This window comes from Hymenobacter jeongseonensis (genome assembly GCF_015694725.1).
Classification (GTDB): Bacteria; Bacteroidota; Bacteroidia; order Cytophagales; family Hymenobacteraceae; genus Hymenobacter; species Hymenobacter jeongseonensis.
The window spans coordinates 1-57671 of record NZ_JADQDQ010000012.1 but is presented as its reverse complement, the minus strand read 5'-3'; the positions used below and the strand labels follow the sequence as shown (position 1 = coordinate 57671).

The following is a 57671-nucleotide window of genomic DNA, read 5'->3' as shown; positions in this document are numbered from 1 at the left end:
GAACCTGATTGGCGAAAGCGCGTGGCGAGCTGGGACCGCTGTTTAAGCTGTTGCAGTCAATACTGGCGCGGGCGGGAGTGTCAATCGTCGGGCCTGTCAATAATTACTTGCCAGCGCGCCAGCGAGGCGCATGAGGGGAGAAATATTTCGTAATGTTTTTGCGAATCATTCCCGCCGCACGCAGTGTTTACCTTCGTACCCCATCCTCGAATACCGAAAGACTACTTTCTTGCTTTTACCCCAACACTTCGAACAAAAAATCGGCTTCACCACCCTGCGCGAGCAGCTCGAGGCCAATTGTCTCTCCCCGCTGGGCCGGCACTACGTGGCCCGCATGGAGTTCCAAACCAAGCACGAGCCCCTGCTGAAACTGCTGCAACAGGCCGACGAATTCACCTACTTGCTGCGGTCGGGCGCCGACTTCCCGGCCTCGCACTACTACGACCCCAAGGTGCACCTCAAGCGCGCGGCCCTGCCGGGCGCTTACCTCGACGTGGCCGCGTTTTTTGAGGTGAAGATGAGCCTGCGCACCATCCGCCAGGCCCTCGCCTTTTTCTCCGACGCCGACCCCGGCCTGTACCCTACGCTGCGCCTGCTGGGCATTGGCGTGCAGGTCGACCGTAATTTGCTGGCCGCCATGGACAAGGTGGTGGACGACGAGGGCGCCGTGCGTGACGATGCGAGCCCGCTGCTGCGCCAGATTCGGCAGGAGCTCATTGCGCGGCAGGGCCAGTTGCGCAAGCAGATTGCCGGCATTCTGCGCCACGCCAAAAACGAGGGCTGGATTCCCGGCGACGCCGAGCCCACCATCCGCGGTGGCCGTTTGGTGCTGCCCGTCATTGCCGAGCACAAGCGCAAAGTGAAGGGCCTGATTCACGACGAATCGGCCTCGGGCCAAACGGTTTTTATCGAGCCCGAAGCGGTTTTTGAGTTGAACAACGACATCAAGGACCTCGACAATGCCTATCACCGCGAGCTGATTCGCATCCTCACGGCCCTGACCGACCAGCTGCGCCCGCACCTGCCGGACTTGCGCCGCGCCTACTCTTATTTGGGGCTGATTGACTTTATTCGGGCTAAAGCGCGCTTGGCCGTTTCGCTCGATTGCCAACTGCCGGTGATGCACAACAAGCCGCTGCTGAAGTGGCACGGCGTTCGCCACCCGCTGCTCCAGCTGGCTTTTGCTCAGCACAAGCGCGAGAACGGCGACCCCCGCGAAGTGGTGCCGCTGGACCTGGAGCTGAACCACGAGCAGCGCATTTTGGTGATTTCGGGCCCCAACGCGGGCGGCAAATCCGTGAGTCTGAAAACGGTGGGCCTGGTGCAGTTTATGCTGCAAATGGGCCTGCTTATTCCCTGCGCCGACAATTCCGAAGCCGGCGTGTTCGAGGACATTTTCCTGGACATCGGCGACGAGCAGAGCCTGGAAAACGACCTGAGTACTTACTCTTCGCACCTGCTGGCCATGAAGCAATTCCTGCTGCTGGCCGGCAAGAAAAGCCTAGTGCTGATTGACGAATTCGGTACCGGCACCGAGCCCAGCCTGGGCGGCGCCATCGCCGAGGCCGTGCTCGACCAACTCAACAAGGCCCGCGTGTTCGGCGTCATCACCACGCACTACACCAACCTGAAAAACTTCGCCGAGCGCACGCCCCACCTCGTGAACGGCGCCATGCGCTACGACCCAGACAAGCTACAGCCGCTCTACCGCCTGGAAGTGGGCAAGCCGGGCTCGTCATTTGCCATCGAAATTGCCCGTAAAATCGGCTTGCCAAAGGAGGTCGTGGAGCGCGCCACCCAACTGGTAGGCAAGGACAAAATCCGCTACGACCGCCTGCTTGAAGGTCTCGAAAAAGAGAAAACCGAGCTCGAACAACGCACCGCCGAAGCCGCCAAGGCCGAAAAGCGCCTCAAGCGCGCCGCTCAGGAATACACCGACCTCAAGCAGCACCTCGAAGACACCAAGCTCGAAACCCTGCGCACCGCCAAGCAGCAAGCTAAGGCACTGTTGGTGAACACCAACCAGCAAATAGAAGCTACCATTGGCGAAATCCGCCGCGGCCAGGCCGACAAGGAAATCAACAAGGCAGCACGCGAGAAACTAGACACGTTTGTAAAAAAAGAGCTTCAGATTGAGCCGCCTAAGCCCAAGGCCACCCGCGAACGCGCCGAAACCGGCAGCCTTCAGCCCGGCGACAAAGTGGCGCTGTTCGGCCAGGACGGCCACGGCGAGGTGGTGAGCGTGAAGGGCAACACCGCAGAAGTCATGTTCGGCGGCATGAAAACCTTGACCAAGCTCAGCCAATTGGAAAAGCTCGGACGGGCCGAAATCCGCGAGCGGGAGCAGGCCGCCAAGTCCAAAGCCGGCCGTCTCAGCGGCGGAGGCTCGGGCGGCGGCAACGGCGTAAACATCACCGACCGCATGGCCGGTTTCAGCCCCACGCTGGACCTGCGCGGCGAGCGCGCCGAAGACGCCCTTACCAAAACCATGAGCTTCGTAGACGACGCCGTGATGCTGGGCATGCCCGAAGTGAAGTTCCTGCACGGCCGCGGCAACGGCGTGCTGCGCCAAGTAGTGCGCGACTACCTGCGCTCGCAGCGCGCCGTGGCCAGCGTGGCCGACGAACACGCCGATAGGGGCGGCGATGGGGTGACCATTGCGGTGCTGAAGTAGGAAATTAGCGTTGGCTAAAGTCGCCCCAATTATCCTTTGATTCTTAGGAAACCCAGGTCTGAATAAGGCCTGGGTTTGTTTTTTTAGGATTTTCCGTGCTCAAAATCGATTTGCCTATTGATTTGAAAAGTCAGACAATTATAAATTGTATATAAGGGAAGCGGGTAGGAGAGTGGTACGTTTGTTCCACACCAACAAAGGCAGCATGTCGCTGCCATTCAAACGCTGAACTACACCCCACTCTTTTCTTGTCATGAACCCGCAAACCACCAGCCAGCCCGTCGCCCAACAAACTTCCGCCGCCTTTATCGGTGCTTCCTGGGCCGCCTTGCTCACCGGCTTTGCCGCCTTCAACATTGGCCTCTGGAACGCCGAGATGGCCATAAATGAGAAAGGCTACTATTTCACCGTATTGATGTATGGCCTGTTCGCTGCCATCTCGGTGCAAAAAAGCGTGCGTGACCGCCTCGAAGGCATCCCCGTTACCAATCTGTACTATGGCATCAGCTGGGTTTCGGTGCTCCTCACGGTGGCCCTGCTTTCGGTGGGCCTGTGGAACGCCACCCTCACACTGAGCGAAAAAGGCTTCTATGCCATGTCGTTTGTGCTGACGCTCTTTGCCGCCATCGCCGTGCAGAAAAATACCCGGGACAGCCTGCACAGCAGCAAGTCCGAACAATTTAGAGACTAGCTGGTTGGGGCGGATTCCTGATGCAACAAGCCCAATTGATACGTCATGCTGAGCGGTTCAGAAGCATCTCACGTGCCGTCACTAAACCTATTGTTCAAAGAGTCGAGCCCAGCATGACGATGTACTAAAATAGCAGCAGCGAACCCCAATTCTGTCAAACCTCATGGTTAAATAAAAAAGGCGGCTCCTGATGCAGGAGCCGCCTTTTTTAGGAATTTAGAGCAAGAGCTACTCCACTACCACGCGGCTAACCTGCGTGGCTTCGGGCGTGGTTACCTGCACTAGGTACAGACCCGATTTCAGCGCCGTGGCGTCTACAGTCAGGTCGGTGCCGTTGTAGGGCTGGGTGCGCTCCAACACGACGCGGCCGGTGGCGTCGCGCAGCACGATGGTGGCGGTGCGGGCCGTGGTGCGTGCCAAGTGCAGCTGGAAGCTGCCGCGCGTGGGGTTGGGGTACACTTGCATGGTGCTGGACTGCACCGTGCCGGTGCGGGTAGCCAGCAGCAGGCGGCAAGCCGTAACGCCCTGATTCTGGTCGGCGATGCGGGCGGCGTATTCCTGGTAATACTGGTTTGTGATGAGGTTGTCGTGGATAACCAGGGTGTTTTCGTCGTTCTCGGTGTCGGCCGAAGCCGTCCAGTTGTGCGAGCCCACGAAGACGGTGGGGTCCGACTGCGGAGCACCGGCGTCCACAATCAGTGTTTTGTGGTGCATGATGCCCGAGAGCTTATCGAGCAGGTAGCGGCTGCCCATGCCCGCCCGGATGGTGCGGAACACGAAGCCGGCCACGCCGCTGGTGTCGTTGGTCAGGCCATCGGAGCAGGGCGCGATGTTGCGCAGGGTCACCTGCTCGGCCAGGGCGCGGCCCACGTCGCTGCGGGTCACGAGCATCGAGAGTACGTGCAGGTCAAAATCGGCCGTCTTTATCGTCTCAATCAGGCGCGAGTTCACGTTGTCGGTGGGCGAGAACCACGACTCGACGGCCTTGCCGCCAATGACGAGGTAGTGCGGGGTGTTGTCGGTTTTGCGCGAGCCAAACAGGCTCAGGCCCGGCGCTGCCGTCGCGCTGCCCCACATTTCTTCAAACTCCATGGTGTACACGCGGGCCAGGCTTTGGTCCTGCACCGCGATGGAGTTGTTGCGGTCGGAGCTGAGCTGGGCCGGGGTCCAGTTGGTCGAGCCGGTCCACACCGTGGGCACGTTGGGGTCGATGCTGCTGGCATCAATCACCACAAACTTGTTGTGCATGATGCTGGTGGTGTTCAGGGCGCCGCCCGCGGGGCGGAACACGCGCGGAATACCGGCCTTGAGGTTGGCAATGCTAAAGTTGGAATTGTCGTCTTCGTAGATGACCCGCACCCGCACGCCGCGGTCGTAGGCGGCGTTCACGGCGTTTAGAATCACGTTGTTGTTCCAGTTGTAAATGGTCACGTCCAGCGTTTGCTGCGCGCGGCCAATGTATTTGGCCAGCGTATCGGCAATGCTGCCATTGCGGCAGTACGTGGCGTTGTTGTTGGGCAGGGCCAGGGTGTTGTCCACCGTGCCGGTGAAGTAGGTCTTCATCGTACCCGACGAGAGCGAGGCCGTAATCATGGGCGTCACGCGCGACTCGGAACGACCCGTGGCGTTCACCGAAATGGCCTGCACGTAGTACACGGTAGCCGGCTGGAGGCCCGTGAGCGCTAGGCTGTGCGTCGTGCCTGCGGCCGCATCGGAGAGGGTGGTGGTGCTGGCCGCGGGTAGCGCTGGCGAGGTCGAATACCGCACCTGCGTGTCGCCGGCGTTCTGCGTAGCAAAGCTAACCGTGAAGCCGGTGGTGCTGATGTTGCTTGGCACGGGGCTGCTGGTCAGGTTGGGCGTGTTGCCCTGGATAAAGTCGGCGTACTTACGATTCAGCAGCTGGTAGCCGCCCGTGGTGCCCGTAGCCGAGGACGTGTACTGGCTCATGATGCCCACGGCATCGAACGTGCCGGTGGGGCTGGGCTTGCCAATGAGGCCGTCGGCGCCGTTGGAATTGGTGGGCACGTAGGTGGCGAGCGCCGCGCTGTTGTTGAGGCGGTACACGGTGTTGGCCGAAAACGACGTGACCGAGCCGCCGCTGGTGGTGTTCACCGAGGTCAGGCCGTTGAGGCGCACCAGCTGGCCTTCGTACTGCTCGGCGTAGGCAGCCGTGAAGTTGGCGCTGGTGAAGACTACCGGCTCGGGGAGGGGCCGGTTGCCGGCTACTACCGTTACGGACGTAACGGGGTCAATTTCCAGCAACCCGCGGAACATTTTCAGTCCGCCCGTCACGATGATGCTATCGCCGGGTACCAGGGCGCTAACCAAAGGGCCGCTCGTGCCGCCGGAGGTATACACGCCAATGCCGGCGGTGCCGTCCTGAATGTAGCGAATGATGCTGACGGACGAGCCCAGCTCGCGGCCGTTGGTGACGATGCCGGTGACGGTGACGACGGGGCCGGCCACGTTGTTAGCGGCTGGGGCCTGGGCTCGGGCCGCCGCAATGGTAATGGGAGTTTGGGCCTGCACGGCCTGCCACGAAGTAGCAAGCGCCAGCAAAGCAAGCAGGGTAAATTTCTTCATAAACACGCTAAAAAGGGTTGATTGGAAAAAACGAAGCCATAAGCCGAACCACAAAGATGGCAGTTCCCGGCCGAATGAGGTCAGCCTGAAGCGGCAGGGCGTCTGGCAGCGTTGCGGTTACTGGGCCCGATGCCCGAAGAGCGCAGGACCATGCGCCAGCCGGGGCTTATTTTTTTGCAGCGGGACGGGCGCGCTTGCCATTGCCCGTGATAAACGGCACCGGCGGGGCCGTTTCGACGCCGACGGCATTGCGCGAGCTTACTTCCACGTAGTAAGTAGTTTCCGGCAGCAGGTCGGTCAGCGTCATGCTGTGGAGGGTTGTGAGGGTAGCGTCGCGTCGGTTTTCCTTTAGGTCTTTGGCGCTGAGGCCGTAGCGCACGCGGGTATCGCCGGCATTCAGCGTAGAATACACCACCGTGAACCCCGTGGCGCTCACGTCAACCGGCACCGGCTCCTCGGTGAGACGGGGCAGGCCGCCACCGCGCACCATATCCGAAGCCAACCGGGGCAGCAATTGGTAGCCTCCGGTGCCACCCGGCGCAAACTGGCTCAGCACGCCGCGCACATCAAAGCTTTCGCCCGCGGGCGGGGCCACGTCCACCAGGCCATTGGGGCCGGTGCTGGCGGCGGCCACGCGCATCAGCGCGCCGGCCACCCCGTCCAGCAAGTAGTTGGCATTGCCGGCCAACACCGTGGCCGGGCTGCCGGCCGGCGTGAGCAGGCGCGTAACGCCGGTGATTTCGACCAAGCGGCTTTCGTTGGCTTCGATGAAGGCCGTACTGGCTTGCGCCATGGATACGTGCAAGGTGCGCAACCGCTGGCCGGAGGCCAGTTTATGGAACGAGGTAATGGGGTCCATTTCCAGCAGACCGTTGTACGTCTTCAGCTGGCCGGTTACCTGAATGCTGTCGCCTGCCCGCAACTCGCCGTAGCCGGGGAGCTTGGTGGGTTGCGCGTAGAGGGCCAGCCCGGCCTCGGCGTCCTGCACGTAGCGGATGTTGCCCATCTCGGCACCGTTGAGGACCACGGCCCGCACCGTTACGGTACTGCCCGCACCCAGGGCGCGGGCCGCCTTCACGCTGAGCACGGCGGGTGCCACGGCATCGGAGGGGGCCAAGGCAGCGGCCGCAACAGCAGCCGGGGCGGCGGCCAGGAGGCCAGCCAGAAGTAGCAGTTTGGTCATCTTTTGAATTGTAAAAAAAGGAGAATGACAGCGAAGTTGCTATCGCAAAGTTCGCAACAAATTATTCACTTTTCGCGGAATTCAGCTTGATAACCCGCAATTGTTCAAAGTACTAATGAATCACAAAATGTTAACTTCCGGATGAAGCTCGATTCCAAACTGCTGGCGCACGGAGGAGATTATTTCCTCGGCGAGCTGGCGTAGGTCGTTGCCCGAAGCGCCGCCGTGGTGCACCAGCACCAGGGCCTGGCGGTCGTGCACGCCGTGGGTGCCCGCACCGGGGCCGCGGCGCAGGCCTTTCCAGCCGGCCCGCTCGATGAGCCAGGCCGCCGGCACCTTCACGCCGCCGGGCACGGGGTAGCCGGGCAGGTCGGGGTAGTTGCTTTTGAGCTGGTCGAACTGGGCCTGGGGTACCTCGGGGTTCTTAAAAAACGAGCCCGCGTTGCCCACTTGGGCCGGGTCGGGCAGCTTGGAGCGGCGGATGTGCACCACGGCCCGGCTCACGTCCTGGGGCGTAGGCTCGCCGGTGATGCCGAGCTCGGCCAGGGTTTCGCTGATGGCACCGTAGCGCACGTTGGGGCGGGCCTGGCGGTGCAGGCGCAGGGCCACGGCCGTGACCACGAACTGATTTTTGAGGATGTTTTTGAACACGCTTTCGCGGTAGCCGAAGCCGCACTCATCGGCCGTGAACACGCGAAAATCGCCGGTGGCGAGGCTCACGGCTTCGAGGTGCTCGAAGGTGTCGCGCAGCTCGGCCCCGTAGGCGCCGATGTTCTGGAGCGGGGCCGCGCCCACCGTGCCGGGAATGAGCGAGAGGTTTTCGATGCCGCTTAGATGTTGGTCGAGGGCGTATTCGACTAGGCCGTGCCAGCTTTCGCCGGCTCCGGCGCGGAGCAGGGCTGTATTGGCTTCGGCGTCTTCGCTGATGATTTCCAGCCCGCGAATCTCGTTTTTGAGCACTACGCCGTTGAAATCTTGGGTGAAGAGCAGGTTGGAGCCGCCGCCGAGGATGAGGATTTCGCGCCCTTGCACTTCGGGCTGCCGCAGGAGCTGACGCAGCTCATCGGCCGAGGCAAAGCGGGCGAAATAGCGGGCCTGCACGTCGAGGCCAAAGGTATTGTAGGGGCGGAGGGAGACGTTTTCTTCGAGGAGCATGCTGCAAAGGTACCGGCAGGCGGGTTCCGGCTGGTCGGACCGAAAGGTTAGCACCTATCAAGCATCTGCCGGTAGTGAGAACGGTAGTGGCGGCCACTTGGAAAAGCTGCCCGGCCATTTTTGCTGCTGCTGCAAAGCGCCTGAGCAAGCTTTGGGGCTACTACGTGCGCCAGCGACTTGACACTTTAAATCCGGGATGGCAAGAAGGCGGCAGCGCGCCGGTGGAGTTTCTGTGAGGACCGTAAGGCCTGATGCTACCGCACCCGGTAGCCCCGTAGGGCATAAAACAACAGGTATAGGTAGCACAGTGCGGGCACTACGAAGGCCACCCGCAGCCCGCCGCCGTGCGTGGCCAGCCAGCCCATGAGCGGGGGAATAAGGGCCCCGCCCACAATGGCCATAATCAGGTAGGAAGAGCCTTGCTTAGTGAAGCGCCCCAGCCCGGTAATGGCCAGCGGGAATATCACGGGCCACATGATGGAGTTCATCAGGCCGCAGAGGACGATGAGCCAGAGAGCGGTTTCGCCGGTGCTCAGCACGCTGGCGCCTACTAGGGCGGCACCGGCCGCGCACACCGTCACCAGCATCGCGCGGTTGTTTAACTTCAAAAGCAAGGGAATGCCCACGAGCCGGCCCACCAGCGAGCCAAACCAGTACGACGACACCAGCACCGCGCCCACGGCCTTCGTGAAGCCGATGGTGGTATCAATGGGCGCCGGCTCTTTGCCAAACAACACCAGCGCGTAGTTGGTGGCCACGTTCAGTCCCCGCACTAAACTTTGGGTGAAGGCCGAAAGCTGCTGAATCCCCTGCGCCTCGCCGTAGCGAATAAGAAAGGACCCCAGGCCTACTTCTACCCCAACGTATACGAAAATGGCGACTACCCCCAGCACCAGATGGGGAAAGGCAAGGGCACTGTCGCGGTGGGTGACCTGGAGCTTGCCATCTTCTGCCCATTCGGTGCCTCGCACGTCGCTTTCGGGGGCCATGCCCTCGATTTCGGGCAGCTTGACCAAGAAGAAAAACACGCCCGCCAGCACCACCAGAAATACTGCCAGCCCGATGTATGGGCCTTTGACCAACTGGGCTTCTTCGCCCAGGCGCTGCGCCAGCGGCAAGGCGGCCAGCCGCGCTTTCAGCGCCACCGAACCACCGAACAGCACCAAGCCGCCCACTAGCGGCGACAGCGCCCCGCCGAAGTTGTTGGCCACGCCCACGATGCTGACCCGGGCCGCGGCATTGCGCGCCGGCCCCAACACGCTGACGTAGGGGTTGGCCGCTACTTGCAGCAGCGTGATGCCGGCGCCGAGTACGGCCAGTGCGGTGAGAAACAGCGCGAAAGCCCGGGAGTCAGCGGCCGGAATAAATAGTAGCGCGCCGCCGGCCATAATCAGCAGGCCCAGTACGATGCCGCGCTGGTAGCCGAGCTTCTTCAGGACCCAGCCGGCGGGCAGCGACATGAGAAAATAGGCGCCGAAAAAGGCCGACTGCACCGCCGAAGACTGCAAATCCGTGAGTTGGCAAATGTCTTTGAGGTAAGGCATAAGCACGTCGTTGAAGTTCGTGACGGCGCCAAACAGGAAGAACAGCGTCGTCATCAGCACCATGGGGCCGGCGTAGGAGCGGGCGGGCGCGGTGGGGTTGGTAGTGGCGGTAAAGGGTGCGGTGGCCATGCGGGGAGTTTTTGGGGGACTAAAGGTAGAAATAAGTGGCACTCTGTTTCTGGAGCCCGACCTTTGCAGTACTATGCACCTTACCGCCACCACCCAGTTCGGCCTGGAAGAACTGCTCGCCGACGAACTCTACGCCCTCGGGGCCGATATCACGCACGTCGGCTCGCGGGCCGTTGAGTTCATTGGCGACCACCGCCTGCTCTACGAAGTAGCGCTCTGGAGCCGGCTTTCCATGCGCCTGCTGCGGCCCTTCGCCGCGTTTTATGCCGAAGATGAAAAGGCGCTGTACCGCGAGGTCAGCCGCATCGACTGGCAGGATTTTATTGGCCCGGGCCAAACCTTCGCCATTACGCCCGTGGTGAACCGCTCCACCTTCGAGCACTCGCTCTTCGTGGCCCAGCTCACCAAAGATGCCATTGTGGACCAGTTCCGGGCCCGCACCGGCGAGCGGCCCAGCATCGACACCCGCACGCCCGACATCCGCCTGCACCTGCGCATGACGGAAAACGAAGTCATCCTCAGCCTCGACGCGGCCGGCGACTCGCTGCACCGCCGCGGCTACCGCCAGCACACCAACGAAGCGCCGCTGAACGAGGTGCTGGCCGCCGGCCTGGTGATGCTATCCGGTTGGGATGGCAAAAAGCCCCTCATCGACCCCATGTGCGGCTCGGCCACCATCCTCACCGAAGCGGGCCTCATCAGCCAGCGCATCGCGCCCGGCTTGTTTCATCAGGGCAAGTTTGGCTTCGAAAACTGGTACGACTTTGACCCCGAACTCTGGCAGCAGGTGCGCGAAGAAGCCAAAGCCCAGCGCCTCGACGAGCCGCAGGCCTACCTCGCCGGCTCCGACCTCGACCCCAAAACCATCGACATGGCGGCGGCCAACATTACGGCCGCTGGATTGGAGGACTTTATTCGGTTGTCCGTCCGCGATGTGAAAGATGCCGTAGCTCCGGCCAAGGAGGAGCCGGGCATTGTGCTCATGAACCCGCCGTATGGCGAGCGGATAGGGGAGGAGGCCGAAATGGCGGCCTTGTACAAGACGATTGGAGATTCACTAAAGGCAAATTTTCAGGGCTATAACGCTTTCGTCTTCACCGGAAACCTGGAGGCGGCGAAGAGCATCGGGCTGAAGCCGGCGCGGCGAGTGCCGCTGTTCAACGGGCCAATTGACTGCCGGCTGATGAAGTATGAGCTGTACCGGGGGAGTCGGCGGGTGGCGCTATCTTCCTCGCATGAACGAGCCTCTCAGGCTAAGCGGCCCGTAAGAGCACATCTACCACACCGATGTCCGCACTTGGGACAAGGCGAAGGTCTATGCCCGTGAAAACCGCAAAGCCCCCACGCCCGCCGAAAATATTCTCTGGCAGGAATTACGGGGCTCCAAACGAGACATCAAGTTCCGCCGCCAGCACGCCATTGGCTTTTTTATCGTCGATTTTATCTGCGTATCGGCCAAGCTTACCATCGAGCTCGACGGCGAAATTCACCTCACCCCCGAGCAAGCCGAATACGACCTCGGCCGTACCTTCACACTAACGGAATTAGGCTACCGCGAACTGCGTTTCACCAACCAGCAAGTGCTAACCAGCTTAGACGAAGTCCTCGCCACCATTACCGAGAATCTATAAATTACACCGCTCCCCAACGAGTCGTCCGGCTCCCTCTCTCCGCGGGAGAGGGGGCCGGGGGGTGAGGTTACCCCGAACAACATGCCCGAACTAGCCACTGCCCCGCAACTGCAAGCCGCCCGCCAGGCCCTGAAACGGTACTACGGCTACGACAATTTCCGCCCCATGCAGGGCGACATCATCCAGCACATCCTGGCCGGCAAAGACACCGTGGTGCTTATGCCCACCGGCGGCGGCAAGTCGGTCTGCTTTCAGATTCCGGCCGTCGTTTCGGAAGGCACCTGCATCGTAGTTTCGCCCCTCATCGCCCTGATGAAGGACCAGGTAGAAGCCCTGAAGGCCAACGGTATTGCGGCAGCCTATATCAACAGCAGCGTGGGCCAGAGCGAGGCCAATGACATTGCCCGCGCCGCCACCGGTGGCTACCTCAAGCTGCTCTACGTGTCGCCCGAAAAGCTACTGTCCGACGGTTTCCTGCAGTTCTTGACGCGGGTCAATATCAGCCTGTTTGCCATCGACGAGGCGCACTGTATTTCGAGCTGGGGCCACGATTTCCGACCCGAATACACGCAGCTGGGCCAGTTGCGGAACCACTTCCCGAGCACGCCCATCATCGCCCTCACGGCCACGGCCGACCGGCTGACGAAGCGCGACATCATTACCCAACTCAACTTGCGCGAGCCCAAGGTGTTCCTGTCCAGCTTCGACCGGCCGAACATCAACCTAATGGTGCGCCCCGGTCAGGACCGGGTGGGCTCGGTCATCGACTACATCACCCGCAATCCGCAGGACCCCGGCATCATCTACTGCCTCTCGCGCAAGACCTGCGAAACCATCTCCGGTAAGCTCATCGCCAAGGGCATCAAGGCCTCGCACTACCACGCGGGCATGACGCCCTTGCAGCGCGGCAAGGCCCAGGAAGCTTTTTTGCAGGATGATATTCAGGTGATTGTGGCCACCATCGCCTTTGGCATGGGCATCGACAAGAGCAACGTGCGTTGGGTGATGCACTACAACCTGCCGAAAAACATCGAAGGCTACTACCAGGAAATCGGTCGGGCCGGGCGCGACGGCGCGCCCAGCACCGCCATCCTGTTCTACAGCTTCGCCGACGTGATGCAGATGCGCGAGATGGTGACCAAGGACGTGCCCGCCCGGCAGGCCCAGCTCAACACCGCCAAGCTGGAGCGCATGCAGCAATTTGCCGAAGCCGCCAGCTGCCGCCGCAAAATCCTGCTCAACTACTTCTCCGAAAACCTGCCGCACGACTGCGGCAACTGCGACATCTGCCGCAACCCGCCCACCACGTTTGATGGGACGCTGATTGCCCAAAAAGCCCTCTCGGCCGTGTTCCGCAGCCGTGAGCGGGTGGCCATCAATCTGCTGATTGACATTCTGCGGGGTATGCGCAATCAGGCCGTGCTACAAGGCGGCTACGACCAGATTAAGACCTACGGCGCGGGTTCCGATTTGCCCTACCTCGACTGGTACAGCTACATCCACCAGATGCTGAACGATGGCCTGTTCTACATCGCCTACGAGGAAGGCTACGCACTGAAAATCACCGAGCGCGGCCACGAAGTGCTGAAAGGCCAGCTTGCGCTGCCGCTCAAGAAATTCCAGCCCAGTGAGAAGGCCGAGAAGCCCACCCGCGCCGGCAAAAAAGCACCCGTTGCCGCCACCATTGGCACGCCCGAGGCGCAGCTGTTCGACAAGCTGCGCAAGCTCCGCAAGCAGATTGCCGACGAGCAGGGGGTGCCGCCCTACGTGGTATTTAGCGATGCCACGCTGCAGGAAATGGCCGCCGAACGGCCCGTGAACCGCGTGGGCATGCTGGGCATTTCGGGCGTGGGCATGAAGAAATTCGAGACCTACGGCGAAGCCTTCATCCGACTCATTCTGGAGCACGGCGGCGGCCAGTACGTGCCCTCTGATTCGGACAGCATGTTCAACGAGCCGCGCCCGCGCCTGACGGCAGCCGAGAAAGCCGATAAACCCGTAAGCGACTCCGAGGACGCCACTATTCAGTTCCATCAAATGGGCCTCACGCCGGAGGATATTTCCGAGCGCCGCGGCCTGGCCCTGAGCACCGTGAAAACGCACCTCTACAACGCCTACGCCAAGGGCCGCGAGCTGCGCATCCACGATTTCGCGAGTGACGCGGAGCTGGCCGAAATATTCACCGCGCGCGCCCAGCTCGGCGGCGACCCCACGCTCCGCGACCTGTTTGACCACCTGCGCGAGAAGTACGACTACTTCCAGTTGCGCATGGCCGCGCTCTACCACAAGCGCTTGCGCGGCCAATAAAAGAATCTGGCCCGCCGTTACCCACGGCGGGCCTCTTTATTTGCAGGTGCCCGCCCGAAACCGCCGCGCTTCATGGCCCGAAAAATTCTCCTCGCCCTCGCGGCCCTCGTCATCGCCGCCTTCGCGGGCCTGATGCTCACCAAAACGCTGCCCTACTACACCTTCGAGAAGGGCATCCACTTTCTTACCACCAAAAGCGAGGACACCAACGACAACTCCGTGTTTCGGCTGGGGTTTTATGTGCACATCACCACCAGCCTCGTGGTGCTGGTGGCCGGGCTGCTGCAGTTTTTGCCGGTGCTGGCGCGGCGTGGGCCGGGGCTGCACCGGCAGCTGGGCAAGTTCTACATCATCGGTATTCTGGCGCTGGCGGCTCCGTCGGGGCTCATTCTGGCACGCTTTGCCAATGGCGGGCTGGCCGCGCAGGTCGGGTTCACGCTGCAATGCCTGGTGTGGTGGCTGTGCACCTGGCGCGCCTACCAGGCGGCCCGCCAGCGCCAGTGGAGCCTGCACGTGGACTGGATGCTGCGCTCCTACGCCGTGACCCTGGCCGCTCTGGCCCTGCGCGGCGAAAGCTACGTGCTATACTACGTGTTCGAAACCAAGCCCATCGAGACGTACCTGACGGTGACGTGGCTGTCGTGGGTGGGTAATTTGGTGCTGGTTGAAATTCTGCTGGAAGTAGGATTGGGACGGTACTTTTTGCAGGCTTTCATGCCGAACCTTCGGAGTAAATTGGCGGCATGAAAAATCTGATTTGGGGAATTGGACTAGCCTTGGTCGCCGCGGCATGTCATGAAAAGGCCCCGGTTGCGCAGGCGGCATCCGTTTCACAAGTTGCCGTAGAAGCACAAGGTGCTGCCAGTACCTCTGCCCAACTGGCCCAACCGCCGCTGCCGTCACTGTTCAAGGTGTCAGATACGCTAACAGCCCCTATGCAAAGCCTGCTGAGTCGTTGCAACTTGGCTGGTCTTTTACAGGGAGATATCAAGAACAGACAAACGAATCCGGCTTTGGAGGGCTTTTTCGGCCCCGACCACTACCGGTTTGCCTTGATATTCAACGACGTTCAGCTTGATGAGCAGAACCCGGCCGTCTACCACGTCCGCGGCAAATGCCATTACCGAAAAAATGTGCGAAACTTCACCGGAACGCTGACCATTCAACAGGTGCAGGATTTGCCCCGGGGAGGCTTTTTTATTGCCGGGGCTGGCAGCGACTTGCCGGATACGGCGGCCGCCCAAACCTACACAGCCCGAGCTCGACTGCAGTTGGTGGAGGAAAACAGCGATAACAGCGGCGTATTTGAAGGAGAGGCGGTGCTCGATTTCTACACCCTTGCGGACTCGAATAAAACGGATTACGTGACGGGTGTATTGGGCATTGATGAAAGCATGCCCGCCCGGGGCAGCGGCCTGTTGCTGCGGGGCAACCGGCTGAATCGTTCGACCAAGCAGGTCAAAAAATTTGTGGTTTCCACTGATTTCTTCGCCGCCGCGCCCGATGTGTATACCGATTTTGGCATTGGTGACCGGGGTGGCCAAATCAACCCCAAATACGCCAAACTCGGTTGGGACGAAGCCTGGGAAAACGACGAATGGTGGGCCGACTCCCCCAAGCCCTCGCTCAGCCTCTAATACTAAAACGCAGTTGCACACCGTTAAAAAACAGAAGCGCCATCTAGCAATATAGATGGCCTTCGTTCACTTTTTTTCGCGGTTCTATGCGTTACTTTCTGCTGCTGGCGGCGCCTGCGCTGTTGCTCGCCGCGGCCCGGCCCCAAGGCCGCCCGGCCAATCCCGGCTTCCATCGCCTTACTGCGCCGGGGGCGCTGGCGGCCCCCGGCGCAGTGCTCACCAACGCCGCCCGCCGGGCCCTGCTGGGCCGCACCAATCTGGGTCGGCTGTGGCAACACCAGCCCCAGGCCGGCCCCGAAGACGTGCTGAATGGTTGTTTCGGCTACGACGGGCGCCGGCTGGAATTCGTATTCACCAGCGTGCAGGCCGATGCCAAAAGCCCGGGTCGCTACCTCGTGGCCGGCAAGTTCCGGTGCTATGGCGACGTCACCCCGTTTCGGGGCGCCATTGAGCTCCAGCAGGTACAGCGGCTGCCCGCCGAGGTGAAAGTATACGGCGCGGACTACAGCCTTTCCAGTCAGCCCACGTACTGCGCCACGGGTGGCTTTGCCCTGCAAGCCACCAGTAGCCACGGCCTGAGCGGCCGTTTCAATGGGCGCATTGCCCTCGATTTTCGAGTTATGCCCGGGAATCGGGCCGTACTCATCGAGCGCACCGACAACCCCGTCACGCGCAGCGGCGGCCTGCTATTTGACGGCGAATGGCGCAATGCTGCTGGTGCTGATGAGGCCGTGCCCGCCCTGTGGAAACAGGGCGTAGCCGTGACCCGGCAGGTGCTGACCCGCTTTACGATGGGGGACCGCAGCGGCAGCATCAACCGCAAGTATACCCGCGTGGGGTGGGATACTTACTGGAAGAACGAGGAATGGTGGGTTGAAAAACAACTTGCTCAACGCTAAAGTGGTGGGCAGAAAAATATTAGCTAAGTGAATTAGTAACTTCGTGCTTGCGTTGCTAACTTCACCAGCCGAATCTGCGTTGAAAACAACGCCATTCCCGGCTGCTGCCCCTCCCGATGATTAATACCAACCTCAAATTTTGCCGGCGCGAGCTTGCCCTCACGCAGGCCCAGATGGCCGATAAGCTCGGCATCAAACGCTCCCTGGTGGGCGCCTACGAAGAAGGCCGCGCCGAGCCCCGTCTCGCCACCCTCGTCAACATGGCCCGCCTGTTCGGCATCACGCTCGACCAGCTGGTGACCACCGACTTTAGCAAGCGCAAGAACGCCAAAGCCATTGGCACCATGCGCGCCCAGGAGCCTGCTGCGGCCGATGCGACGGCCGAAGACGATACCGACCCACCCACTACGCCCGCCGGCGGCAAGCTCCGCATTCTGGCCCTCACCGTGGACAAGGACCAGAACGAAAACATTGAGCTCGTGCCCCAGAAAGCCGCTGCCGGCTACCTGAACGGCTACGCCGACCCCGAGTATTTGGAGGTGCTGCCCAAGTTCCGGCTGCCCATGCTCTCGCAAACGGGCACGTACCGGGCCTTCGAAATTGCCGGCGATTCCATGCTGCCCATTGCCAGCGGCACGGTCATCGTGGGGCGTTACGTGGAAGATTGGGCAACTATCAAAGACGGCACGCCGTGCGTGGTGGTGAGCAGCAAAGACGGCATCGTGTTCAAGCGTGTGTTCAACAAGCTGCGTTCCGGGGCCATGTTCGTGCTGCATTCCGACAACCCCCATTTCTCTCCCTATGAAATTAACGTGGACGATGTGCTGGAAATCTGGGAGGCTAAGAGCTACATCAGCAGCACGTTCCCCATTGCCGAACTCTCGCTGGAGCGCGTGGCCAGCCTCGTGCTGGACCTGCAACAGCAGGTGGCACTGCTGAAAAAGGCCTAGAGAAAATCGGCAGCAGCTTGAGCCGCGAAACCGATTATCGACCCAAACACATGGTCCAACGCGGTAGGCCAAGCCATTCGCTTGCCGCCGATTTTAGAAGCCCTTCCGTGGTAGCGGAAGGGCTTTCCTTTTGGTGGGCCACTAACTAAGGGGCGCGCAACCGCGTATGCGAAGCACGACCACCTTTTTGCTTCCGCTCTATGCTCAAATACATTTCCTCCGCCGACCGTCATCACGCCGCTCCCGCCTCCTGGCTTAGTAGCTATTTCCTGTTTTCGTTTGCCGATTATCTGGACCGCGACAACATGCATTTTGGGCCGCTGCGGGTGTTCAACGACGACAACGTGGCGCCCCAGTCGGGGTTTCCGCAGCATCCGCACTCGGAAATGGAGATTGTGACGTTGGTGCTCGAAGGCGAGGTGACTCACGAGGATACCATGGGTAACAAAACCTCCATCAAGGAGGGCGAAGTGCAGCGCATGACCGCCGGCACCGGCATGGCCCACTCCGAATTCAACCGCCAGGATAAACCCCTGCACCTCTATCAGTTGTGGTTTATTCCGGGCCAGAAAGGCCTGGCTCCCAGCTACGAACAGAAGGATATTGGCTTTACCAGCGGCAACAGAAACGAGCTGGTGCCCCTCGTTACGGGCCAAAAAGTGCTCGAAGACGTGGTGTACATGAATTCGAACAGCACCGTGTACTGGTCCAATTTGAACGAGGACAACGAAATCGAATTCAAGACCTTTCCCATTCGCCTCACCTTTATTTACGTGAAGGAAGGCTCGATTTTCGTGAACGGCACGGAGCTGGGCCCCAACGACCAAGCCCGCATGACCAACGACGACGTGGTGCACATTCGCGCCGCCAAGGACTCCCAATTTATCCTGATTGATTTGCCATCAGCCGAATCGAATTACTAAGCACCCCCAGTAGCGGGCCACAAAAAAAGCCGGGTAATTCCCGGCTTTTTTTGTGGCCCTTTTATGCGACTAGTAGTTGTAGGATAGGCCTGCCGAGTAGCCCGTCGATTTGCCGATGTTGCGGCCGGAAACGTAGGTGCTGGCGCCCAGTACCACGCCAAATCCTTGGGCCAGGGGCCGGTACACGCTGCCGCCCAAGCGGATAAAATTGACGCGTGTGGAAGGGAAAAAGCCTCCGAAGCCCTCCTGCGAAATGTCGGTTCCGCCGTTCGACTCCTGGAACGAGGCGAAGCCTTCGAGGTAGGTTTTGGGGCCAGCGTAGCCAATTTTGGCTTCGCCAACCAAGGCGTGGGGCACTTGGCCGGTGCGCAGGCTGTAGCCTACCTGGCCGGTGGCAAACACACCGGAACTGGTTTTGAGGTGGGCAATGCCCGAAGCCGAATACTTGGTGGCGCGGTTGCCGATGGCAATGATGTAGCCGTAGCCGGTATTGGTCTGGTAGTCGCTGACGGGGGTGCTGAAGCTGACCACGCCGAGCAAATCGAGGATGCTGCTGCCAATCTCGCGGCTGTAGGTTTTGAACTTGAGCAGGCCGGTGATATCCTGCAGGCCCTGGCGGACGTTGGTGTAGCCGGCCGTGGAATAGAGGGCGTCCAGGTCGCTGATGACCGTGCCGGCGGCCCGGCCTTTCGACTGGATGTAGGGCAGGCTGATGACGGCGTCAATCTTGTCGCTGAGGCCGTAAGTGCCATAAAAGTTGAGCGAGTTGACGCGCACCTCCTGAAAAATCGGAACCCCGTCAATTTTCTCGGGCGCCAGGTAAACGGTTTCGTAGCGCTCGGTGGTGCCCGATACCACGACAGAGCCGTGGCCTTTTCCCGCCATAAACCCGCTCACCAGGCTCTGGGCCTGCGCTGTGGGGGCCGTGCCCGCCAAGAACAACATGCCAATAAAAAGTGCGGAAAAGTTTCGCATGAATTTAAATAAGAAGAAAACAGATTATTTTGATATAGGCTTCTTGCAAAAGCAGGGCAACAGGCTTCTTCGGGCCGGTTTAATACTGCAATCTACGGGGTTGTTTGGGGGACTGGATTTACCTTAGCGCAATCCAAACGGTTTTCAAATACGTTTGTATTCAGTGCTTTGGGTTGAATGTATTGATTAGCTCGGCGAACTTTACTATTTACACGATGAAAAAAAAATACACGTTGTCTGCGGCTCTATTGTTGGGTTTATTTCTGTTGGGTAGCTGCGCAAAAAACGACGAAGTTGACCCGTCAATCACCAACATTGCCGTCACCAATCCGGACTTTCAGACCCTGGAAGATGCTGCTGTACGCGGCGACGTGGCCGTACTGCTGGGCAACAGAAACGCCAACGACCCGCAGGGCAATTTCACCGTTTTTGCGCCTACCAACGATGCCTTTGCCCGCCTGGGCCTGCGCACCCCGCAAGACCTGACTGTTCTCCAGCAACCGTTCCTACGCAACACGCTGTTCTACCACGTGTTCAGCGGCACGCTGGCGGGCAGTGCCCTCACGCCGGGCAGCACCTCGGCTTCCGCCTTGGGACCGCGGCGCCGCATCATTCAACGGGCCGATGGCAGCACCTACGTCAACGGTTCCAAGATTTTGGCCACCGATGTGCGCGCGGCCAACGGGCTGATTCACCCCATCGACAAAGTGCTGCTGGCTACCAACGCCGACGTGCTGAATTCGGCCCTGGCCTTGCAAAGAGGGGATGTTTTTGTGAAGCCTGAGCTGACCTTTCTCGTTGAGGCCGTGGTGTATTGCAACCTGACGGCGGCACTAGCGGGCACGGCTACCAGCGCCAAGCTGACCGTGTTTGCCCCAACCGACCAGGCATTTAAGGATTTGGGCGTGATTCTGGGCGTGCCCCTGAACCAGCCCAGCGACATCCGTAAGCTCCCCGTTACCACCGTGACGGCCGTGTTGCTCAACCATGTAGTAGGAGGGACCCAAGGCGGGAAATTTACGCCCGAGCTCCCCATGAATACCTCCATTGCCTCGGCCGGTGGCGCTCCAGTAGTACTTGGCGCTTTCAATAATGGCGTGCTCACAGTGAAAGGCAGCGGCAACGGGGCCAATGTGGCCAACATGGTCATTCCAGACGTGCAGTGCCTCAACGGAGTGGTGCACGTAATCGACCGGGTGATACTTCCTTAGAAAGCAACGCGTTGATGATGAAGTATCGGGTTTTCCGAAAAATTTAAGACGTAAAATGCCCCGCTCACCGTGTTGGTGCGGCGGGGCATTTGCATGAAATCAATTATGCTAAAGCTGAGCTTACGCGTTGCTATTGGTTGGGCATTGATAACGGGACTATTGCCCGGCAGCGCCCTCGGCCAGCCCATTCGGCCGGCTGTTCCGGTCCTGGCCGGTGTCTGGAAAGGTCCGTTGGCCATTCCCGGCGGAAGCGTGCCCATTCAGATTGTAATCAGTCAGCCGGCGCCCAATAAGCTCATTGCCAATTTGGACCTGCCCGCCAAGCGGCTGACCCGGTTGCCGATGTCGCTGACGTTCCGGGGCGATACGCTGGTCTTCTACGCGGCGCTGGCCGAGTCTCGGTTTGTGTGTGTGGCCAGCGCCGAAGGCCAGCAATTGCGCGGAGTGTGGTCGCAGCCCGGCCTGCGGGTGCCGCTCACGCTTAGCCTTGCTGCGGAAGGCACGGTGGCAGCTTTGGCAAGCAGCCGGCTGGCGCCCGTGGCCACCACCTACCACACCGAACAGGTGACCTTAACCAGCCAGCCCGGCAACGTGGCGCTGGCCGGCACCTTGAGCATTCCCGACGGCGCTGGTCCGTTTCCTTCGATGTTGCTGCTCTCGGACATGGGCAGTCACGACCGCGACGCCCGGGTGGGCGACTACCGCCTGTTTGGGGCCATGGCTGCTGCATTTGCCCGCCAGGGCATTGCCGTGCTGCGGCTCGATGACCGCGGCGTGGGCCAATCGGGTGGCAATGGCCGCCTGGCCACCACCGCCGACCTGCTGCGCGATGCGTTGGCCGGGCTAAACTACCTGCGCCTGCGCCCCAGCATCGACCCGGTGCGAACGGGCCTCCTTGGCCATGGCGAAGGCGGCAATGTGGCGTTGCTGGCCGCAGCGCAGCCCGTACCGCCCGGATTTGTGGTGACGCTGGCCGCCGCCGGGCTGCCAGGCCTAGAACTGCTGGCCAATCAGGCCGAGCCCCCGCTCAGCCCCACCGATACTGCCCAAGCCGGAGCCGCTCGGCGTGGGGCATGGGCCGAGGTGCAGCAAAAAGCGGCCAAGCTGCGCGCCAGCGGTTCCAACGCAGCCCAGGTAGAAACCTATCTCACGCAGCAGCACCTCAAAATCAAAAGCGAAGAGCGCAAGCACTTGGCCGCCACGGTCAAATTTCGGCGCGCCATGCTGGAAATTATCAGTCAAACGGCCAACAATGACCAGGCCCAGGCCATTGTGGTGAATATGTTGCGCCAGCGCTACCCCAACCAGGCGCCGGCTGAGGCCCGCAGCCGGGCAGCCGAGCTTATCACGCCGTGGTCGCGCTATTACTTGAAATTTGACCCGCAGCCTGGCTTGGCCGATGTGCAATGCCCCGTGCTGCTGCTCAACGGCGCCGAGGATGCCGAAGTAAATGCCATCGCCAACCTCACGGCCCTCGAAAAAGGCCTTAGGAACAACAAACAAGTAAGTGCCCGGCGCCTAGCTGGCGTCAACCACTGGTTTCAAACGCCAGCCGCTGAGCTGATTCCGAATCCCGACGGGACCGTCGACCCCATTATCTCGACTTTGATGCTGGATACGGTGCGGGATTGGGTGCAGCAACAGGGCGGAAAATAGGTTGGAGACAGACCAGCTTTTAAAGCAAAAACCCATTTACATTGTGTATTTGCGGCCTTTGTTCTGGGCTTTCAAGTACGTCATGAGGGGTTGAAAGTAGTCGACCATGGCGCGGGCCGACAGGTCTTCGCCGGTTTTTTCTTTCAGGACCACGCGCCAGTCGCGGCTCGCGCCGGGGCGCATGATGTCGCGCAGAAAATTTCCTACTTCCTTGCTACCGTAGTAATTGGTGGCGTGCGGGTCCTGCTTGAGGATGTTCTTGGCAATGTGGTCGTGCAACTGGAACAGGATGACGTAGCTCAGAGCATAGTCGTAGTACTGCGCGGGGTCGTCGTTGATGTGGGTTTTGGTGGCGGGGTCGAGGTAGTTCTCGCCGCGTGTGGTGGGCGGCACAATGCCCTGGTACTGCTTGCTCAGGGCCCACCATTTGGCATTGAGCTGGTCAGCGGGCAGCTTATCGGCGTAAAAACTGTTCTCCCATTCGCTCATCACCCCCGAGGCAAACGGGATGAACACCACGTAGCTCAGCGCTTCTTTGAGGAGCTGCTGGGTTTCGTCGGTTTTGGTTTTAGGGTCAATCAAGCCCAGGCCGGCCAAAAAAGGCTTTTGCTTCGCTGCCAGGCCCATCATCGAGCCAATGGCTTCGTGGTAAGCGCGGTTGGCACCCTGGCGCAGCAGCGGCGGCACGTCGGGGTTAGAGTAGGTTTGGTAGTAGAAAATGTGGCCCAGCTCGTGGTGCGCGGTTTCGTACCACTCCGTGTTGGCCTCCACGCTCATCAGGCTGCGCAGGTCGTTGTTGAGGTCCATGTGCCAGGCCGAGGCGTGGTTGTTCTTCTTGTAGGCCGCGTCTTTCGGCAACGGGTACAGACTGCTCTTTGTGTAGAACGACTCGGGCAGCGCCGGGAACCCTAGGCTTTGGTAAAACCGCTCGCCCTGCTTCACCTGCCATTCAGCCCCTTTCTTGGCCAGTACCGCGTCCAGATTCAAGCCTTTCACGTCCACCATCGAGCCCCAGTCCTGGCCCCAGCGGTTGGGCAGCCAGTGGGCGGGCAGGTAGTCGGGCACTTGCTTCACTTTGTATTTTTTGGCCAGCTCGTAGCGGGCGTAGGTGTGCAGCTCGCGGTAGAGGGGCCGCAGCTCGGTGTTGATTTTGCGTACTAGGGCCATCATTTCGTCCCGGCTCAAGCCATAATCGCTGGCTTGGTAGGTGAAGTAATCGGAGTAGCCGAGGGCTTGCACGGTCTGGTTGCGTAGGTCGCGCAGGTTGAGCAGGCCATCCTTGAGCGTGGGGCCGATGGCCTTGCTGGATTCCCACACGGCCTGGCGCCGCTGCGGGTTGATTTCCTTGCGCAGCAGCTCGTCGAGGTCGTTGGTGGTAACTGATTTTCCCGCGTATTTATAATCGAAACCGTACAGCTTTTCCGTCTGCGCGGCTTCGGCGGCGATGCGCCGCTTCACCACATCGGCCACCGTTTGTGGATTGTTGGCCGCGTTGTAAAGGGCTGTAGCCAACTGCTTGGTCTGAAGTTCAGTAAGGTCAGCTTTGTGCTCGAGCAGCTCCCGTAGTTTCTGAATGTTCTCGGTGCTGCCCGTGAAGGCCGCCATGCGCTGGTTGGCCCGCGTGGTGGCACCAGCATTGGACGTATCGCCGGGCACAATGTGGGTATTGGAGCGCCACTCGGCTTCGGAGGACGCGGTGTACAGCCGAACATATTCAGCTGTATAAGCAGTGAGGAACTGCTCGGCCTGGGCACGGTAGTCGGGCGGGGCCGGGGCGGCGGGCGGAGCCGTAGCGGTTTCGGGTGTTGTGGCCACGGGGGCCTTTGCGGTGGGAGCGCAGGCAGCCAGCGAGGCCGCCGCCAGAATGGAAAGCAGGGGCGTTTTCATAGAGGCAAGATTACTGCATTTTGCCCTCATTATTAAACGACCGTCATGCTGCCTGCTTCTGGTCCAGGTGGCACTCTTTGTATTTCTTGCCACTGCCGCAGGGGCACGGGTCGTTGCGGCCAAACTTGCGGCTGCTGCGCAAGGTCTTAAGCCACTCGCGCGGGTCGGTGGCGAAGCGCAGGAAGCGCTTCTTGGGATTCTGCCGGAAGGCGCGGCCCAGTAGCTCGTACAGCTCTGGGTGGTTTTCCTGCAGCTTCTCAGGTTTCTCGAAAAAGTACTCGGTAACGACCGCAAAAAACTCGGCTTCGTTGGTGGCGGCGTAAGGGTTGATTTCCGACTTGCCGGCCTCAATGGCCTCAATTTCGCGCTTCATCACGGCGGCCCAGGGTTGCAGCAACTCGGGCGGCAGGGCAGCTTTGGGCACGCCGTCAATCACGCCATCGGCCTCGTCCAGCATGTGCGCAAACTCGTGGATGCCCACGTTCTGACGGTCCAGGCCGTCGCGAAAGCCTTGCTCGAGCGAGGCCTTGGACAGGCGCATGTAGTGTTGGTTCTGGAAGCCCTGCACCGAGCCCAGTAGGGTGCCTTGCAGCGGCTTCACTTCCTTGGTGGGATCGTTTTCCAGCTTCCAGGCATCGGGCACGATGAGGACTTCGCCCAGGTTGCTGTACTCCCATTCGGGAAAGCCAAATACCGGAATCAGCGCGGAAGCGGCCACGAGCAGGCGCGTGCTGTCGTCTACTTCCGTTTGCACGCCCGTGATGCGTGTGCTGGCCAAAAACACCTGCACCTGCTTTTCAAACCGCGCCTTTTCGTTCTTCGTCAGCGACAGGTAAAAGGCCACCCGCTCAGACAAAATCTGCCGCCAGGCCACTGGAAATGCTTCGGCCAACGCCTCCGTGCGCAGCCGGGAATCGGCCGTCACGTACCGATAGAAAACGTAGAGAATGGCGGCCAATACGGCCAGAGAAATAAGGTAGGACATGGGCCGATTAAACGGCCCATGTGGTCAGAGGTTAGCTTTTGAACGTGGTTTTGTGATTTTTCTAACGCGTTTGCGCGTCGTTTTTACGGCCCAGGCGATAAGCGGTGCTGAACCTCAACACGCTGGATTCCCCGAAAACGAGATTCTTAAAAACGCCTTCCCCATTTCGGGCGCTATACAACTGGCCGTCCAAGCTAAAGGTGAGACGCTGAGTGCGCCAGCCGACAGCCAAATTGGGGAGCAGGGTAGGGTCGGCAAAAACCACTTTGTCGGCATAGGCGGACATCGCCTGGCCCGCCGGAGTGGCATAATCGGGCCGCCAAACGGTGTTCAATTCAAGCCCCAAGCCAAATAGCAACTGTTGGTCATGCGGGAGCGGGATGAAATAGCGAACTCCGATGCGGGCCGTGCCGAGCCACGCCTTATAATCGTAGTAGTTATACACAAACGAGCTTCCACCATTCAGAATGCCAGAATTAACGGCCAATTTGCCGCTGAAATAGCTCGTGCTTAGTTCGCCATACACGGCAGTTGAGCGGCCGGGCATAAGCAATTCCCCATACAGCCCAGCAAAAGGCCGGACTTTGCAGTCGGAGCAATTGGTATTTGGATTGTCAGTCGGGGTTACAATGCGGTTGTAACGTAGTCCCGCTAGTATTCCGCCCTGAAATAAGGACGAGCTGCGCTTTATACCTTCTGCCGGAAACCGACGGCCGGCTTGCTGGGAGGCGCTGCATTCTTGGTTGTAAGCCTGCATAACGGCTACCAAGGCCTCGGGAGTGAAAGGGGCTTTCTGAGCTAGGTTGTTTGCGGCCGGGCATCTGCCAAAATATACAGCTAATTGGCTGCGGTAATTATTGCCTTCAGCGAGTTCCTGCACCCCGCGGGCATTGGTCCTCAGGTATTTCCGCTCGCACAAGTCCAGCACGGGTTGGCCGGGGCATTGCATCAAATAATGCACCGAGCCAAATGTAGCCACGCGAAATAGCGAGCCGGTGCCCTCGAGCAGCACCTCTGCCAGCACGGAGTCGGTTTGCACACTCATGACGTTGCCTACTGGCAACCTGTCAAGTCGGGTGTTCGCAGCGTGGTCAATGGGCAGAATTTCGTAGCGAAAATACCGGCCCTTGGTGAATTGCACGGCCCGAAGTGCCCGCGGCTGGAATAACTGACTGGGGCTTTCCGCCGACGGCCGATAGCGAATAAATGCCGGCGGCTCATTCCAGGCACCATTTTCAATCTCACCGCGCAGCGTGTCGCCGTTGCTGCGCACCAGCAAGCCCGGCTCGTAGGCTTGGGCCAACGTCTGAAAAGTGTAAAAGAGGAAAGCGGGTAGAAGTAGTAAGCGTAGTAACATATGTAGAAAGTATAATTTGCCCGCTAAAGTAGACGCAAATGCGCCGCCAGCTTCTGCCGGAGCAGGGCTATCAGCTCGCTGTCGCCAAACGGGTACTTATCGGGAATGCGCAGCACCACGATGGGCTTGTTCTGCAACGCTTCCGCAAATTTCTCGCGCAGGCGGTCGGCGTGGCGGCGCTCCATCACGAAGATGATTTCAGCCCATCCCAAATGGCCGGCCGTGACGCGCACCCGCGCGCCCGGCTCGGTGCCGGCCGAGCGTGCTTCGTAGTGCGGATGGCCGTCGAAAAGGTGCTCGGCCGTGAGGCTGCGCCACTTGTTCTGGCTACAAACGAAAAGCAGTTGGCGATGCTCAGGCAGGGGTTCCGGCACTAGCGAACCAGTGCCACTTTCACCTTCTTGCCCTTCACCTTGGCGCCCTGCATTTTCTCCAGTACTTCCTCGGCCACGGCTTCGGGCACGGCCACAAAGCTGTGGTGGTCGAATACTTCGATGCGGCCCACGGAGTCGCGCTCTAGTTCGCCTACGCTCACAAAGGCGCCAACCAAGTCGCCAGCGCTGATTTTCTCCCGCTTGCCCGCCGAAATGTGCAACGTAACCGTGCTGGGGCGGGGTGCCTTGGGCAGGGCATTGGGCAAGGAGGGCGGGCGCAGGCCGGCCCATTTCACGCCGCTGGCCGAGGGCCAGTTTTGCAGCTTCTGCTGTTCGTATGGCGTTACAATGAGGTGAGCCGTACCCACGGCGCCGGCCCGAGCCGTGCGGCCGGCCCGGTGCTGGAAAGTTTCGGCCTCGTGGGGCGGGTCGAACTGCACCACGGTGTCGAGTTCATTCACATCGAGGCCGCGGGCGGCCACGTCGGTGGCCACCAGCACGGTGGCCGAACCATTGCGCAGCTTCATCATGGATTTGTCGCGCTCGGGCTGTAGCATTTTGCCGTGTAGCGCCTCGGCGGCCAGGCCCCGGCCTTTCAGGAAACGCGTGAGTTCCTCTACCCGGTCGCGGGTATTAGCGAACACCAGGGACCGGCCCGCATTGGGCTGTGTGATGATGTGATACAGCGCCGCGGGCTTCTGGTCGGCGGCGTTCACTACGTGGCCGCGCAGCACTAGGCTCTCGGGCAAAGTGGTGGCGTTGGAGCCGCCCACGTTCATCACCCGGGGCTTGGTGAGGTATTCGCGCACCAGCTGCAGCACTTTGTCCGGCATCGTGGCCGAGAACAGCAGCGTCTGTCGGCGCACCGGCAGGCGGCTGATGATGGTCGCCATCTCCTCCTGAAAGCCCAGCTCAAGGAGTTTGTCAGCCTCATCAAGCACCAGCACTTTCAGGCGGTTGGGAATGATGGTGCGGCGCTCCAAGTGGTCGAGCATGCGGCCGGGCGTGGCCACTACCACGTGCGGCATCTGCTGCATGCCTTTAACTTCTTCGCGCATGGCGTGGCCGCCGTAGTAGCCGGCCACGCGCAGGTTGGGCATGTGCTTGCCGAGGCTTTTGAGGGCGTCGCGCACTTGCAGCACCAGCTCGCGGGCGGGCACCAGCACCACGGCTTGCACCGTGGCCGAAGTGGGGTCTACCTGCTGCAGCACGGCCAAGCCGTACGCTGCGGTTTTGCCCGAGCCGGTAGGGGCCTGGCCGGCCACGTCCTGGCCTTCGAGGGCGGGCGCCAGCACCAGCTGCTGCACGGCCGTGGGCTGGGTGAAATTCAGCTCGGCTACGCCCGCCAACAAGGCCGGCGAGAGAGCGAAATCAGAAAATTGGAGGTCAGCTTTGGCTGCGGGGGGAACGTGGGCGGCGCCAGCGGCGGAGGTATCAGGAGTTTGCACCGCGCAAAGGTAACGGATGCAGCAAGGCCAACGCGGGGGCGATAACTATCAATAGCCCATTTCGCCTTCGGCCACGTTGACCAGCCGGTAGCGCACGGCCGTTTTTTTGGGCCGAATGTCCAGCCCAATGCGGTGCGCATAAGCTTTGGTAAAGGCGGCCCCGAAGTAAAAAATCATGGCTGAGTAGAACACGAACAGCAGCACCAGCACCAAGCTCGACGCCGGGCCGTACACCGGGCCCAGGTCGCGGGCCACCAGTAGCTTGCCCAAAATCACTTCGCCCAAACTGATGAGCAGCGCCGTGAGGGCCGCCCCGCGCGTGACCGCCCGCCACGGCACCTTGGCCAAACTCAGGGTGCGGAACGTGACCCCAAACCAGGCAGCCAGGATTAACCAGCCAATAGCAGCGTTCAGGACCCGGACGAGGTAATAAACGAACGTGGCGTCAAAATCGTGGATGGCGCTGGCAAAAAGCCCCAGGGCCGCATCGGCCGCGAAAGCCAGCAGGGAGAGCAATGCCGTGGCCAGCAAAATCCCGCCCGAACGCACCCGCTCGCGCATGGCCTGCGAAAACTTGCCCGCGCCGCGCCGCGGCCGGATTTGCCAAAGCTGGTTCAGCGAATGCTGAATGATGGTGAACAGGGTGGTGGCCACAAAAAGCAAGAAGGCAAAGCCTGCCCAAGTCACGAGGCGGCTGCGCTGCGGGTCGGCCACGTTTTGCACAATCTGGGCCACCAGCCCGGCCGCCGGTGCCCCCACCAGGTCGCTGATTTTGGTGAGCAGCATCAGGCGCACCAGCGACGCGGGGTAGAGCGAGCTCAGCACCTGAATCAGGATGATGAGAATGGGCGGTAGCGCAAACGAGGTGAAAAAAGCCGTGGCCGCGCCCAGCCTGAGCGGGTCGTTGGCGCCGAGCTCGCGGCCGGCGCGGTGCAGTAAAATCGGGAGTTCGCGCCACCAGGGTCCGGGCAACTCCGCGTGCGGGATTACTTTTGTCATCAGCAAAAAAGCCGGGGCGGCCCCGCAAAGCATTGTGCTTTGGCCGGCCGCGTCCAGCGAAGATACGGGGCGCCGGCTCCGGCCTCCCTCATGCCCACATCGCCCGTACCGCCCGTCACCGAAATCACCCCGGCCACTGTTGCGCCCCCGGCGGGCTGGCTGCGTCGCCGCCTGCTCAATCCGATGTTGGGCTTGTTGCGCCAGGGCTTGTCGCCGGAGCAGCTGGCCCTAACCGTGGCCTTGGGCGTGTCGATTGGGTCTATTCCGCTCATGGGCGCCATTACCACGGTGGCGGCGCTAGTGGCGGTGCGCCTGCGCCTGAATGTGGCCGCGCTGCAGTTTACCAGCCACATGATGACGCCCTTACAGCTCATTATCATCATTCCGCTGCTCCGCCAGGGCGCGCGCCTGATGGGCAATACCCAGGAAAATGAGTTGACTTTGGCCAACGTACGCCACCTGTTTGCCACCGATTGGCGGGCGGCTTTGCAGCTCTTGTGGCGGGCCGAAGTGGGCGCCATGCTGATTTGGCTGCTAAGCTCGATTCCAGTGGTCGCCGTTCTCTACTTTCTATTGCGGCCGGTGTTCCGGCGAATCGCGCAGCGCCGAGCGGCAGCACAGGAAGCAGCGTAAAAAGCAGGCTTGTCAAAATCGAGAACAAGCCTCCTGTTAGAAAGCTAGTTTTATCAAGATGTAATAGCAGTGACGGCTAGAAAGCGAGCAAAGCCACGGCTTGCTCGCGCAATAGCTGACGGGAAAGGTCCTGGTTCAGGCCATCTTCCTGGTTCAAATCCTTGCCGATAAAGGGCAAGCGCACGCGCTGGGGCAATACGGCCGAGCCGAGGTACATGAGGATGTCGGTGAGGTGAGTCATGGCCAGCAGGCCGCCCTGGCCGCCGTTGCTAAGCCCAATCAGCGCCGTTTTTTTCCCGCGAATGCCGCCCGGATACGGCAAACCATCGATAAAAGCTTTCAATACGCCCGGGAAGGAAGCGTTGTACTCCGGCGTAATAATCACCAACTTATCGCCGGCATCGAGCATGTCGGCCAAGCGGTTGAAGAGCGGGTTCGTGCCCGCGTTGGCGTACAGCGCCGAGGCAATAAAATCTTCCGGCAACTCGGCTAAGTCAAGGATTTGGCTTTCCGCATTCAGCTCACTAAGCAGCGTGCTGTAGTAGTTGGCAATGCGGCGGGCGCGGGAGTTGGGTCGGTTCGTGCCGACGAGGAGGGTTATCAAAACGGGACGCTGGGGTAGTAAGAAGCAAGCTGACAACCGAAAATATGCGGCGAGGTTTTGCCAAGCATCCGAAGCCGTGCTACGCGGCAGGAATTTTTGTGGTTTCCCGGCGCATCGAGAGCCAGGCCACGGCCGCGAGGCACAGGGCAAACCAGGCCCAGGGCAGGCGCAAATCCAGTACCGAAAGCCCACTGAAGACCACCGCCGTCCCAAAACTGGCCAGCGACTGGAACGCCTGGTTCAACCCAAAAATTTCGCCCCGGTCAGCCTCTGTGGTTTCGCGGGCCAGCCGGCCTTCCAGCAGTCCCTGAATGAGGGAAAGGGTCAGGCAATCGAGCGTGAGAAAGATGTAGAAGGCGAATTTAGAGGTGCCCACCAAGCCGTAGCCCAGCAGCACCGGCGTGCCCAGCAGCGCCAGCCACATAATGGCTTTCCGTTGGTTGATACGGTCGGCCAAATAGGTGTAGAACCCGTAGTTCAGCACGATGCTAAGGCAGCCGAAGTAGATGAACAAATAGGATATGCCGCGCGCATCCAACTGCAGCTCTCCCATGCTTACAAATGGGACGAAGTAGAAATAGTAGCCGGTACTGAGTGTGAGGGCCACTTGCGTAAGCACAATGCGCCGAATGCCGGGGTTGCTGGCGTTTTTGGTTTGCAGTCGGGCCCAGAGGGTGAAGGGGTTGACCGCCCGCCCCAACTCGGTGCGCAGTTCGGCTCCCCGCACTCCGTTTTGCTGCCGATGCGTTTCGGGAAGCCAAAAGCTTAGCAAAACGTTGAGGGCCGATAGGATGACCGCCAGCCGCACCACGTAGGCGGCCTGCTGCCCGGCGGGCACTGCCAGCACGGTAAGCAGCAAGCCCGCGGCCATGGGCCCCAGCACAAACCCTAACGAGATGATAGCGCCCTCGATGCCCAGGTTTCGGAACAGCCGGCCAGGCGGGGAGATGTCTGTGATGGCCGAGCGCGCCGTGGAGTACATGCCGTTGGTGAGGCCATCGGAAGCCCGATTGACGAAGTAGAGGCCAGCCCGCACCGGCAGCAGCAGCGAATTGGCTAGCAGTGTGCCCACCGCTGAGAGGATAAAAATGGGGCGCCGCCCGTACCCGTCGCTCAGCCGCCCCAGCAGCGGCGCCGAAAACAGCTGAACCCCCAGAAACACACCCGTGCCCACTGATAGCCACAACTGGGGCTCTCGCAGCCCCCGAACAAACTCTGGCAGCACCGGCCCGAGTGCCGCCCCCACTATCACATCCACCAGAATGATGGCGTAGAGCAGCGGCAGGGTGCGGGCGGGAGGGGAAAACATTAGTGATTATTGACGCCCGTGAGGAGCAAAGGACCCTCAATTAACTAAAAGAATAGGGCAGCCTTACTTGGGGCGTGAGCTATTCAGGCTATCGGAAAGATAAATGGCTTTAAGAATCTGGCGTCCGACCACCGGACGGTAATGGTACTCTTCGTAATAGTTTCCTACCACTTCAGTAAATCGATTAACACCGCTGTAATTGTGGACTCGCTCGGCGCCAAAAAGATGCGTCAGCGTACGCACATCAGCCGGATTCATTTGCTCTTGGTAATAAAGCGGGCTGATAATGAAGTGGTAATTGGTGCGCTGCCGGTGTAGAATGTTCCGTATCGCCGTCAGCTGCTTCAACTGCACCGGGCCAATCACGGCCGGCGCAACCGCTGGCAGAGTAGGGCGCGGGTGCAGATGTTTACGCACGTAATAGCCGGTTGAGTCGGTGCGAATTTCCTGTTCGACATCCGGCAAACGCAAGTCGTTGGTGAGCGGGTCGTAAAATATCCGGCGGCTTTCCAGCATGCCGGCCATATCCGGCGTGTAGGTGCCCGTGAGGCGCCGTTTCAAGTATTTTAAGTAAAACTGATTGGATAGGTAGGCTTTCAAAAAACTCACGTGAAATCCCAGGGGGAACTCCTGCGTCAGCCGCGGGTCTTTGCGGGTGAGGTGCGTTTTGATATCCCGCGTTTCTTTCAGCAGCGAAGGGTCGCAGACAATGAGGGCATGCTTAATGCCCGGACTACGGGCTTCAATAAACTCCAGCTTTTTCCAAACGCCGTACAACGTTTCACTGGAAGCATCGAAATGGAATGCTGGGTTGCCGCCGATATACTGGTACCAGTCGCCAATCTGGAACGCCATGGTGCGGGAGTTTCCAAAAATAAAGGACTGGTAGCGCCGGGTCTGGTATGTGTTGACATACATCTGGGTGCTGACGTAATCCCGGTTTGGAATGGTGATGAGGTTGCCTGAGAACGTTGGGTAGTGGTACAACACCCAAAACGGGTCGAACACAAAATAGGAAATAACCAACGCCAAGCCTGGCAAGCTTAGCAGCAGCAGCTTGCTGAGCAATTGGCCTGCGCGGGATGGAATGTGGCGCATTAAAACTGAAAATAAATGAATTTCAATTCCTTAAAGGCGCCGAGTAGGGCGATGTAACCCACAATTCCGTAGTAGAGGCTCCAACGGACCGGCGCTGCCTGCCGGGTAAGCCATGCGCCCACGGCTACGCGGCGCTGGCTATTTTCTACTAACAGTAATATGGCCAGCGCGCCAGCTAAAGCCAGCCATTCCCCCATAGTGTAAAAGCTTGACACGGTTTCGAGCCCGTACCACGTTGCGCCGTGCCGCAGCGATTCGGCATTATCGGCCAGGTGCCGCACGATGTAGAATGCGTCGGACAAATTATTGGCGCGGAAGAATATCCACGCAAAGGTCACGAGTCCAAAAGTGAAGAAGATGCTAACCAACGGGTGGTTCAACGCCGGCAGATGCAGCCGTTTAATAAGGCTGGTTCGGAGGTTAACGGTGAGGTGAGCCATTATTAAATAGCTGCCATGCAAAGCTCCCCACATCACAAACGTCCAACTTGGCCCATGCCACAAGCCACTTAGCAAGAAAATTAGAAGCAAGTTGAGGTAGTTACGCGGTACAGAAACGCGGTTGCCCCCGAGCGGGATGTACACATAATCCTTGAACCACGTGGAAAGGGAAATGTGCCACCGCCGCCAAAACTCCCCAATGCTTTGGGCAAAATAAGGTCGGTCAAAGTTCAGCATCAATTTGAACCCCATAACCCGTGCTGCGCCCCGGGCCATGTCGGAGTACCCGGAGAAATCGCAGTAAATCTGAAAGGAAAAGAAACCAGTGGCAACCAGCAACGGCAAACCCCGAAACTGCTCCGGGTGGCCATATACCTCGTTGACCATTGCGGCCAGCCGGTCGGCAATTACCACTTTTTTAAATAGTCCCCAAGCCATTAAGCGCAGCCCACTTGCCACATTATCATAATCGAAAATCTTCTCTTCGTGAAGCTGAGGCAAGATGTTTTGGGGGCGCTCGATGGGGCCGGCCACCAATTGCGGGTAGAACATGACGTACAACGCATATATCCCAAAATGGCGCTCGGCGGGGTAGGTACCCCGATACACCTCAATGGTGTAGCTCATGGCCTGAAACGTATGGAACGACAAGCCAATGGGCAGAATAATCCGTAAGAGCGGCAGAGAAGCAGCACCGCCCCCAATTGACAATAGGGAATTAAGATTGTCGACAAAAAAGTCGTAGTATTTGAAAAAAGCCAACATCCCTATATTGGCTGCCAGGCTAATAATTAAATAAAATTTGCGTCGATTTCCCGAAGCTTTTTCTATCAGTAACCCCGCGTAATAATCAATAAGAATTAATGCAAATAGAATTAGAATGTAGTACGGTATAAAAGCCATGTAAAACACACAGCTAGCCATTAGCAAGTGAAACCATCGGTACCGGTGTGGCAATAAGAAAAAAATGGCGGTAACCACTGGGAAAAACACCAAGAACTGAAAGGAATTAAATAGCATATTCCTACTTATTCAGAAATGGTTATTCCAATGCAATAGGTAGGGATATGCTGTTTAGGCATGGGGCAATCAACAGGGGGCTAATCGAAATATGCGTTATCAAATGGTAATTGATAATGTGCTTGGTCGGGACATAAAAAAGGCGCGACGGGTACCCGTCACGCCTTTTTTATGTCCCAATTTATTAGCGCTACGCCAAGTTGTTCGACGTAGCCTTGGCCACAAGAAACTCGCGGTTCAGCATGGCAATATTTTCGAGCGAAATGCCCACCGGGCATTCAGCGGCGCAGGAGCCGATGTTGGAGCAAGCGCCAAAACCTTCCTTGTCCATTTGGGCCACCATGTTTTCCACGCGGGTTTTGCGCTCGGCGTGTCCTTGGGGCAACAATGCCAATTGCGAAACCTTGGCTGATACAAACAGCATGGCCGAAGCATTCTTACAAGCGGCCACGCAGGCCCCGCAACCGATGCACGTTGCAGCCTCAAACGCCCGGTCGGCAATTTCCTTGGGAATGGTAATGTCGTTGCCATCCGGCACCCCACCGGTGTTCACGCTCACGTAGCCACCGGCCTGAATGATGCGGTCGAACGCCGAGCGGTCCACGCTCAGGTCCTTGTTCACCGGGAAAGCGTTGGCCCGCCAAGGCTCGATGGTGATGGTGTCACCGTCTGAGAACTTGCGCATGTGCAGCTGGCAAGTAGTCGTGCCCTTCTCCGGACCGTGGCTGCGGCCGTTGATGAACAAGTCGCACGAGCCACAGATGCCTTCGCGGCAGTCGTGGTCGAACGCCACCGGGTCCTGGCCGGCGTGCAGCAGGTCTTCGTTCAGCACGTCGAGCATTTCCAGGAAGGACATTTCGGGCGAAATGTCCTTCACTTTATACTCTACAATTTTTCCTTCAGCGTGGCGGCCTGCTTGGCGCCACACGTTCAGGGTCAGGTTCATCGGTTTGGCGTTGGGATTGGAGCCGGCCATAGTTTTAGTTCTCGTTTGTCATCCTGAGCCCAGCGAAGGACCTAATCACGCCGGCGCTTGTTGGGTTAGTAACTTATTGGGCGCCAGCGTAAGAAGATGCTTCCTTCAGCCGCATGACGGGTGGTATTATTTGTAGCTGCGCTGGGTCAGCTTCACGTTTTCAAACGACAAGTCTTCTTTGTTGAGCTTCTCGGGCTGGTTGTCGCCTTGGTATTCCCAGGCCGCTACGTAGGCGAAGTTTTCGTCGTCGCGCAAGGCTTCGCCCTCGGGCGTCTGGTACTCCTCGCGGAAGTGACCGCCGCAGCTTTCGTTGCGTGCTAGCGCGTCGTCCACCATCAACTCACCCAACTCCAGGAAGTCGGCCACGCGGCCGGCTTTTTCCAAGGTCTGGTTGAGCTCTTCGCCGGTGCCCACCACGCGCACGTCGCTCCAGAACTCCTTGCGGAGGCGCTGAATCTCGGTTTTGGCGTGGCGCAGGCCTTCGGCGTTGCGGGCCATGCCGCAATACTCCCACATGATGTGGCCCAGCGCTTTGTGAAACTGGTCGGGCGTGCGGGTGCCTTTGATGGCGAGGAGCTGCTCGGTGCGCGCCTGTACCCCCGCCTTGGCTTCGGCAAAGGCAGGGTGCTGGGTGTCAACCGGCTTGGGGGCCGTTTGAGCCAGGTAATCACCGATGGTGTACGGGATAACGAAGTAGCCATCGGCCAAGCCCTGCATCAGGGCCGAAGCTCCGAGGCGGTTGGCACCGTGGTCCGAGAAGTTGCACTCTCCTGTGGCGTAGAGGCCGGGAATGGTGGTTTGCAGGTTGTAGTCAACCCACAGGCCGCCCATGGTATAGTGCACCGCCGGGTAAATGCGCATGGGCATTTTGTAGGGGTCCTCGCCGGTGATTTTCTCGTACATGGCAAACAGGTTGCCGTACTTCTGGCTCACGCCGTCGGCGCCGATGCGCTGAATGATTTCGGCAAAGTCGAGGTACACGGCGAGGCCGGTGCTGCCTACGCCGCGTCCTTCGTCGCACATTTGCTTGGCATTGCGCGACGCCACATCGCGGGGTACTAGGTTACCAAAAGCCGGGTACTTGCGCTCGAGGAAGTAGTCGCGGTCGGCTTCGGCAATGTCGTTTACCTTAATCTCGCCTTTGCGCAGGCGCTCGGCCAGCTCCACGGTGTTGGGCACCCACACGCGGCCGTCGTTGCGGAGCGACTCCGACATCAGCGTGAGCTTCGACTGGTAGTCGCCACTGACGGGAATGCAGGTTGGGTGAATCTGGGTGAAGCACGGGTTAGCAAAATAGGCGCCTTTCTTGTGGGCACGCCACGCGGCCGTCACGTTGCAGAGCTTGGCATTGGTGCTCAGGTAGAACACGTTGCCGTAGCCGCCGGTAGCCAATACCACGGCGTGAGCTGCGTGGTTTTCAATCTCGCCGGTGATGACGTTGCGAGTCACGATGCCGCGGGCTACGCCGTCTACCATCACCAGGTCCAGCATTTCCGAGCGGGTGTAGAGCTTCACTTTGCCGTAAGCCACCTGGCGGCTCAGCGCCGAGTAAGCGCCCAACAAGAGCTGCTGTCCGGTTTGGCCGCGGGCGTAGAAGGTGCGGCTTACCTGGGCACCCCCAAAAGAGCGGTTGGCCAGTAGGCCGCCGTATTCGCGGGCAAAGGGCACGCCTTGGGCCACGCACTGGTCGATGATGTTGACCGATACCTGAGCCAAGCGGTAGACGTTGGCTTCGCGGGCGCGGTAGTCACCGCCCTTGATGGTGTCGTAGAACAAGCGGAACACGGAGTCGCCGTCGTTCTGGTAGTTTTTAGCGGCGTTGATGCCGCCCTGCGCGGCGATGGAGTGCGCGCGGCGGGGCGAATCGTGGTAGGTAAACGCCTTTACGTTGTAGCCCAGTTCTGCCAGCGATGCGGCGGCCGAGGAGCCGGCCAAGCCGGTGCCCACCACAATCACGTCGTATTTCCGCTTGTTGGCGGGGTTCACAAGCTTGACGTTGAACTTGTGCTTTTCCCATTTTTCGGCAAGGGGACCTTCGGGGATTTTGGAATCCAACAGCATAGAGTAACGGAGTGAAGGAGTGACTAGTGACCTGTAGAACAGCCAATGAGCGCAGGTGTTACGCTAAAGGGCTATTATTCTACGGGACATATTCCGAAGAATTTAAAATGCTGAAGCCACGCTTTGAAGGAGGGAGGAGGCGTTCGAAACCACTTCGCCGCGTTCATTGGTGAACAGGAAGAAATACAGGGGCATGGAAGCAAAGCCGGCCGCTACCACCACCGAGAAGACATAGCCCGCGTACTTGATGACCGGTATGTATTTGCGGTGATTCAGGCCCAAGGTTTGGAAACCCGACCGGAAGCCGTGCCACAGGTGGTACCCGAGGCTAATCTGCGCCGCTACGTAGAGCAGCACGTACCACCAGAGCTGAAACGACGAAACAACGGCCAAATACAGGTTGTCGTAGTCGGCCGTCTCTACGTCGGCTCCGCCCATCTTGGGCAGGTCGCCGGCAAAGCGGGCACGCCAGAAGAAATTGTAGAGGTGAACAATCAGAAATATCAGGATGATGGTGCCTAGGATGCCCATGTTGCGGGAGGTCCACTCGCTGTTCTGCTCGGCTTTCCACTGCGCGTAGCCCTGGCCGCGGGCGGCCTTGTTGCGCCGGGTAAGGGCAAATGCCTCGTAAATGTGAAAGCCAAATCCCAGTACCAAACCCCACTCAATGGTGCGGATAATGGGGTTAGTGCCCATGAAATGCGAATAAGCATTGAAGGCAGCACCCCCATCGTGCTTGAATAACTGCAGATTGCCAACCAGATGAACCACCAGGAACGTGCACAGAAACAGGCCCGTAACGGACATTATGAGCTTCCGGCCGATGCTGCTGGTTAAAGTTTTTGTTATCCAACTCATAAAGTAGCCAAACTGGGGAAGTGAAGAGGTGTGTTTATAGCACCCAAAGGTAGGCCCCACCCGCTAACCGAACAACGCAAAGGCCCGATTCTTGCCTGCTAGTGCATGCGCCTAAAAAAACCTCACAAACGGTGGTGAATCTATCCGCGGCGGGCATCGTTTACCCGTACAAGCGCGTTATTGCAGAATAACTCATTGGCACTGGCGAATGTTAGGTTTCTACGCCCCCTGATGTGTTCGGTCGCGAGTAGCGGCCACTCGTTCTCCTTACTTTCCTCTATTTAGCCGGTATGCTACAAAAATTTCTACTTCGGGTTAGGGCGCTGCCGCGTTTAGCGCTGCTCGTGCTGGTGATGGCCACCGGGCTGGGCGTGCTGCCGCACGCGGCGTGGGCCTCCCACATTCGGGCCGGCGACATTCAGGCCAAGCCGGATACGACGGCGAATCCGGTTCCGCGCCGCATCTTTTTTAAGATGATTCTTTACACCGACAATACATCGCCGGTGAAACAACCCACCGCCACCATCTTTTTTGGCGATGGCACCTCGAGCTGTTTTGACGGGGTGCCGCGGGTGGGCGTCGAACGGCCCATTCCGGGCAGCCCCGATACCAGCCTCAATATTTACTTATTTGAGCACACCTTTCCCTCAACAGGCAGCTACGTCGTCAGCTTCATCGGCGAAAACCGGAACCGGGGCGTGCTGAACATGGACCGGTCGGATGACCAGTCGTTCTACATCAGTACCACCATTACGTTGGACCCCGCCATTCGGAACAACCGTTCGCCTGTGCTCACGGCGCCGGCTATCGACAAGGCGGGCGTGGGCCAGGTGTTTCTGCACAATCCCGCGGCATTCGATGCCGACGGCGACTCACTGGCGTTTAGACTGCGGGAAAGCCAGCGGGTGGCAACGGCCATTCAGGACGTGGTAGGCGCTCCGTGTGTTGGGTCCGGCACCAACCGGCCGAACAACACGATTGTCCCTAACTTTCGCTATCCCAATGACCCCAGTATTTCCGGTAATAGGCCAGTTCAGGTAGAATACGATGGGGTCCCGGTGGGAAGAGAGGGCGCTGATGCCATTTTTGTGCAGGACGTGAATACCGGCCAAATCACTTGGAATGCGCCCAACACCGTGGGGCTCTACAACGTGGCCATGGTGGTAGAAGAATGGCGCCGTACGCCCTTGGGCAGGCGCAAGATTGGCGAGGTGATTCGCGACATCCAGATAATTGTAGCCGGCACCCCCAACATACGGCCTACGATTACCATTCCGGAAGACATCTGCGTGATTGCTGGGCAGAATGTGCCAGGCGCTGTTTCGGCGGTTGATGGCGCATCGCCCTCGAACCCGCAGACGCCCATTTCCCTGTTTGCCTATTCGGGCATTATTCCGCCGGCTACCTTTCGCCAAACGGCTTCGGGTCCGCCCAGAGCCGAAGGTGTTTTCAATTGGCAAACAGAGTGCAAAGACGTAGCGGAATTGCCTTACTTGGTTGTGTTCAAAGCCCAGGATAACCCCCCAGGCCCGATAACCGGTACCAACGTGCCGCTTATTGATGAGAAAACATGGCGCATCACTGTCATCGGGCCCGCGCCCCAGAGCCTGCGGGCCACCCCCGTCATTGGGAGTGGTACCGACCGCAACCGTGTCCAACTCAATTGGAACCTTTATCAATGTGCTAACGCCTCGCGCATTTTTATCTACCGGAAGTTGAATCCCTCGTCTTGGTCGCCTGATGACTGCGAAACCCGCATACCGGCTTCGGCAGGCTATACCTTGGTAGGAAGCGTGGCCGCTACTGAAACATCTTTCCTCGATAGAAATGCCGATGCCAACGGCAACGTGCGTGGCCTTGACCGGGGCCAAACCTATTGTTACCGTATTTATGCGGAGTTCCCGCTGCCAAAAGGAGGCGCCAGTATTGCTTCGCAAGAGGCTTGTGCTACTTTTCCCGGTACTCCCGCCCGTCTTATTAAAGTGGACGTGGAAAATACCGGCGTGACCAATGGCCAAATTCAGGTGTGCTGGACCCAGCCCCGCCAAGCTAACGGGGGGACCTTGGGCGGTACCCCCAGCTACGTGCTATCGCGCGGCGAAGGCCTGACGCCAACGGCTTTTACGCCCATTGCTACTATTACTTCATTGGCAGATACGTGCTACACCGACGCTGGTATCAACACTGAAGCGCTGCAATACACGTATAAGCTGGAGTTTGTACGCACCTTTCCGCCTAGCGATAACCAAGCACCAATACGGGAAGTAGCACCGACGGCCAGCAGTGTGCGCGTGAGCGCCGTGCCTGCCAACCCGGAAGCATCGGCCATTACAGTAAGTTGGACCTACAACGTGCCTTGGGACAATACCACGCGACCGGCCGTGATTTTCCGGCGCACCGGCAACACGGGGCCTTTCGTCCGGCTCAACACGGCACCAACCACACCCACCGGCGGCATCTACCTGGACAACGACCCGGTGCTTCGTAAAGGCCAGACCTATTGCTACTATGTACAAACCGATGGGCTATACCCTGACGTTAGCTACCTCAACTCCCTGATAAACCGGAGCCAGGTGCAGTGCATGGTGCTGATGTCACCGCCGTGCATCCCGCTGTTGACTCTGGAATCGACGAACTGCGACAGCCTGGCGGCGCTGCCGGAGTTTCCGCGCCCGAACGAGCGCTATACCAACCGCCTCAGCTGGACGCTGAGTGCCTTGCCCACCGGCTGCGACACAAACATTGCCAGCTACCTGCTTTATTACCGGCCTACGCCCACCGGGCCGTTCACGCTGCTGGCCACCACCACGCAAACCAGCTACACGCACCGCGACCTGGAGTTCAACGGCGGCTGCTATGCCGTGCAAGCCGTGGCCCCGGGCGGGGTGGTGAGCGACACGAGCAACATTGCTTGCCAGGATAACTGCGTGTTCTTCCGCCTGCCCAATATTTTTACGCCCAACGGCGACGGGCAGAACGAGGTGTTCCGGCCCAAGAACCACAGCCCGGTGCGGCGGATTCGCTACCAGGCCTTCAATCGCTGGGGCGTGAAAGTGTTCGAGAACGTGACCACTTCAGACGACCGCATCCTCATCAACTGGGACGGCGGCGGACCCGTCGGCGAGTCGGGCAATGGCAACTCCCCCAAAGTGTCGGACGGCATTTACTACTACCTGGCGGAGGTGGAGTTTGCGGACTTTGCCAATACCAAGCGCACCTACAAAGGCTGGGTTGAGGTGAGGCGCTAGGAGGTTAACCAGCAGGCGAAAAACAAAAAAGGCTGCTCCCAACGGAGCAGCCTTTTTTGTGCCTGAGTTGTGCCGTTGGCCCGTTTATTTGCAGCTTGCGTCCCCAACCGCTGCGGTGGTTGGCCCGGCGCTATGCCTTGTCATTGCCTTCTAATTTATCTCCAAGCGTGCTCGTGAACCCTTCCAATTCCTCCGATTCTCTCCAGACGGCCATCATTTTTCCCGGTCAGGGCAGCCAGTTTCCGGGCATGGCCCGCGAGTTGATCGAGCAAAACATGGACGCTCGCGCCCTGCTCACCCAGGCCAACGACATTCTGGGTTTCAGCCTGACCGATATCATGTTCAGCGGTTCGGACGAGGACCTGCGGCGCACTGATGTCACCCAGCCGGCCATTTTTGTGCATTCGGTGGCCCAGTTTGTGGCTCGCCCCGAATTGCAACCCGCCATGACGGCCGGCCACTCCCTGGGCGAGTTTTCGGCGCTGGTGGCCGCGGGCGTGCTGCGCTTCGAAGACGCGCTGCCGCTGGTGGCCCGCCGTGCCCAGGCCATGCAGGCCGCCTGCGAGGAGCAGCCCGGTACAATGGCCGCCATTCTGGGGCTTGATGATGCCACCGTGGAGCGAATCTGCCAGGATATTTCCGATGCCGGCGACATTGTGGTGGCCGCCAACTACAACTGCCCTGGCCAACTGGTCATTTCCGGCTCCACCGCCGGCGTGGCCAAGGCCTGCGAAGCCTTGAAAGCTGCCGGTGCCAAGCGGGCCCTGCCGCTGCCCGTGGGCGGCGCGTTCCACTCGCCCCTGATGCAAAGCGCCGCCGCCGCACTGGCCGAGGCCATCGAAAAAACCACGTTCGGCGAAGCACGCTGCCCCGTGTACCAAAACGTGGACGCGCTGCCCCACTCGTCCCCGGCCGAAATCAAAGCCAACCTGCTGCGCCAGCTCACCGCGCCTGTGCGCTGGACCCAGGCCGTGCAGCAGATGGCTGCCGACGGGGCTACCGAATTTGTGGAGTGCGGCCCGGGCAAAGTATTGCAAGGGCTGGTGAAGAAAATCGTGCCCACAGCCACCATCGGCTAAGTGGCGCTGCCTCTGCCCGAGAATCTACACTGGCCGCGGTGGTTTGGCTGGTCGGTGGCGCTGGCGGTGCTGGTGCAGCTGGCCCTGTTTGCCTTGGCCACCGGGCCCGGCTTGGCCGGTACCGCCGATTCGGGCTACTATGTGCACGCGGCCACCACGTTGCGAACGGCCGGCCGCCTGCTTCACCCCGACGGCTCGGCGTACCGCTACTGGCCGCCCCTTTACCCAGTGCTGGTTTCCCTCGGCGGCAGCTTGGCGGTGCTGCGGTTACTGCACGGCGCGGCGATGGTGGTCAGCTTGGTAGCTTGGAGCCGGCTGGGCCGCTGGCTGCTGCCGGGCTCGCTGGCCCTGGTATTTCCTTGGTTGCTGGCCTTCAGCACGCCGTGGTTGGTGGTGAGCAAGTTTGTGTGGGGCGAAGCGGTGTTCTTGGCCTTATTTGCGGGGTATGCCGCCGCGTTGTTTCGTTGGCTTCGGCAGGGGCAGCGGCAGTGGTGGTGGCTGGCTACGGCCTTGGGTTTCCTGCTGCCCTTGCAGCGTACGGCGGGCTTCTTTCTGCTGGCGGGCACAGCACTGAGCTTGCTGCTGGCACGCCGGTCGCTGGGGTGGAAACGCCTGCTGCCGGTGGCCGGGCATACGTGGCTGGCGCTGCTCGGGGGCGTAGTGTGGCACGTTTACGCATTATTGGTAGCTGCCCCCAGCGTTTACCGCCTCAACCGCGGCTGGCCGCAATTTTTCAGTTCCGCAGCCGACTATGGGTTTGTGGTTAGCCGCTGGCTGCTGCCTGTGCGCGCCGCCTGGCGTCCCGAATTATCCCTGCTTTGGGCTCCGGTATTGGCCGGGCTGCTGGCGCTGCTCTGGCCGCGAGCCCCTCAGCCGGAAGCAGTAGGCGCCGGCCACTCGGGTAGTGAGTTGGTGGGGCCGCATCGTTTTCTGCGGGTGTTGTGGATTGCGGTGCTGGCCTTTGTGCTATTGCTGCTGATTTCTACCACCTTCACCCGCAGCGCCGCCGGGCTCTACGATGCTGAACGGTACGCCAGCGTGCTGTTTGGGCCTGTGGTGCTATTAGCGCTACAGGGAATGGGCCGCTGGTTCGAATCAAAGCCGGGAAACCGGAGCTGGTCTTCCTGGCTGGTGGTCGGCATTGTGAGCATGTGGTTGGTGTATTCAGCGGGCCGCACCATTAGCAACGCACGAGCCCTGCGCAAGCTGGCGCCCATGGCGTGGACGGCTGCGCAGTAAGGCTGACTACGCCCTACCAGAACCGGTTGGTGCACACCACCTGGGCCTTTTTCTTGAGTCGCAAACCCACTAATATTTCATGGCTGCCGCCGTGGTAGCCGGCCAGCTCCGAGAGGCCCGCATCGTAGGAATAGCCCAGCGTGTACTGCTCATAGCTGAGGCCCACCATCGCTACGGCCGAGTCGAAAGCGCGCCACGACACGCCGGCCCACAGTAGGTCTTGGTACTTAAGTTTGGCGTTGATATCAAACGAGAGCGGGGCCGGGTTCACGGCTTTCACCAGCACCGACGGCACCAGCGACCAATCGTCGTTGAGCGGCAGCCGCACCCCGGCCGTGGCAAAGTAGTGTCGTTTCAACGTGTTGCCGGGGGCGCCCTCGCCCAACTGGTCGCGCCCGTAGGAAAAGTTAAGCTGGTTGCCCAGCAACTGAGCCCCCGAAAGGCCCACGTAGAATTTGGAAGTGTACATCCACAACCCTACCGTTCCATCCAGCACCTGCGACGCGGCACTGGGAGCAACGGTGGTGGGGTCGTAGAAGCGCAGCTGCTGCCCATCGACGGAAAATTGCTGCATGCCAGCCGACATGCCCAGTGCCAGCCGCAGGTCGGGCGTCAGGACCATGTTGTAGGCGTAGGAAACGTAGGCGCCGGCCCGGCTGGTGGGTCCGGTCACGTCGTTGTACACGAGGCCGCCCACCGCATGAAACGGCCGGCGCCGGTCCCGTATGGTTCGCTTTTGGGTGCTGCGCCACTTGCCCAGCGATGAGCTGATGCTGGCGTAGTAGGTTTTGGGTGCCCCTTCCAGGCCCGTCCATTGGGTACGGTAGCTGAACTTGACGTCGATGTAATCCTCCACGCCCGTGGTGCCCGGGTTGAGAATGTAATTATTGTTCATGTACTGGCTGTACTGCGCCTGCTGCTGGGCCCGGGCCGGCGCCCCGGCCCAGAACAGCAGCGGGAGCAATAGCACGCGCAGGGCACGATTCATAACAGTAGTTGTCATATGGTCTATCAATAAGAAGCAAGAAGTAGCCCCACGGGGCCACCTTCGCATGACGTTTTCTTAATACAAAATCGTAATCGACCCACTGTAGGACTTACCCAACGGACCCCGCGTGACCACGACATAGTAGTAGGTGCCCACCGGAGCGGGCTTGCCGTTGATGTCGCCGCGCCACTCATTGGCCCGGCCGTAGTTATCAGCCGAGAAAACTTGGTTGCCCCAGCGGTTGAATACGCTCACGGTATTGTTGGGAAATTGCTCGATGAATTCAATCTGCCAGGTGTCGTCGCGCCCGTCGTTGTTGGGTGTGAAGGCGTTGGGAATTCGAATAGCCGGGCGCACCCTCACCGTCACCTGGTCAGAATCGGCGCAGCCGCCCGCCCCAGCCGAGAGGGTATAGGTCGTGGTGACCATAGGCGAGGCCACGGGCCGCAGCCGGTCGCTGCCCGGAAAGGTCAGCCCCGTCGTCGGCGTCCACGTCACGGGGTAGGTACCATCGGCGCGGCCTTCTAGCGTCACGGACGTGCCCGCCAGAATCTCCTTGTCAGGCCCAGCATCCACGTCAACAGGCGGGCTAATGCGCACCGCTATGCCGTTGGAAACAACCGTAACCGGCTGTCCACACACGTTGGTGGTGCGTAGGCGCAGCGTCACGGTCTGGCCATCACGCAGCGTGGTTCTGGTAAACACCGGGGTCGTAGCACCAGCTACGTTGCTGCCATCAACCTGCCACTGATAGGAAGGGGCGGGACCAGCGTTGGTCACATTCGCGATGCTGAACGTAAGCGCATCACCTGGGCAAACGGGACCACCCGGCTGCACGCCAATGGATAGCGTGGGCAGCGGCGTTGGGGTGCGTGTCACCGTGACGGTGGCCGTAGCCGGGCCCGTGCTACACAACCCCGCCGTGGGTGTCACCTCCACCCGTACCTGGTCGCCCGAAACCAAGGTGCTGCTGGTGAACGTGGAACTAGGTCCGTTGGCTACGGATACGTTGTTGACGAACCAGCGGAACGTCGGCGCAGTGCCCGCGTTGGTAGCCACCGCCGTGAAGGTGAGGGGAATGCCGGGGCACTGCGCGGCTGGTGCCGTCAGGGTCACGCGGGGCGTCACCACGGGCTGCACCCGCACCGTCAGAACATTGGAAAACGCCGTTGCGCAAGTGCCGGTACCCGATGTCACCCGGCGCCGATAGTAGGTAGTCGCCGTCAGTCGGCCTGGGGCATACGTCGGGCCAGTGACTCCGCTGATGGTCCGCCAGGTTACGTTATCTGTCGAGGATTCCCATTGATAAGCAAACGTGCCCGTTCCACCCCGAGCCGGGGTAGTGCTGGTGAGGGGAGCCGGCGTGGCGCCGGTACAAATGTCCTGGTTTGCCGCAATGCTACCGGCCGTCAGGGCTGGCAGCACCGTTAGAACGACGACGGGGGAATATACCGGCCCGCACGGCCCCGAGGTCGCCCGGCGCCGGTAGTAGGTCGTAGTCGTGAGCGGACCGGGGGAGTAGTTGGCGCCGGTGGCCCCGGCAATGGGCGTAAAATTGGAGGTGTTCGGTCCCGATTCCCACTGGTAGCTATAGGTGCCGGTGCCGCCGCTGGCCCCGGCCGTGCTAGTGAGGCGGGCAGGGGTAGCGCCAGGGCAAAGCGTCTGGTTGGCGCCGATGCTGCCGGCCGTCAGCGCCGGTGTTACGGTGATGGTGACGACATTGGATACGGCCGGAGTGCAGGCGCTGCCCGAACTTGCCCGACGCCGGTAGTAGGTAGTCACCGTCAAACGGCCCGGGGCATACGTTGACCGGGTGGCCCCAGCGATGGTCTGCCAGGTCGTCCTGTCCACCGAAGATTCCCACTGGTAAGTAAACGACCCCGAACCGCCGGTGGCCGGCGTGGTGCTGGTGAGGGGAACTGGCGTGCCGCCGGCGCAAAGGGCTTGGCTAGCGGCAATGCTGCCGGCCGTCAGCGCCGGTGTTACGGTGATGGTGACGACATTGGATACGGCCGGGGCGCAGGCGTTGCCAGCGCTGGCCCGGCGCCGGAAGTAGGTGGTTACGGTCAGCCGACCTGGCGCGTAGGTTGCGCTCCTGGCTCCGTTGATGGTTGTCCAGGTTACGTTATCTACTGAGGACTCCCACTGGTAGGCAACCGTGCCCGTGCCACCTGCGGCGGCCGTGGTGCTGGTGAGGGGAGCCGTCGTGGTGCCCGCGCACACGGTTTGATTCGCGGCGATGCGGCCTGCCGTGAGCGCCGGCAGTACGGTGATGCTTACCGAAGGGGTAAAGCTGGGAGTACAGTAGGGACCCGATTGGTCCGGTAGGAGCAGCTGCACGCGCCGCCGAAAATAAGTGATGCCAACCGGCAGCGAAGTTGCCGGTCGGTAAGTTGGCCCAGTGGCGACGCCAGGGGCGTTGGTCCAGGTGGCATTGTCTCGAGACGTTTGCCATTGGTAAACCAGCGGTAGGCCGCCGTCGCCCGACGCATCAACCGTGCTGGTCAGCGTGTCAGCGGCGGTTCCGGCGCACAGCGTTTGGGAGGCAGCAATCCTCCCCGGATTAGGCAGGGCGGGCACCAGAATACTGCCCGAGCTTTCGCGGCAAAAACACGCGGTCGTGATGCGCAGCGTTACGGTGTAGGTGCCGGGCCTGGCGTACGTATGCACGGGATTTTCTTGGGTTGAGGTGGTGCCGTCGCCAAATTTCCAGGCGTAGGTTTTGCCGTCAAAGTCAATGGGCGGGGCCCGAAATGAAATTTGCCGACAACCCGTTATCTCAAAACTAGGCCCCACGCGCAACAGGGAGCTTTGGTTGAAGTTGACCAAGCCTAGGCCACTCAGGCGGCCGCCCAACTGCAGGCTATCGTCGGCATAGCCGACTTTGGCCCCCAGCGAGTCCGGGTAGGGGATGAAGCCCAGTGCGGGCTGGTTGTTGCGGGCCACGTAAATCTTGCCATCGGGCGCGGCCTGCATCGAGCCCAGGTTGACGGGGGTATTCTGATTGAGCGGAATGACCTCCTTGGTAACCGACCCGGTGCCGCTGATATCGAATTGCAGCAGCTTGGGCGGGTTATTCACCGTGGCGTAGAGGTAGCTGCCGGGCGAAAAACTCACCCCGTAGTATTTCCCTTCGCCGCTGTCCACCACGAACGGAACTTGAGGATTGACGCTAACCTGGCCTGTGCTGGTATCAAACCCAAACAGTTCGACGGTGCTGCTGCTGTCGCCTACCGCTTCGCTGTAGCGGGCCAAGGCCAGCCGCTGGCCATCGGGGGTTACCTTCATCTGGCCTTTGTAGCCCAGGGCCGCCACGCTCGGCGCGTGCAGGCTACCCACAGTTGAGATGATGGGCGCGTCGATGACGACCGGACCTACATAGCCGGGTGATTGCCGCACGCGGTAGGCCAGAAAGGCGTCGCCCCGATTGTCATTGCCAGACTTGGCATCGCCCCAGCCGTGCGCGATAACCCAGATATCGCAGCCGTTTTTGTGAAATACACCCGTAAGCTTCTCTGCCATGCCGCGGGCCAGGGGCCTGTTTTTGATAGAGTCGATGACGATGCCCGGCCCGCCGCCCGCCGGAATCTGAATTTCCGAGTAGCTCAGGCCCACGGTGCTGTTCAGGGTGAAGAGGAGGTAGCGTGTCGGTTGGCCTGACGTAACCAAGTCCGGCAGCTTAATAGGTAAGGGGCCGTCGGTGGTGGTGCTGTCGCCAGCTAGTCCCCGGCCGTTGGTCATCACGGTGCCGTCGCCGTTCCAAACGGTTTTGCCGTTGCTGTAAAAGAGAATTTTACCGTCCTTGTCCGACATCACCCCCGAGCCAGCGGGGGCAATCATCGCCCCATCAGTGAGCACCTCCGGCAGGGCGTCGGCTGAGGCTTGGTTGAAGTCCAGCCCTGCCTTAAAGCCGAAATACCACGTGTTGGCAAATTTTTCATCGGCCGCGCATTCAGGAGGAGGCGTGCCTTGCGCCATAGCCGTGGTGGCCGTGCCACCCAGCAGCAGGAGCAGCAGTGTGAGCAACCAACTAGCTGCCAAGCGGGGGAGGCCGGCTTCTGCCTGGTCGCGCTCGGCTGCGTGTAGAGAGAAATAGTTGCTACGGGATGAGGCAGGATGCGACAGCTCTGCGAGCATAAGGGGGCAGGTAAGTGGGCAGATAGGTAAGTAGGATTCAGAAAGAAAAGTGCCACCTGCCGCTTGTAAGAAACGGAGCTTGACGGCCGGTTATTGCCGAAAATTGCTGCCAGCTGGTTCCAGTAAATCTACGCACAGCCGGGAAGGTTTATACATGGCACCTATCGGGTGGTGAAGTCCGCCAGAACCATGCGCCTATTTCAGTGTCATCAGGCCAAATTAGTGCCTTGAGCGGCTGCCGCTAGTTCGTGGTCTTTCACTGCCCCTAGGGTAAACAAGAGACTTATTTCCAACAAAGACAATAATGGCGCGTGAATCTGCATTGGGCGTCCGCGCAGCCGCCGCTTCTCGCTTACTTCGGCTGTCATCCTGAGCATTCTGCGAGTTAAGCAGAGACCAAGGTCCTGCTTCTGTCCGAATGATTCGTTTTGCGGTGAAAAGATGCTTCGCAGGCTCAGCAGGACAGGAAGCGCGACAGAGATGCTTCGGCTGCGCGGAGGCCCAATGCAGCATGACGGGCCACTCTAAGTTTTTATAATGCTTAGGAAAAAGCACAGGTTCTGTTCCAGTTATTCGTTCGGCCACCGTCGCACGGGCAGCGGGTCGGGGCAGTGGGCGAGCAGCTCCGCCACGGTTGGGCCAAGTGGCGACAGCCACTGGGAAGGCACGATTTCGGCCAGCGGCACCAGCGCAAAGCGCCGCTCGGCCAGGCGCGGGTGGGGCACCGCAAGGCCGGGCTGGGCTATTATCTCCTGCCCATAAAACAATATGTCTACATCGAGCGTGCGGCTGCCCCAGCGTTCGAGCCGTTCCCGACCGGCCTGCCGCTCGGCGGCCAAGCATTGCTCCAACAGCTGCTCGGCGGATAGAGATGTCTCAACGGCTAGGGCTTGGTTGAGAAAAGCCGGCTGGTCTTCCCGGCCCCAAGCCGCCGTTTCGTACAGCGCCGATGCCACCACCACTCGGCCAGCCGTGGCAGCCAGCTGGGCGCGGGCTGCTTGCAGCAGCGCGGCCCGGTCGCCAAGGTTGCTGCCCAGCAGCAGGTAGGCCGTTACCGAACGGCTCACGCTTGCCTATGAAAAAACTCCGCAGTACGCTCCGCCACAATTCGGGCGGGCTCAGGCAAAGCGGTTTCGGGCCAGGGGTGGGCACCGCCAAACATGTGCCCGGCGCCAGGCACCAGCAGCAGCTCGGCGTCGGGCTTGAGTTGGTGCAGGGTGCGGGCGGCCTCCAGGGGCACGGTTTCGTCCTCGTCGCCGTGCACCACCAGCAGGGGCTGGCGCACCCGGCGGCGCACGTTGTGCGGAATATCAAGGCGCGGGCGGTTGGCGATGTAGTCCTCCAGAATCTGGTAGTGGAGCGGCAGTTGCTGGCCGGTGCGCGAGTTGGGCACGTGCAGCACGCCGGCCCGCCGCCACTCGTCCAGCACGGATTGGGGCCAGCGCTGGTCGATGTCGGCAATGCCCGCCCAGGTGGCCACGGCCCGCACGCGGCTGTCTTCGGCCGCCTTCAGCAGCACCAGGCCGCCGCCCCGGCTGTGGCCCGCCAGGTAAAGGCGGTTCAGGTCCATCTCGGCGGCGGGAACGGGCGTGGCGCCGGGCGTGAACAGCGCGTCGATTACCTGCCCAATGTCGTCGAGCTCGATGCTGAAATTATTACGGCCAAAGGCGTCCAAATCCTCCAGGTCGCCGGTGCCGCCCACCACCAAGCCGTTGTGCGAGAGGTTGAGCTTGACGAAAACAAAGCCTTGCTCCGCAAAAAAATCGGCGAGCAACGGGAAGTGGCCCCAGTCTTTAAATCCTTTGAACCCGTGCACAAAAACCACCACCGGTTTGGGCTGGCCAGTAGCCTGATACGTGGCGTCGGCTTCGAAAGCGCGACCGTGGCGCGTGCCGGAGAGCAGAAAAGGCGAGTGAGTGAGCATAGGCGAAGGTAGGGGCCGCGGCCAGCCAAACAGTCGTTCCAATGGTTACAATCGATAACTACGGCGAAAAGTTGGGCGTCGGCCAGTCGGCCGCTCCCCGGTTCTGCCGTATCATTGTCGCCGCAATGCCCCATACTTCGCCCTTTTCCCTCGACCAGATTCAGGCGCCCATCGCGGCCGAAATGGAAGAGTTTGAACACAAGTTCCGCCAATCGATGCGCACCAAAGTGCTGCTGCTCGATAAGATAATGGGGTACATTGTGAAGCGCAAAGGCAAGCAGATTCGGCCGATGTTCGTGTTTCTCACGGCCCGCGCCGCTCGGCCCGAGCCCGCCACCGGCGACCCGCTGCCCGAAGCCTGCTTTCGCGGCGCGGCGCTCATCGAGCTGCTGCACACGGCCACCCTCGTGCACGACGACGTGGTGGACGAGAGCAACTACCGCCGCGGCTTCTTCTCCATCAATGCGCTGTGGAAGAACAAGATTGCCGTACTGGTGGGCGATTACCTGTTGTCGCGCGGCTTGTTGCTGGCCTTGGAAAACGACGATTTCGACCTGCTGAAAATTGTGAGCAACGCGGTGCGCGAGTTGAGCGAAGGCGAGCTGTTGCAGATTGAGAAAGCCCGGAAGCTCGACATCACCGAAGACGTTTATTTCGATATCATTCGCCAAAAAACCGCCTCGCTCATTGCCTCCTGCACGGCCGTGGGCGCGGCTTCGGTGGGCGCCGACAAAGAAGCCATTGAACGGGCCCGGCTGTTCGGCGAAAAGGTCGGCATAGCCTTCCAAATAAAGGACGACCTGTTTGACTACGGCACGGCCGAAATCGGCAAGCCCGTCGGCATCGATATCAAGGAAAAAAAGATGACCCTGCCGCTGATTTATGCCCTTCAGCAAGCTTCCTGGCTGGAAAAGCGCAAGGTCATCTTCAACGTAAAAAACAACGACGGCCACCGCGACCGGGTGCAGCAGGTGATTGAATTTGTGAAGAAGTCGGGCGGCTTGGATTACGCCATTGCCACCATGAAGCGGTACCGCGACGAGGCGCTGGCCATCCTGCACACCTTCCCGGAATCGCCGAGCCGCACGTCGCTGGAGGAATTAATCAACTACACCATCGAGCGGGAGAAGTAGCGCGCTGCTTGAACGGATTTCCGCTGGTTCTGCTGCCTGGTTCAAAAATGCAAAAGCCGCTCAACTTGAGCGGCTTTTGCATTCAATTAATTCCGGGTTTATTGAGCTACCTGGTAGCTGATTTCTTTGGCATCGCTCACCTTGAAGGTCACGCCATCAAACGAACTGTCTACTTCCAGGGAATGCTTCATGTCGCAGCCGGGGCACTTTATTTCCTCTATTTCGTGGTTTTCCGCGTGCTCGACCGAGTCGGCGTGCTCGTTGGGGGCAGGGACACCGATGAGGTCAGTGAAAACTTCGGTGTTACAGTGCTGGCACTCAAACTTGAGGCCAACGGCACGGCCTTGCAAGTCGGCCAGCGGAGCGGGCGAGCTGGGGTTTTGCTGAATCCACATAAGGGGAAAGGGTTGGTTGGAGGAAAGGACAAAGTGCAGCGGTCCGCACTTCGATTGGGTTTACGGAGGGGATTTGAAAAAAGATGAATTGCCCGACTCAGCGGTTATTTTTGACGGCCGCCGAGGGGCTATGCGGGTACTATAAATGAGCTATGGCAACCTTAAAAACAGCGCTTGAAGCACCGGAGGACAAGGTTTCGTTGCCGCGGGTGCCGCGCTGGCGCTCTCTGCTGCGCTCGTTTGCGCTGGCCAAAGACCCGCTGCCGGTGCTGGACGCCACCTTGGCCCGCTACGGCGACACCGTGGAACTGTTCATCGGCGGGGTGGAGAAAAGCATCCTCACCCGCGACCCGGGCCTGACCCAGCACATTCTCCAGAAAAACCACCGCAACTACGCCAAATCGAAGTTTACCCAGGGTTTTTCACGCTACATAGGCCACGGCCTGCTCACGAACGAAGGCCCCGACTGGCTGCGGCAGCGCCGGCTCATTCAGCCGGGGTTTCACCGGCAGCGGGTGGCCGGCCTCACGGGCCTCATGCAGGAGATTACGGCCGAAACCCTGGCGCCTCTGGCCGCGCAGGCCGCCAGTGGGGGAGGTGCCCTCGCCGTGCCGGTGCACGAGCTGATGACGCGGCTCACGTTTCGCATCATTGCCCGTTCGGTGTTCAGTACCAATTTCCCCGAAGCGGAGCTGGACCGCCTGGCCGGGTTGATTACCGAGATTCAAGCGTTTTTCGTGCGCTCCATTCGCCAGCCGTATTTCAAGCCGTGGTTTTGGGTGCGGGGCCAGTTTCGCTACCACGACGCGCTGGCGGCCGAGCTCCGCGCGCTGCTGGCCCGCTACATAGCCCAGCGCCAAGCGGCCAACCGGGAGCCCAGTGCCACGCCGCCCGACGACCTGCTGCAAATGCTGCTCGACGTGCGCTACGAGGACACCGGCGAGCCCATGACCCCCGAGCGGGTGCTCGACGAGGCCCTCATTCTGCTCGTGGCCGGCCACGAAACCAGCGCCAACGCCCTCACCTGGCTCACCTACCTGCTAGCCCATCATCCGGCGGAAGCCGCTAGCATCCGCACCGAAATGGACGCCGTGCTCGCCGGCCGGCCACCCACGTTTGAGGACCTTCCGCGCCTGAGCAAAGCCCTCAACGCTGTGCAGGAGGCCATGCGCCACTACCCGCCCGCCTGGATGGTGGACCGCGTGGCCCTGGCCGACGACGACTACAACGGCCTGCATATCCCCAAAGGCACGCTGTTCTCGCTCTACTTCTACGGCCTGCACCACGACGGAAAGTATTGGGACGCGCCGGAAGAATTCCTGCCAGGCCGTTTCGCGCCCGGGCAGCCGCGCCCGGTGCAGTCGTTTGCCTACGTCCCCTTTGGCGGCGGGCCGCGCCTGTGCGTCGGCATGCAGTTCGCCCTCACCGAAATGCAACTCGTGACATTGGAGCTGCTGCGGCAGTTCGGCATTGAGTGGGTGGCGAACCAGCCGCCCATCACCATGCAGCCGCTCATTACCCTGCGGCCCCGCAATGACTTTCAGGTGCGGCTGCGCTTGGCAAAGCCCAACAAGTAAATTCCTGCCGCAGCGCCCTAACTATTAAGACGCCAGGTGGTACGTCAGGACCGGCGGAAAGGCGTTGGTGGCCACGGTTTCGGCGATGCTGGTTTGGAAGAAGCGGCTCAGCCCCGAGCGGGCGTGGGTGGGAATGACCACCAAATCGGCTTTCACCTGCTGGGCGTATTGCTCGATGCCGCTGGTGGTGCTGGCCGCATTCACTACTTCCATCTCGACCTTGGACAGCCCCGCCCGTTGGGCAAAGGCCTGCATGTGCTGCTGTCCCGTTTCGTAATTGGCATCGGACACGATGTGCAGCAGGTGCACCGTGGCGCCGGGGAAGGCGGCCACCACTTGGCGCAGACCGTCGGTAGCGGCGGCCGATTCTTCGGTGAAATCCGACGGGAACACAATATTGCGCACCTCAAACTGCGCTTGCGGGTGCTTTATCGTGAGCACCGGGCAGGGCGCCAGGCGAATCATGCGCTCGGTGTTCGAACCCACAAAAAAGCCCTCCATGGCGCCGTGGCCCTGGGCGCCCATCACCACTAGGTCGATGCCGTGCTTCTCCACGGCGGCCAGAATGCCGTCGCCGATGCGCGAAACCTCCACCGTATCCTGCACCGATACGCCCGGGGCGAGACGGTGGGCCTCGTCTTTTAGGGCGTGCATGCGGCGCTTGGTCACTTCCATCAGCTTGATGGTGAACAACTCGTCCATGCCGCCGCTGCTGTTTGGAAGCTCCGACCCGTTCACCGGCCCGCCAAAGGTGCTGAAATTGGCCGTGGTGGCTTCGGGCGCTTCGAGCACGTGCAGCAGCGTGACGCTGCCGCCCGTGCGCTGCGCCAACTGCAGGGCCACCTCGTAGGCGTGGTGCGATTCGGCCGAAAAGTCGGTGGGGACGAGGATGTGTTTCATCGGAGAAAAGGGAAGGTGAAGGGCCCACAAACTTCAGTAGACTGATTGTCTTACGGATAACTTCCCAGGGAAGTCGTCTGCTACCGGGCATCGCTTGTTGCTTCTGAACGCGGGTGCTATTGAAAATGGTAGGTCATCACCGGGGGGAAGGCGTGGGTGGCCACGGCTTCGGCCACGCTGGGCCGCAGCCAGGTGCTCAGGCCGGAGCGGCCGTGGGTGGGCATCACCACCCAATCGGATTGCACGCTGTGAGCATACTGCTCGATGCCGGTGCTGGGGCGGTCGGCCTCCACCACGGCCGGCTGCCAGTTGGTGAGCCGATGCTGCAGGGCAAACCGCTGAATCTGCTCCTGCTGCCGACTGGGTTCTACCTGGTGGCCCACCAGCACGTGCAGCAGGTGCAGCCGGGCCTGCGGGAACACGGCCTGCACCTGGCGTAAGCCGTCGAGGGCGCCCGCCGGGCTCCCCGAGAAGTCGAACGGAAACACAATGTTGCGCACCTCAAACTGCGCGTGTTCGTGCTTCACCGTGAGCACGGGGCAGGGCGCTAGGCGTATCATCTGCTCGGCGTGCGAACTCACAAACAGGTGCTGCAAGCCCCCGTGGGCCCGGGCGCCCATCACCACCAGGTCGATTCCGTATTTCTGGATGGCCCGGAGGATGCTGTCGCTCACCGCGCCGGTTTTCAGCGAGTGCTGCACCGGCACCCCCTCGGCCCGTATCTGGGCTTCTTCCTGCAGCGTTTGGAGGCGGTATTTGGTGGCTTCTATCAGCTTGATGGGGAAGATTTGGTCGAGCCCGCCCCCGCCAACCGGCCCGCCCACGCTGCTAAATCCGCCGCCGGAGTCGCCGAGTTCCTCGAGTACGTGCAGCAGCGTGACGCTGCCGCCTGTGTGCTGCGCCAGTTGCAGGGCCACTTCGTAGGCGTAGTGCGCTTCGGGCGAAAAATCGGTGGGTACCAGAATATTTTTCATAGCTAAAAGGAAGAAGAGGTGGAAAACCGAATCTGCCGTGCCAGCCGCCCGCTGCGGGCCCGTGCGTGGGGCCGCAACGGGTGTTAAACCGTTCTGCACCGGGGTATTACAATTTACCTCTTCTTTTTTAACTATGCACTATTCTTTTAATAACTTGTCGACTTCCCGGTTGAAGCCCGCAATTTCTTCTTCGTAGTACTTGCCCGTGCCCGGCCCCGAGAAGCCGGTGTGAATCTTCCGCACGAAGCCTTTTTTATCGATGAAAATGGTGGTGGGGAAGGCCAGCACCTGCGCCAGCTGCGGCAGCGACTTGGCCGCTGAATCCTTGTTCGACACCCCGGCCACGGCTAGCTCATACTTGATGTTGTAGCGCTCGCGCAGGTTGCGCAGGCGGGCCGAAGCCACTTTGTAATCGGAGCTACGCTCGTAGCCCAGGCCGATGACTTCCACGCCGCGGCTCTTGTTTTTCTCGTACCAGGGCGCCAGGAAAGCGGTTTCGTCCATGCAGTTGGGGCACCACGAGCCCAACAACTGCACCACCACCACTTTGCCCTGGTATACGGGGCTGGCGGGCGAAACCACGCCGCCTTCGAACACGCTGGGGAATTTGAAATCGAGCTTGGTCTCGCCCTTTTTAAGGGCAGTGAGCGAATAAGCGTCGGGGAGTTTGGCGTTGGGGTCGAGCACGGCCGTCCAGGTTTCGTGGCCGGCTTTGCCACTGTAGAAATCGCCTTTCAGGGTGCCATCCGGCTGCTTGGCGGCCTGGAAGAGAAAGGCGTGGTTGCCATCGAACGTCGACATGCCCATGCCGGTGGGCAGCACCGCGCCGGAAAGGTAGCGGTAGTCGCCGGTGGTGGTGAGAAACGTGCCCGTAATGGCCGCGCCCTGCTGCTTGAACACACCCACCGCCGGGTAGGTCTTGCCGTCGTCTTCTTTGAAAGTGACCCGCCAGGTGCCGTTGAAATCAGGCGTGTTGGCGGTGGCGGCGGGCTGGGGCTTCTCGCCGTAGAGGGCCACCAGCGGCACCCGGTAGGAGGCAGGCGCGTCGTATTTCACCCACGTGCCGGTGAGTTTATTCTCGCCATCGGCCCGGACCACTAGTGCGGCATCGAATACGTGCAGGCGGATGGTGGCCGAGTCGCCGGCCGCCGAAATGTCGTTGCAGCGCAGGCGTTCCTGGCCATCCAGGCCCTTGTTGATGAGGTACACCACGGGCTTGCCCTGCTCCACAGCCACGTCGAACTCGAAGCCGATGGCCTTGTTCTGGGTCCGCACAAAGCCTTGCCAATGGCCGGCTTTCAGGCCCGCGGGCAGGGCCACGCTGGCATCGGTGGCGCTGGTGTCAGCGGTTTCTTTTTTGGTGGAGGAAGAATCGCAGCTGGCCAACAGGCTCAGGCCCGCGGCGGCCGTGGCCAGCAAACGGAGGGAAAACGTCGTCATAAGTAGTGCAAATGTGCGAAGGGAATGCTGGCAGCGCCAACCGGGGGGCACAACTGCCAGCCGGGCCATTAGGTTGCCGGGTGGCGCTAGTTGCTGGAGGCGCTTTTCGGGAGCTGGGGCAATTTGGCGTTGGGGTCGAGGACGGCGGTGAAGGTTTGGTGGCCGGATTTAGTGGAGTACAAGTCACCTTTTATAGTTGGGTCATTTCCAAAAGATAACAACCCATTAAATAACAAAGCATGACTGCCATCAAAAGTGCTGAGTAGCAAATGCTGTATTTTATTATGTATTGCGATGCTCCCAGATAAATGATGGTAATCCCCGGTCGTCGTCAAAAAAGTACCCGTCAGGTTATTGCCTTTTTGTAGTACTCCCCAAAAGTTGGACAGTAAATGGCGGCTATCTTAGTCAACGCCATGAACCCCAAACGTACCCGTCGT

At 60.3% G+C, this 57671-nt stretch carries 44 protein-coding genes; 18 read left to right on the top strand and 26 right to left on the bottom strand.

Annotated features, from left to right (window positions below):
• The first annotated feature begins 229 nt into the window (after positions 1 to 229).
• Together I2I05_RS18590 and yiaA are read left to right on the top strand one after the other, a co-directional pair.
• Positions 230 to 2674, top strand: coding sequence for an endonuclease MutS2 (locus I2I05_RS18590; RefSeq protein WP_196283755.1), 2445 nt, complete (start codon positions 230 to 232; stop codon positions 2672 to 2674).
• A 253-nt stretch (positions 2675 to 2927) separates the two neighbouring features.
• The gene (yiaA, locus tag I2I05_RS18585; RefSeq protein ID WP_196283754.1) at positions 2928 to 3365 is read left to right on the top strand and encodes an inner membrane protein YiaA; all 438 of its coding nucleotides are present in this window, start codon (positions 2928 to 2930) and stop codon (positions 3363 to 3365) included.
• A gap of 228 nt (positions 3366 to 3593) precedes the next feature.
• Here the strand turns inward: yiaA and I2I05_RS18580 are convergent, their stop codons facing one another.
• The 4 genes from I2I05_RS18580 to I2I05_RS18565 form a co-directional block, all read right to left on the bottom strand.
• The gene (locus tag I2I05_RS18580; protein ID WP_196283753.1) at positions 3594 to 5948 is read right to left on the bottom strand and encodes a phospholipase D-like domain-containing protein; all 2355 of its coding nucleotides are present in this window, start codon (positions 5946 to 5948) and stop codon (positions 3594 to 3596) included.
• Between the two features lie 166 nt (positions 5949 to 6114).
• Complete coding sequence (locus I2I05_RS18575) at positions 6115 to 7131, bottom strand: hypothetical protein (RefSeq protein ID WP_196283752.1); 1017 nt, start codon at positions 7129 to 7131, stop codon at positions 6115 to 6117.
• A gap of 120 nt (positions 7132 to 7251) precedes the next feature.
• On the bottom strand, positions 7252 to 8286 hold the full coding sequence (gene murB, locus I2I05_RS18570) for a UDP-N-acetylmuramate dehydrogenase (protein WP_196283751.1): 1035 nt from the start codon (positions 8284 to 8286) through the stop codon (positions 7252 to 7254).
• Positions 8287 to 8540: 254 nt separating this feature from the next.
• Positions 8541 to 9959 carry a sugar MFS transporter gene (locus tag I2I05_RS18565; RefSeq protein ID WP_196283750.1) on the bottom strand — a complete coding sequence of 473 codons (1419 nt, stop codon included), beginning with the start codon at positions 9957 to 9959 and terminating at the stop codon, positions 8541 to 8543.
• 73 nt (positions 9960 to 10032) lie between these two features.
• Here I2I05_RS18565 and I2I05_RS18560 point away from each other — a divergent pair, with 73 nt between their 5' ends.
• The 8 genes from I2I05_RS18560 to I2I05_RS18525 all read left to right on the top strand — a co-directional run bounded on the left by I2I05_RS18560 (position 10033) and on the right by I2I05_RS18525 (position 18306).
• Complete coding sequence (locus tag I2I05_RS18560) at positions 10033 to 11286, top strand: THUMP domain-containing class I SAM-dependent RNA methyltransferase (RefSeq protein WP_196283749.1); 1254 nt, start codon at positions 10033 to 10035, stop codon at positions 11284 to 11286.
• Positions 11234 to 11590: an endonuclease domain-containing protein gene (locus tag I2I05_RS18555; protein WP_196283799.1), complete on the top strand. Its 357-nt coding sequence runs from the start codon at positions 11234 to 11236 to the stop codon at positions 11588 to 11590. The genes I2I05_RS18560 and I2I05_RS18555 overlap by 53 nt, the downstream gene beginning before the upstream one ends.
• 81 nt (positions 11591 to 11671) lie before the next feature.
• Complete coding sequence (gene recQ, locus I2I05_RS18550) at positions 11672 to 13897, top strand: DNA helicase RecQ (protein WP_196283748.1); 2226 nt, start codon at positions 11672 to 11674, stop codon at positions 13895 to 13897.
• A gap of 72 nt (positions 13898 to 13969) precedes the next feature.
• On the top strand, positions 13970 to 14644 hold the full coding sequence (locus I2I05_RS18545; RefSeq protein WP_196283747.1) for a DUF2306 domain-containing protein: 675 nt from the start codon (positions 13970 to 13972) through the stop codon (positions 14642 to 14644).
• Entirely contained in the window at positions 14641 to 15534 is an 894-nt protein-coding gene (locus tag I2I05_RS18540; RefSeq protein WP_196283746.1) for a hypothetical protein, read from the top strand. Before I2I05_RS18545 ends, I2I05_RS18540 begins: the two co-directional genes overlap by 4 nt.
• Positions 15535 to 15620: 86 nt before the next feature.
• Entirely contained in the window at positions 15621 to 16433 is an 813-nt protein-coding gene (locus I2I05_RS18535; protein ID WP_196283745.1) for a hypothetical protein, read from the top strand.
• Between the two features lie 116 nt (positions 16434 to 16549).
• Positions 16550 to 17383 carry a LexA family transcriptional regulator gene (locus I2I05_RS18530; RefSeq protein ID WP_196283744.1) on the top strand — a complete coding sequence of 278 codons (834 nt, stop codon included), beginning with the start codon at positions 16550 to 16552 and terminating at the stop codon, positions 17381 to 17383.
• A gap of 200 nt (positions 17384 to 17583) precedes the next feature.
• Positions 17584 to 18306, top strand: a complete 723-nt coding sequence (locus I2I05_RS18525; protein ID WP_196283743.1) for a pirin family protein — start codon at positions 17584 to 17586, stop codon at positions 18304 to 18306.
• A 69-nt stretch (positions 18307 to 18375) separates the two neighbouring features.
• On the opposite strand, the gene I2I05_RS18520 is transcribed toward I2I05_RS18525, so the two are convergent.
• Entirely contained in the window at positions 18376 to 19281 is a 906-nt protein-coding gene (locus I2I05_RS18520; RefSeq protein ID WP_196283742.1) for a hypothetical protein, read from the bottom strand.
• A gap of 215 nt (positions 19282 to 19496) precedes the next feature.
• Here I2I05_RS18520 and I2I05_RS18515 point away from each other — a divergent pair, with 215 nt between their 5' ends.
• Positions 19497 to 20492, top strand: coding sequence for a fasciclin domain-containing protein (locus I2I05_RS18515; RefSeq protein WP_196283741.1), 996 nt, complete (start codon positions 19497 to 19499; stop codon positions 20490 to 20492).
• 93 nt (positions 20493 to 20585) lie between these two features.
• Positions 20586 to 22148, top strand: coding sequence for an alpha/beta hydrolase family protein (locus tag I2I05_RS18510; protein ID WP_196283740.1), 1563 nt, complete (start codon positions 20586 to 20588; stop codon positions 22146 to 22148).
• Between the two features lie 36 nt (positions 22149 to 22184).
• Here I2I05_RS18510 and I2I05_RS18505 read toward each other — a convergent pair whose 3' ends face one another.
• From I2I05_RS18505 to I2I05_RS18480, 6 genes are all read right to left on the bottom strand, one after another.
• The gene (locus tag I2I05_RS18505) at positions 22185 to 24035 is read right to left on the bottom strand and encodes a M2 family metallopeptidase (protein ID WP_196283739.1); all 1851 of its coding nucleotides are present in this window, start codon (positions 24033 to 24035) and stop codon (positions 22185 to 22187) included.
• A 43-nt stretch (positions 24036 to 24078) separates the two neighbouring features.
• Positions 24079 to 25020: a M90 family metallopeptidase gene (locus tag I2I05_RS18500; RefSeq protein WP_196283738.1), complete on the bottom strand. Its 942-nt coding sequence runs from the start codon at positions 25018 to 25020 to the stop codon at positions 24079 to 24081.
• 61 nt (positions 25021 to 25081) lie between these two features.
• Positions 25082 to 26377 (bottom strand): hypothetical protein, encoded by a 1296-nt coding sequence (locus I2I05_RS18495; protein WP_196283737.1) that lies wholly within the window; start codon positions 26375 to 26377, stop codon positions 25082 to 25084.
• 23 nt (positions 26378 to 26400) lie between these two features.
• Positions 26401 to 26751 carry a low molecular weight protein tyrosine phosphatase family protein gene (locus I2I05_RS18490; RefSeq protein ID WP_317192378.1) on the bottom strand — a complete coding sequence of 117 codons (351 nt, stop codon included), beginning with the start codon at positions 26749 to 26751 and terminating at the stop codon, positions 26401 to 26403.
• The gene (locus I2I05_RS18485) at positions 26751 to 28199 is read right to left on the bottom strand and encodes a DEAD/DEAH box helicase (protein WP_196283736.1); all 1449 of its coding nucleotides are present in this window, start codon (positions 28197 to 28199) and stop codon (positions 26751 to 26753) included. The genes I2I05_RS18490 and I2I05_RS18485 overlap by 1 nt, the downstream gene beginning before the upstream one ends.
• Before the next feature lie 48 nt (positions 28200 to 28247).
• Positions 28248 to 29198, bottom strand: a complete 951-nt coding sequence (locus I2I05_RS18480) for a YihY/virulence factor BrkB family protein (protein WP_196283735.1) — start codon at positions 29196 to 29198, stop codon at positions 28248 to 28250.
• Positions 29199 to 29288: 90 nt separating this feature from the next.
• Between I2I05_RS18480 and I2I05_RS18475 the strand changes: the two genes are divergently transcribed.
• A complete protein-coding gene (locus tag I2I05_RS18475; protein ID WP_196283734.1) occupies positions 29289 to 29831 on the top strand; it encodes a DUF2062 domain-containing protein in 543 nt (180 codons plus the stop codon).
• 76 nt (positions 29832 to 29907) lie between these two features.
• On the opposite strand, the gene I2I05_RS18470 is transcribed toward I2I05_RS18475, so the two are convergent.
• The 7 genes from I2I05_RS18470 to I2I05_RS18440 all read right to left on the bottom strand — a co-directional run bounded on the left by I2I05_RS18470 (position 29908) and on the right by I2I05_RS18440 (position 38197).
• Positions 29908 to 30435 (bottom strand): NADPH-dependent FMN reductase, encoded by a 528-nt coding sequence (locus I2I05_RS18470; protein WP_196283733.1) that lies wholly within the window; start codon positions 30433 to 30435, stop codon positions 29908 to 29910.
• 79 nt (positions 30436 to 30514) lie between these two features.
• Positions 30515 to 31744, bottom strand: coding sequence for an MFS transporter (locus I2I05_RS18465; RefSeq protein ID WP_196283732.1), 1230 nt, complete (start codon positions 31742 to 31744; stop codon positions 30515 to 30517).
• A 63-nt stretch (positions 31745 to 31807) separates the two neighbouring features.
• The gene (locus I2I05_RS18460) at positions 31808 to 32842 is read right to left on the bottom strand and encodes a hypothetical protein (RefSeq protein WP_196283731.1); all 1035 of its coding nucleotides are present in this window, start codon (positions 32840 to 32842) and stop codon (positions 31808 to 31810) included.
• On the bottom strand, positions 32842 to 34302 hold the full coding sequence (locus I2I05_RS18455; protein WP_196283730.1) for an MBOAT family O-acyltransferase: 1461 nt from the start codon (positions 34300 to 34302) through the stop codon (positions 32842 to 32844). The genes I2I05_RS18460 and I2I05_RS18455 overlap by 1 nt, the downstream gene beginning before the upstream one ends.
• Before the next feature lie 190 nt (positions 34303 to 34492).
• Positions 34493 to 35248 carry a succinate dehydrogenase/fumarate reductase iron-sulfur subunit gene (locus tag I2I05_RS18450; RefSeq protein ID WP_196283797.1) on the bottom strand — a complete coding sequence of 252 codons (756 nt, stop codon included), beginning with the start codon at positions 35246 to 35248 and terminating at the stop codon, positions 34493 to 34495.
• Between the two features lie 156 nt (positions 35249 to 35404).
• Positions 35405 to 37339 carry a fumarate reductase/succinate dehydrogenase flavoprotein subunit gene (locus I2I05_RS18445; RefSeq protein ID WP_196283729.1) on the bottom strand — a complete coding sequence of 645 codons (1935 nt, stop codon included), beginning with the start codon at positions 37337 to 37339 and terminating at the stop codon, positions 35405 to 35407.
• A gap of 102 nt (positions 37340 to 37441) precedes the next feature.
• Positions 37442 to 38197, bottom strand: coding sequence for a succinate dehydrogenase cytochrome b subunit (locus I2I05_RS18440; RefSeq protein ID WP_196283728.1), 756 nt, complete (start codon positions 38195 to 38197; stop codon positions 37442 to 37444).
• A gap of 290 nt (positions 38198 to 38487) precedes the next feature.
• Here I2I05_RS18440 and I2I05_RS18435 point away from each other — a divergent pair, with 290 nt between their 5' ends.
• The 3 genes from I2I05_RS18435 (at position 38488) to I2I05_RS18425 (ending at position 43763) form a co-directional block, all read left to right on the top strand.
• The gene (locus I2I05_RS18435; protein WP_196283727.1) at positions 38488 to 41445 is read left to right on the top strand and encodes a T9SS type B sorting domain-containing protein; all 2958 of its coding nucleotides are present in this window, start codon (positions 38488 to 38490) and stop codon (positions 41443 to 41445) included.
• A gap of 173 nt (positions 41446 to 41618) precedes the next feature.
• A complete protein-coding gene (gene fabD / locus I2I05_RS18430) occupies positions 41619 to 42524 on the top strand; it encodes an ACP S-malonyltransferase (RefSeq protein WP_317192376.1) in 906 nt (301 codons plus the stop codon).
• Positions 42525 to 43763 (top strand): hypothetical protein, encoded by a 1239-nt coding sequence (locus I2I05_RS18425; protein WP_196283726.1) that lies wholly within the window; start codon positions 42525 to 42527, stop codon positions 43761 to 43763.
• 13 nt (positions 43764 to 43776) lie between these two features.
• On the opposite strand, the gene I2I05_RS18420 is transcribed toward I2I05_RS18425, so the two are convergent.
• From I2I05_RS18420 to I2I05_RS18405, 4 genes are all read right to left on the bottom strand, one after another.
• A complete protein-coding gene (locus I2I05_RS18420) occupies positions 43777 to 44766 on the bottom strand; it encodes a PorP/SprF family type IX secretion system membrane protein (protein ID WP_196283725.1) in 990 nt (329 codons plus the stop codon).
• Between the two features lie 60 nt (positions 44767 to 44826).
• Positions 44827 to 48888, bottom strand: coding sequence for a T9SS type B sorting domain-containing protein (locus I2I05_RS18415; RefSeq protein WP_196283724.1), 4062 nt, complete (start codon positions 48886 to 48888; stop codon positions 44827 to 44829).
• Between the two features lie 569 nt (positions 48889 to 49457).
• A complete protein-coding gene (folK, locus tag I2I05_RS18410) occupies positions 49458 to 49955 on the bottom strand; it encodes a 2-amino-4-hydroxy-6-hydroxymethyldihydropteridine diphosphokinase (RefSeq protein WP_196283723.1) in 498 nt (165 codons plus the stop codon).
• Complete coding sequence (locus I2I05_RS18405; protein WP_196283722.1) at positions 49952 to 50812, bottom strand: alpha/beta hydrolase family protein; 861 nt, start codon at positions 50810 to 50812, stop codon at positions 49952 to 49954. The genes folK and I2I05_RS18405 overlap by 4 nt, the downstream gene beginning before the upstream one ends.
• A 125-nt stretch (positions 50813 to 50937) precedes the next feature.
• On the opposite strand from I2I05_RS18405, the gene I2I05_RS18400 reads away from it, so the two are divergent.
• Entirely contained in the window at positions 50938 to 51945 is a 1008-nt protein-coding gene (locus tag I2I05_RS18400) for a polyprenyl synthetase family protein (RefSeq protein ID WP_230688422.1), read from the top strand.
• Between the two features lie 98 nt (positions 51946 to 52043).
• On the opposite strand, the gene I2I05_RS18395 is transcribed toward I2I05_RS18400, so the two are convergent.
• Positions 52044 to 52340, bottom strand: coding sequence for a hypothetical protein (locus tag I2I05_RS18395; protein ID WP_196283721.1), 297 nt, complete (start codon positions 52338 to 52340; stop codon positions 52044 to 52046).
• A gap of 152 nt (positions 52341 to 52492) precedes the next feature.
• Between I2I05_RS18395 and I2I05_RS18390 the strand changes: the two genes are divergently transcribed.
• Positions 52493 to 53917 carry a cytochrome P450 gene (locus I2I05_RS18390; RefSeq protein ID WP_196283720.1) on the top strand — a complete coding sequence of 475 codons (1425 nt, stop codon included), beginning with the start codon at positions 52493 to 52495 and terminating at the stop codon, positions 53915 to 53917.
• A 24-nt stretch (positions 53918 to 53941) separates the two neighbouring features.
• Here the strand turns inward: I2I05_RS18390 and I2I05_RS18385 are convergent, their stop codons facing one another.
• The 3 genes from I2I05_RS18385 to I2I05_RS18375 all read right to left on the bottom strand — a co-directional run bounded on the left by I2I05_RS18385 (position 53942) and on the right by I2I05_RS18375 (position 57231).
• Positions 53942 to 54817: a universal stress protein gene (locus I2I05_RS18385; RefSeq protein ID WP_196283719.1), complete on the bottom strand. Its 876-nt coding sequence runs from the start codon at positions 54815 to 54817 to the stop codon at positions 53942 to 53944.
• A gap of 116 nt (positions 54818 to 54933) precedes the next feature.
• Positions 54934 to 55791: a universal stress protein gene (locus I2I05_RS18380; protein ID WP_196283718.1), complete on the bottom strand. Its 858-nt coding sequence runs from the start codon at positions 55789 to 55791 to the stop codon at positions 54934 to 54936.
• A 138-nt stretch (positions 55792 to 55929) separates the two neighbouring features.
• Positions 55930 to 57231 (bottom strand): TlpA disulfide reductase family protein, encoded by a 1302-nt coding sequence (locus I2I05_RS18375; protein ID WP_196283717.1) that lies wholly within the window; start codon positions 57229 to 57231, stop codon positions 55930 to 55932.
• Between the last annotated feature and the right edge of the window lie 440 nt (positions 57232 to 57671).

Bases quoted from the DNA above. Each gene is read 5' to 3' on its own strand.
- I2I05_RS18480 (WP_196283735.1), bottom strand. From the start codon at position 29,198: ATGACAAAAGTAATCCCGCACGCGGAGTTGCCCGGACCCTGGTGGCGC.
- I2I05_RS18515 (WP_196283741.1), top strand. From the start codon at position 19,497: ATGAAAAAAAAATACACGTTGTCTGCGGCTCTATTGTTGGGTTTATTT.
- I2I05_RS18505 (WP_196283739.1), bottom strand. From the start codon at position 24,035: ATGAAAACGCCCCTGCTTTCCATTCTGGCGGCGGCCTCGCTGGCTGCC.
- I2I05_RS18520 (WP_196283742.1), bottom strand. From the start codon at position 19,281: ATGCGAAACTTTTCCGCACTTTTTATTGGCATGTTGTTCTTGGCGGGC.
- I2I05_RS18405 (WP_196283722.1), bottom strand. From the start codon at position 50,812: ATGCTCACTCACTCGCCTTTTCTGCTCTCCGGCACGCGCCACGGTCGC.
- I2I05_RS18385 (WP_196283719.1), bottom strand. From the start codon at position 54,817: ATGAAACACATCCTCGTCCCCACCGACTTTTCGGCCGAATCGCACCAC.
- I2I05_RS18420 (WP_196283725.1), bottom strand. From the start codon at position 44,766: ATGACAACTACTGTTATGAATCGTGCCCTGCGCGTGCTATTGCTCCCG.
- I2I05_RS18415 (WP_196283724.1), bottom strand. From the start codon at position 48,888: ATGCTCGCAGAGCTGTCGCATCCTGCCTCATCCCGTAGCAACTATTTC.
- yiaA (WP_196283754.1), top strand. From the start codon at position 2,928: ATGAACCCGCAAACCACCAGCCAGCCCGTCGCCCAACAAACTTCCGCC.
- I2I05_RS18395 (WP_196283721.1), bottom strand. From the start codon at position 52,340: ATGTGGATTCAGCAAAACCCCAGCTCGCCCGCTCCGCTGGCCGACTTG.
- I2I05_RS18400 (WP_230688422.1), top strand. From the start codon at position 50,938: ATGCCCCATACTTCGCCCTTTTCCCTCGACCAGATTCAGGCGCCCATC.
- I2I05_RS18525 (WP_196283743.1), top strand. From the start codon at position 17,584: ATGCTCAAATACATTTCCTCCGCCGACCGTCATCACGCCGCTCCCGCC.
- I2I05_RS18475 (WP_196283734.1), top strand. From the start codon at position 29,289: ATGCCCACATCGCCCGTACCGCCCGTCACCGAAATCACCCCGGCCACT.
- I2I05_RS18500 (WP_196283738.1), bottom strand. From the start codon at position 25,020: ATGTCCTACCTTATTTCTCTGGCCGTATTGGCCGCCATTCTCTACGTT.
- I2I05_RS18455 (WP_196283730.1), bottom strand. From the start codon at position 34,302: ATGCTATTTAATTCCTTTCAGTTCTTGGTGTTTTTCCCAGTGGTTACC.
- recQ (WP_196283748.1), top strand. From the start codon at position 11,672: ATGCCCGAACTAGCCACTGCCCCGCAACTGCAAGCCGCCCGCCAGGCC.
- I2I05_RS18375 (WP_196283717.1), bottom strand. From the start codon at position 57,231: ATGACGACGTTTTCCCTCCGTTTGCTGGCCACGGCCGCCGCGGGCCTG.
- I2I05_RS18580 (WP_196283753.1), bottom strand. From the start codon at position 5,948: ATGAAGAAATTTACCCTGCTTGCTTTGCTGGCGCTTGCTACTTCGTGG.
- I2I05_RS18465 (WP_196283732.1), bottom strand. From the start codon at position 31,744: ATGTTTTCCCCTCCCGCCCGCACCCTGCCGCTGCTCTACGCCATCATT.
- I2I05_RS18390 (WP_196283720.1), top strand. From the start codon at position 52,493: ATGGCAACCTTAAAAACAGCGCTTGAAGCACCGGAGGACAAGGTTTCG.
- I2I05_RS18545 (WP_196283747.1), top strand. From the start codon at position 13,970: ATGGCCCGAAAAATTCTCCTCGCCCTCGCGGCCCTCGTCATCGCCGCC.
- I2I05_RS18380 (WP_196283718.1), bottom strand. From the start codon at position 55,791: ATGAAAAATATTCTGGTACCCACCGATTTTTCGCCCGAAGCGCACTAC.
- I2I05_RS18530 (WP_196283744.1), top strand. From the start codon at position 16,550: ATGATTAATACCAACCTCAAATTTTGCCGGCGCGAGCTTGCCCTCACG.
- I2I05_RS18460 (WP_196283731.1), bottom strand. From the start codon at position 32,842: ATGCGCCACATTCCATCCCGCGCAGGCCAATTGCTCAGCAAGCTGCTG.
- I2I05_RS18445 (WP_196283729.1), bottom strand. From the start codon at position 37,339: ATGCTGTTGGATTCCAAAATCCCCGAAGGTCCCCTTGCCGAAAAATGG.
- I2I05_RS18535 (WP_196283745.1), top strand. From the start codon at position 15,621: ATGCGTTACTTTCTGCTGCTGGCGGCGCCTGCGCTGTTGCTCGCCGCG.
- I2I05_RS18575 (WP_196283752.1), bottom strand. From the start codon at position 7,131: ATGACCAAACTGCTACTTCTGGCTGGCCTCCTGGCCGCCGCCCCGGCT.
- I2I05_RS18450 (WP_196283797.1), bottom strand. From the start codon at position 35,248: ATGAACCTGACCCTGAACGTGTGGCGCCAAGCAGGCCGCCACGCTGAA.
- I2I05_RS18540 (WP_196283746.1), top strand. From the start codon at position 14,641: ATGAAAAATCTGATTTGGGGAATTGGACTAGCCTTGGTCGCCGCGGCA.
- I2I05_RS18495 (WP_196283737.1), bottom strand. From the start codon at position 26,377: ATGTTACTACGCTTACTACTTCTACCCGCTTTCCTCTTTTACACTTTT.
- I2I05_RS18440 (WP_196283728.1), bottom strand. From the start codon at position 38,197: ATGAGTTGGATAACAAAAACTTTAACCAGCAGCATCGGCCGGAAGCTC.
- I2I05_RS18510 (WP_196283740.1), top strand. From the start codon at position 20,586: ATGAAATCAATTATGCTAAAGCTGAGCTTACGCGTTGCTATTGGTTGG.
- I2I05_RS18565 (WP_196283750.1), bottom strand. From the start codon at position 9,959: ATGGCCACCGCACCCTTTACCGCCACTACCAACCCCACCGCGCCCGCC.
- I2I05_RS18435 (WP_196283727.1), top strand. From the start codon at position 38,488: ATGCTACAAAAATTTCTACTTCGGGTTAGGGCGCTGCCGCGTTTAGCG.
- murB (WP_196283751.1), bottom strand. From the start codon at position 8,286: ATGCTCCTCGAAGAAAACGTCTCCCTCCGCCCCTACAATACCTTTGGC.
- I2I05_RS18560 (WP_196283749.1), top strand. From the start codon at position 10,033: ATGCACCTTACCGCCACCACCCAGTTCGGCCTGGAAGAACTGCTCGCC.